Origin of the sequence: Deinococcus aquaedulcis, assembly GCF_019693445.1 — a bacterium.
GTDB lineage: Bacteria > Deinococcota > Deinococci > Deinococcales > Deinococcaceae > Deinococcus > Deinococcus aquaedulcis.
The window spans coordinates 1-55,769 of the sequence record NZ_JAHRBL010000016.1; the positions used below are offsets into that span (position 1 = coordinate 1).

The window sequence follows — 55,769 nt, forward strand, 5'->3', positions numbered from 1 at the left end:
TGTGAGCGCTTTCAGAATGCCCTGCGCTGGCAGACCAGTGAGCTGGTCACGTTCTTCAGACTCCTTACACGACCTTTTTCAGCGCCAGGACAGTCAGAAACCTAAGTTGTCGGCTACTGAAGGCCCCGGCACAAAAGCAGGGGAGAGCAGGCTCATCCCGCCGCCCACCAAGGGGTCAGGCCAGGGATATCGCGTCTGGCCCGTCAGATGGGGCCGCTCCAGGGTGTGCACGAAGATGGGCACGGGCCAGCGGTGCTGCAGGGCCTTCAGCGCCCCCACGTGGTCCAGGTGCCCGTGGGTCAGGACGATGGCGCGGGGCGGGCGCTCCCCGTGGGCGGCCTGTGCAGCGCGCTCAATGGTACGGGCCGTGCCGGGCAGCCCAGCGTCCACCAGCACCCAGTCCTGACCCGGGCGGCCCACGAAATACACATTGACCAGGGGCAGACGCACCCGCGCCACATCGGGCCGCAGCCAGTGGGGCTGGCCTATGGCAGAAGGAATGGAGCTCATGGACACCTCCTTGGGGCGGCCACCCGCGCCGCCACACCGGAGTCTGGCCGCCGGCGCCGCCCCGCAGGATGAGCGCGCGCCCAGCCCTTCCTCAGGCAAGTGGAGGCCCAGCAGGGCGCAGCCTCAAGACAGGTTTAGAAAGGGGGCTCGCCCGCCCCGGTTTCGTCCTCGCCTGCGTCAGGCGTGCGGTGGGCCTCGGCCAGGCCCCGGGCCAGCGCCAGGGCGGTCTGAAAGCCGGACTGGTCGTCGGCATACCCGGCCGATTCGGAGGTGTGGTCAAAGTCGCGCAGCGACGCGCGGCGCAGTTCGCGCAGCGGCATCAGACGCACCCCTGCGTCCAGGCTGGCCAGATACGCCGCCTGCCGCAGTTCGTAGGCATTCTGGTAAGCAAAGACCCGCGCCCCGGGGTCGTGGAACACGCCGCCCTGTTGCCCTTGCCAGCGCAGCAGGCTGGACACGCTGGCATCGTCCAGGCGGGTGATGCTGTGGGCGCGCAGCACCTCGCCCGGGTTCAGGCGCACCGCCTGCCATTTCAGGGCCAGCAGTTCTTCCAACCGAAAGGCGTGGTGGTACAGCAGGGTCAGGGCGGCGTGCAGCGCGGCATTCGGGCGGCTGGCGCGGATCAGGGCCTCAATGGTTTCGCGGGGGGGCGGGGGCGTGTCGCGGCGTTCCTGGGGGGGGCGGCGCAGGCCGCGCAGGGGGTTGCTGCTCAGCACCTCGCGGTCCAGTAGCGCTTCGTACAGGCCATGCAGGGCGCTGAGGCGCGCGCGGGCAGTGTTGGGTTTGACCGGCGGCCCGTCCTGGCTGAACGACACGCGGGTGGCCCAGTCATGAAAGTGCGCGGGTGGGCGCTGCAAGTCCAGCCCCTCGCGCCGCGCCTGCTGAAAGAACGGCAGCAGCCGAACGTACTGCAGCGCCGCCGCGCGCGGGTGCCCCGAAGGTGGGCCCAGGGCGCCCAACAGGCTGTCCAGGTCGTACTCACGCAGCGCGCGCAGCAGCTGCCGCGTCTGCTCGTGCCCAGGGGTGAAGTCACCGGCCATACACCATATTATGTGATATCGAATCAGGGTGGGTGGACTTGCGGAAGAGAAGGCTTGTTCTGCTGGAGAGGCGGCGGCCTCATTCCAGCGAAACGGTCTTTAAGCTGACGGTCAGTAGGAATCGCGTAGGGTGCCTTTTCAACGCCAGCGACGATCACCCACAATCGCCAACATTGAGGCGACAGGCTGCGCAGGCCTGCCATAGACCGGCTGGCGGTCGCCCCCATCTATGGAAACCGAAGGCCAAGGCTCAGTGAAGGTCTATCAAGCGCAGGTCACGCGTCGCTGAGCGCTTTGCGGAACAGCACCATATCGGCCCCTGCCTCGTAATAATCGCGGACGCGGGCTTCCTCCTCGTAGCCGCACTGCACATAGAAGGCCCGCGTTCGGGCGTAGTCGGGCGTTCCCGAGGTCTCGACGAGCAGCAGGCGAGCCCCTTGGCTGCGAAGCTCGTTCTCCACGTGGGTCATCAACGCTGCTCCGCGCCCCTGGCCCTGATGGTCGGGGTGAATGGCGATCATCAGCAGTTCCCAGGTGCCCTCAGTCGCGGGCTTGGGCAGCACATAGGCAACGCCCAGTGCTGCTCGCGCGTCCTCATCAATCAGGCAGCGGTGTCCACGCTCGTGGTTCCCTGCAAAATAGTCGGCCATCATGGTGTCGGTCACCTCGGTCTGGTCAGGCGGAAACATTCCGGCAGCGACAGCGAGGGCCGTGACGGTGCTGGCGTCTTGTGGTGTGGCTGGTCGGATCAAGGGGCATCTCTCCTCTGGGGGTTGGGGGCAACGTCAGTGTCGCCGCAGCGAGGGGACAGCGAGTGAACCTGCTCCAAGAAGACCATCGTCTCAGACAGAGAATTGCACTCGCCGTACAGTGTTGCACCAATCGTGAGTTTGGGCCACAAAGAGGGCAAAGGGAAAAAACCCTGTAATCGTGGGGGTCAAGTTGGCGTTTAGCCCGGCGCTGCCCCTGTCAGATTCATCGAAACAGAAATTGAACTTGCTCCTTCCATCGCCTGTTCATCCGCCCGCTGCCAGGTGAGGCTGGGGTAGACCCGAACTGGACACTCCGGCTCCTGGGGGAAGTTCCTGCCTTCACTTGACCTCTCCCTTTAATACGGGACTCAAGTCATTCCACACCAGTCTGAGCCACCCAGTGGCCCCCTCACCCTTCTGTCGCTCCGCTCCTCCTTCCCTCTCCCCTTGTGGGAGGCATCGCGGTAGCAGTGGTGCGAAGAGTCGGGTTTTGCCTCTGCCTCAGCTCTCAACCTCGTCTGGATCGCGCAGCCGCCTGAATTGACCGGCCGGCATCTGTGAGGTCAGCGAGAAGTGGTACCGGCCGCCGAGGTGGATGTGCTCAAACTTCAGAGGTGACAGCCGCTGCACATCTTCCTCCCGCACCTCCACGCCCTCGACACGCAGTTGATTCAGGATGAGGTCGAGATAACGGGCATTCCAGAGAATGATGGCGTTCACCACCAGGCCCAGGGCCCCCAACTGATCTTCCATCCCGGCCACATAGTGTTGCCGCAGTTCCCCATGTCGGCCCTGGAACACCGCCCGGGCCAGCCGGTGCCGGGCCTCCTGGCGGTTGCGCTGGGTGCCGATGGTGCGGCGATAAAGCGGATCATCGTGATAACTGAGCAGGTGGAGCGTACTGGCGATCCGTCCCACCTGCTCCAACGCCCGCGTGAGGGCGCTTTTGGGTTTGACGCCGATCACTTTGAGCAGATCCGAGGCCCGCACCGTCCGGGTCATCAGTGACCCCGCGAGGCGCAACAGATCGTCCCAGTGGGTGGCAATGAGCGCGGTGCTCACCTGCGACGTCGCCAGCGCATTCAACTTCCCGTACTGCGCTTCTCGGGACATGCGCGCGTAGGTTCGCTCGCGCAAATCGGCTAGCTCCGGGCTGAACTGATAACCCAACAGGCGGAACAACCCGAAGACCATGTACGACGAGGCTGCCGTATCCGACACGAGTTGCTGAGGGCGCAGCACCGTGTTCTGCTCAATCATGCCGTCCAGGGCGAAAAGGGAATCGCGCAGGGTACCCGGCACCACGATGCCGTGAAAACCGCTGTACTGATCGGAGATGAAGTTGAGATAGGTCACGCCACTGCGAACGCCAAAATACTTGGGGTTCTGGCCGGCGTAGATGGTTTTCACCGGTACGCGGAAGCGCAGCCCGTCCACGGAGGCCACCTGACCGTCCCCCCACGCCGCCACCGTCGGAATGGTGGCCTGAAACTCCACCAAACGGGCATTGGCACTCGCAATGGTTTCGGCGCGCAGGTAATGCTGATCCACCCAGGACAGGCGGCCGCGCCCAAGGGCCTCTGTCTCCGGTTGAACCACCGCGTCCAGTCCAACATTGCACGCTTCAGCCAGCAGGACCGCGCAAACGCTGACGTCGAGGTGTTCCACCCGTGTTCGCGCTTCGCTCAAATGCGTGAAGGCGTGGGCAAACCCCGTCCAGCGGTGCACTTCCAGGAGCAGATCCGGCAAATCCAGGCGAGGCATCCGCCTCGCCACCAGTTCCCGCAGGTGCCGCAGACTGAGCGGCTCGGGCAGCGCCTCGTCCTCCTGAAGCACCAGCACGGTGCGGCCCTCTTCTTCTGCCAGAGAGACCGCGGCGTTCTGCGGTAAGCGGGCTTCTACCAACTGGTACCGCTCGTCCAACTGGGCGCTGAACCGCGCCAGCATGACCTGCGGATCAGGGTCAAGGTCAAGACTCCGGCAGACCTCAGCCTTCAGAGCCGTCCAGGCCTGATCCGACAGCAGGCGCAGGCGAGGGTCATTAAATTTGGGACTGGCTGACACAAAGACGTCGCGGCGCTTCAGGGCCAGATGCAAATGGTCGAGAACACAAAGGGTGTAAGCAGGCCGGTTCAGTGGCCCTTTTCTGGGAATGAGCTTGCTCCAGTCACCCTTGACGAGCGTGAGTGGCACCTCGGTGGCCATGACCTGTGATCGGCGCCCCAGACGCCGCAGCGCCTGAAGCGCGGCCAGGGACGGCCCTCCAGCGGCGCTGCCCTCAAAGGTCACCGTCCTCAGCAGGGCCGGTAGAAACTGCTGCACGTAGCTGTAGCGGCTGAGCAGCCCTTCCAACCGCGTCTCGCTTCTGGGCCGGGTCAGTGCCTGAACCGTTTCCGCCGCGGCCTGAAGCTGTTCCTGAGGCACCAGGGCCAGCACCCGCGCCGCGAAAGTGGGAAAGTCCTGGGGCGGTTGCCCCAGGCTCTCCAGAAAAGCCAAGGTGAGCTGATTGCTGTGCCGGGCCGCTTCTTCCAGTGACGGCAGGTGATCCTGCCGCGTGCCGTCCTCTTTGCGTTCAATCCGGTTGAAGAGGTCGGTCAGCAGGCTTTCAAACAGGGTCAAGGCGTCATCCAGGGCCTGACCTTCAAGGCGATGAACCGTCACCAGCAGGGTGGCGATGCGCCGGGAGCGGGTCATGCGGCGGATCGCCTGGGCCTTGACGCCCATCCCGATGCGGAAGAGGGTGTTCAGCCGTTGTTCAGGAAAACCGCTCAGGTCCAGGGTGGTCACGCCGGCCCGCCGCACCGCTTCAACCCGCTTGAGCGCACCAACGAGTCCAGGCGCAGAGACCGACAGCGGCGCTTTCCGGAGCTGGTCAAGTCGGGAGACCGAGGAGCGAGGGGGAACGTCCAGCAGGGCTTCAAGCGCCGTCACCTGGGCTTCACTGGGCAGGGCTGCCAGGTCACGCCAGAGGCGCTCATCGGCCCGGTGCTGAATGCGGGCAATCAGCCGGGTCAGCGTGGTGACGCCGGGCAGCAGCACCCGGCGCTCGACCAGGCGGGCTGTGCTGAGATCCAGCAGGCGGCTGGGCGGCTCGGCCATCAACCGGGCGCGGGCAGATAAGAAGCGTGCCAGATCGAAGAAGGCCGAAATCCCTGAAAAATCGCGGTAGCCCCACCGGGCCTGGATGTCGTGGCGGTGATCCCAGCGGGTCTCGCGCGTGCGGTAGCGGTCAAGTTTGACGGGATTGACCGTGAGGTCAAGCTGCTGAGCAACGTACTGGATGGCCGCCTCAGGCATGTCCAGGGGATCAGTCAGGAAGGTGCCCAGAAAGCGGACAGTGGCGAGTTGGAGGGCGTAGCCCAGGCGGTTGTGTTTGCCTTTTTTCTGGGCAAGGACAGCGCGGTCGTGGTCGTCAAAGCGGAAGTAACGGTGCAGTTGCTCGGCCGTCAGCGTCGGTGGATAACGGCCATACCGTGCCAGCAGAGCCGTACTGTCTTCGGATGCAGTTATGGCGCGGGACATCTTGCTCCACGCGCTTTTGTCTCTGGGAGGACATTCTGTTGACCTGACGGGCCGCCCATAACCAGTCGGCCTAAGATCGCCTCCTCACATCCCATCTTCCGGTAGAGTATCTGAATATGGTCTCAGAAATGCAGCTATCCTCTGGGAGGCGGTGGGCCTGGCCCTACGTCGCCTGGCTGCAAGCAGTGGTGGCCACCACGGGCAGCCTGTATTTCAGCGAAGTGATGCACCTGCCCCCCTGCACCCTGTGCTGGTACCAGCGCCTCATGATGTACCCGCTTGTCTTCGTGCTGCTGGTCAGTCTGCTCACGCAGGACACGCGCCTGCGCGCCTACAGTCTGCCGCTCTCGGTCACGGGGCTACTGATTGCCGCATACCACAACCTGCTGTACTACGGGGTCATTCCCGAGGGCCTGACCCAGTGCGCGGCAGGCGTGTCCTGCACCGCCCGGCAGATTGAGTGGCTGGGATTCATCACGATTCCCCTGCTCAGCCTGAGTGCTTTCACCGTCATCACCCTCAGCCTGCTGCTCTCCAAACCCCGAGGTACATCATGACACAGTCCTCCAAGAAAGCCCCCGTCCTTCTGCTGGCCCTCGGCGCGCTCGCTGTCCTGGCCACCATCGTGGTCCTGAGCCTGGCCAACCGGGGCACGTCACAGGCCGCCGCCCTGCTGGCCGACGCCAGTGAACGCCTCATCCGCGCCGACAGCCCTGCCCTGGGCCCCGCCGACGCCAACGTCACCATCGTGGAATTCTTTGACCCGGAATGCGAAGCCTGCCGGGCCATTGAACCGGACCTGATGAAGTTGCTGGAGAAGTACGACGGTCAGGTACGTCTGGTCGCGCGCTATTTTCCGCTGCACAGCAACTCCGTCCTCGCCGCGGGTCTGATTGAGGCAGCCGCCAAAGAAGATGAGGCCAAACGCTGGCGAGCCCGGGATTACCTGTTTACTAAGCAGTCCGAGTGGGGCGAGCAGCAGACTCCACAGACCAGCAAATTCCTGGACTACGCCGCGAACCTGGGCCTGGACCGCGCGCAGGTGCAGCGCAGCCTGGAGTCAAAAGAAGTGCGGGACCTGGTTGAACGCGACCGGCAGGACGGCGTGGCCCTCGGGGTCAGCGGCACACCCACGTTCTTCGTGAATGGGCAGCGGCTTGAGCAGCTCAGTGTGCAGGCGCTGGAGGCGGCCATTCAGGAGGGGGTCAAGTAACCGCGAGCAACCCATCAAGATGCGCAGAGACGAGGCCCCATGTGGGGCCTCGTCTCATTTCTGGCTGCGTGCCGGCCCACAGCCTCTGTACCGGAGCGGCCCAAGCGACAGCCCACGCCCTGCGTGTGATCTATGAATTGCTGCTCATCCTTTGGTCCAAGCCACTTGATACATTCACGCCGTCTTATGCGGATTCACATGTTTGGCGCGGCGCTCATGGCGGCGGTCTTGATCTCTCTGGGCTCGGCCGCCAGCATCACCGTCAAAGCGGGCGACACCCTGTCCAGCCTTGCGGCGCGCCATGGCACCACGGTCACGGCCCTGCTCCAGATCAATCCAAGTGTGCGTGCCAACCAGCTCCGGGTCGGTCAGAAGCTGACGCTGCCCACCCGGCCGGCCTCAACTCCTGGGGTGACCGTCCGCGCCGCCTCGGTGCGCGTCAGCGCGGTGCCGCCCGTTCAGGGCCGTCTGACCACGCCTTTTAATGCCCAGCATGGGGGGCTGGACCTGGCCGCCCCCACCGGTACGCCCATCCGCGCGACCATGGCCGGCACCGTCAAGAGCGCGGTCTTTGATGCGCGCAACGGGTGGGGCTGGACCATCGTGCTGGAGCATGCGGGCGGCCTGACCACCCGGTACAGCCACAACAGCGTCAATCTGGTGCGTACGGGCCAGCAGGTGGTCACGGGACAGGTCATCGCGCGTGTGGGCAGCACGGGCAACAGCACCGGGCCCCATCTCGATTTCCGCGTCTATCAGGCAGGCATTCCCGTGAACCCGTACGGTCTCTTTTAAATCTGAACAGATGTGAAAGGAGAGAGGATGCGTTCCTGGCCCGTCCCAGTCCGCTGCGTCTGGCGTTCCGATGTGGCTTGGGCGGCGCTGGGTGGCGTGCTCGGTCTGGGGTTTCTCGTCTCGAGCTGGAGCTGGCTCGCCCCCTTGCCCCTGGCCCTGCTCTTCCGTGAGATCACGCGGCGCCCCCCCACCGACACGTTCAAACTCACCTGGCTCTTCGGCGCCGGGTTCTTCGCCGCCCACCTGTTGTGGCTGCCCAGCAGCCTTTCGGACTTTCTGGGCCCGGGTGCGGTCATCCTGAGTGTCCTGCTCATCGCCCTGCTGGCCAGCCTGTGGGGGCTGACCGCCGCGCTGACCCGCCAGCTGCTGGGGCCCGCCACGCTGTGGGGCTTGCCCCTGGCCTGGACCGTGATGGACGCGCTACGCGCCACCGGCCCGTTCGGGTTCACCTGGGGCAGCTTGGGCTACGCCTGGGCGAAGACGCCCCTGGTGCAGGTGGCCGATCTGGGTGGCATTGCCCTGGTGGGCCTCCTGGTGGCCCTGAGTGCGGCTGCCCTGGTCTCGGGGCGGCGTTTGGGACGAAGCGCGGTGCTGGGTGCGGTGCTGCTGGCCGCGGGCTACGGCCTGACCCGCCCAGCCGCGCCTGACAGCACACAGCAGGTCCTGCTGGTCCAGGGCAACATCGACCCCCGGCTCAAAGCAGCAGGTCGCCGCACGGAAGAACTGACGCACTACCTGACTCTGACGGCCGCTGGCCTGCGCGCGGCGCCCGCCTCCCTGGTCGTCTGGCCGGAAACGGCCGCCCCGCAGGCCCCCACCACGGCGCCTGTCCGCCGCGCGCTCGCGGCCGTGCCAGTGCCCCTGCTCCTGGGTGCCCCCACCCAGGACGCTGGCCTGCGCAACAGTGTGTACGCGGTGCAGGCGGGACAGACGTTGGGCCGCCAGGACAAACGGCGACTCGTGCCCTTTGGGGAATTCTTTCCGGCCCGCGCCGCCCTGAACGGAGTGTATCGCGCGGTGTTCGCGGGGTTGGGCCTCCCGCCCTTGACCGGCACAGTGCCTGGCACCACCACACAGCCCCTGATCCTGGGCCCCCTCCGGGCTGGTGTCCTGATCTGCTACGAGTCCACCTTTCCAGGCGTGGCCCGCGCCCTGGTGACCCAGGGGGCCAATCTGCTGGTGACGGCGTCGAACGACGCCTGGTTTGGTCCGTCCACTGGCGCGGAGCAGCACTTCCAGATGGGCCGCGTGCGCGCCATTGAAACCCGGCGCTGGTGGGTGCGGGCCGGCAACGACGGCATCAGTGCGGCGGTCAACCCTCAGGGCCAGGTGGTGGCCCGCTTTCCCCGGGGTGTGGCGGGCGCATTCACCGCGCCCTACGGTCTCGCTGAAACCCGCACCCTGTTGGTTCGCTGGGGTGACTGGGTGCCGCTGCTGGCCGGCATCGGCCTCGCCCTGATGTGGGGTCGCCAGCGCTGGCTGACCTGGCGACTCGCCGATTGACGGTTCATCTCCAGCAGAGGCAGCTGTCCTTGGCGGCAGCACACCCCCGTCATAGGCTGTATGCATGAATATATTTGCAGGCATACGTTTGAGGCGGTGTTGTGGACCTTCCCAGGAGAGGCGACATGTCGGGTAGGACGCTGGCCAATTGGCGCCGCTGGCTGCCGCCGGTCATAGCGGCCGTGCTGGTGATCATGCTGGTCGCGGCCCTGACGCGCCCTGACCGCTCAGGGAAAGCTGGGAGCCCCCTGCTGGACAAGCCCGCCCCTGCCTTTACCCTGCGCAGCCTGGACGGCGTGGAGGTCCGGTTGACCAGCCTGAAGGGCCGCCCCGTCGTGGTGAACTTCTGGGCCTCCTGGTGCGTGCCGTGCCGCGACGAAGCGCCACTGCTGCGCTCATTGAGTGAAACCCAGAGTGACCAGGGCCTTGCGGTCCTGGGCATCTCGTTTCAGGAGCCGGAACTGCAAAAGGCCCGTGACTTCATTCGGGCGTACGCCCTGGCCTACCCCAGCTTGATTGATCCAGGCGCCCGCACGGCCATCAATTACGGCGTCAGCGGCGTACCGGAAACGTTTTTCATTGACCGGGAAGGCATCGTCCGCAGTGTCGACCGGGGCGGGCTCACCACGGCCCGGTTAAGTGAAGGCCTGCGCCGCATCGGGATCAACTGGCCATGAGACGAACCGCCTCATGGCTTCTGCTCAGCAGCACGCTGCCAGCTGCGACAGCCCTCACCCCCGCACAGGAGGCGCAGGTGCGCCAGATCGGAGCAGAGCTGCGCTGTCCAACGTGCACCGGCCTGCCCATCACCGAGAGCGGCGACGCACTGAGCGTTCAGATGCGGCGGGAGGTTCGTGAACAGGTCAAAGCGGGTCGAAGTCAGCGCGAGATTGACGAGTGGATGGTGTCGCGGTACGGCCGCGCCGTTCTGTTGAAACCACCGAAGCAGGGGCTGAATCTGGTGCTCTGGGGGATGCCGTTCCTGGCCCTGGGGGCAGGGGCCGTGCACTTCTGGCGCACCTTGCACTTCCGGCAGACGAGGCGGGGGCCACGCACAGCGACCGATCCATATCTCGCCCAGGTGCGTCAGGCCACGCGGCCATCAGAGAGCGGCGACCGTTGACTTCGGTCGCCGCTCCGCCCAGCCTTTTACTGCCGGTGCTCGGGATGGGGGTCTACACTCAGCCACTGCTGATGCACTTGGGCGTGACTCAGGTTGAGGTGGACATGCTCATCCACGTGATCCACCGCGCTCAGCGGAAGCCAGTGATGCTGGCCGGACTCGTCCTTGGTGAGCTTGATGTACTCGCCGTCCAGACGGTCCACCTGGCCATGGGGCTGACCATCGGCGCAAACAACGGGCATATGCTCTCTGATCTGATCTTGTCCAGTCATTGTGGTGCCTCCTGAGCCCCGAACGTACGCCTCAGCCCCCACGCCCCGATGAAGCCCGAGCCAAGTCGCCTTCATATCTGAGTAGACTTACATATGAGCGTCAGCTCAGCTATCATCAGGCCATGACCCCCACCACCCGGAAGGACCATCCGGACCACCTGACCTATTTCGTTGAGGGCATGGACTGCGCCAGCTGCGTGCAGACGGTCGAGCGCATGGTGGCCACGCTGCCCGGCACCAGTGAAGTGAAGACCAGCTTTACCAAACAGACCCTGACCCTGCACCTGGACGAAGGGCAGACGCCCCGGGGCACCCTGGAGAAGAACCTCAAATCGCTGGGGTACGCGCCGTCTCTCCTGGGCCCTGCCGCGTCAGCGGGGCCCCAGGGCCATGACCCCCATGCCGGTGATCACGCGGGCCACACCCATGAGGTCGCGCCCGCCGGCACGCCGTGGTACCGCACCGGTCAAGGCCGACTGGTCGTGGTGTCCGGCGCACTGCTGGCGCTGGCCTGGCTGCTGGGTTTCCTCCAGCCGTCGCTGTCGACCGCGGGCTATATCGCCGCCACCCTGCTCGGCGTCTGGCCGCTGGCGAAAAAGGCGCTCGCCAGTGCCCGCCTCGGGGACCCGTTCAGCATCAACATGCTGGTCAGCCTGGCGGCGATTGGCGCTGTGGCCATCGGGGAAGCCGCCGAGGGCGCCGTGGTGGTCTTCTTCTTCGCGGTCGGTGAACTGCTTGAAGGCGTGGCCGCTGGCCGGGCGCGCGCCGGTATTCAGGCGCTCGCCGCCCTGGCCCCGAAAACCGCGTTGCTGCTCGACGGCCCCCAACCCCGGGAAGTCCCCGCCGACACCCTTCAGGTCGGCCAGACCGTGCAGGTCAACCCCGGCGCGCGCGTGCCCGCCGACGGCACCATCCTGACCGGCACCTCCAGTCTCGACGACAGCCCCGTGACCGGCGAAAGTGTGCCCGTGGTCAAAGGCCCCGGCGACGCCGTCTACGCCGGCAGCATCAACACGGACGGCACCCTGCACCTCCGGGTGGACAAGGCAGCGGCCGACAACACCATCGCGCGCATCATCCACATGGTGGAAGAAGCCGAAGGCAGCAAAGCCCCCACCGCGCGCTTCATTGACCGGTTCAGCCGGTACTACACCCCTGGGGTCGTCCTGGTCTCCGCCCTGGTCGCCCTGGTGCCGCCCCTGTTCTTCGGTGGGCTCTGGCACGACTGGCTGTACAAGGGCATCAGCCTGCTGCTGATCGGCTGCCCCTGCGCGCTGGTGCTGAGCGTACCTGCCTCCATCACCAGCGCCATCAGTGCCGGGACCCGGCGTGGCCTGCTGATCAAGGGCGGCGCGGCGCTGGAAACCATCGGCTCAGTGAAAACCATTGCCTTTGACAAGACCGGCACCCTGACCGCCGGCCGGCCACGGGTCACCGACGTTGTGGGCGAACAGCTGGGCCGGTCGGACGTCCTGCGTCTGGCGGCCGCCGTGGAGTTCGGCAGCAGTCACCCGCTGGCCAAGGCCATCACGGCGGCCGCGCAGCAGGAGGGCGTGACCATCCCCGCCGCTCAGGACGCGCAGGCCCTGCCAGGCAAGGGAGCGAGCGCCACGGTGGAGGGCCGCACCCTGAGTGTGAGTTCCCCGCGTCACGCAGCAGCACTCGCCCCCCTGAGTCCGGCGCTTCTCAGCACCATCACTCAGTTCGAGGCGCAGGGCCGCACCGCTGTGGTGCTGCTGGACGGCGCCACGCCTTTGGGGGTGCTCGCCATCCGCGACGAACCTCGCGCCGACGCCCGCGCCGCACTCGCCCGCTTGAAGGACCTGGGCATTCAAACGGTCATGCTGACGGGCGACAACGCCCGCACCGGGCAGGCCATCGCCCGTGACCTGGGGCTGGACGTGCAGGCCGAGTTGCTGCCCGAAGACAAACTGCGCCTCATTGCCAGCTACAAAGCGCAGGGTGGCGTGGCGATGGTCGGGGACGGCATCAATGACGCCCCCGCCCTGGCCCAGAGTGATGTCGGGATCGCCATGGGGGGCGGCACCGACGTGGCCCTGGAAACCGCCGACGCGGCCCTCTTGCGCGAGCGGGTCTCGGGTGTGGCTGACCTGGTCGCCCTGTCGCGCGCCACCATGGGCAACATCAAGGTCAATATCGCCTTCGCCCTCGGGCTCAAGGCCATCTTCCTCGTCACCACCCTGCTCGGCTACACCAACCTCTGGATGGCCATTCTGGCCGACACCGGCGCCACTGCCCTGGTCACCGCCAACGCCCTGCGCTTGCTGCGCTGGAAAGGCCAGGACGCCCTGACCACTCCCGCTCCCCACACGGACGCTGCGGTGCCCGCGTGACGGCCGCAAAGGCGCCCATCACCCTCTACACCGTGCCCAACTGCCCGGACTGCCACGCCGTCGCGCGGCTGCTCAGCCGCTGCGGGGCCGCGTACACCGAACGGGATCTGCGCCAGGACCCAGGCGCCCTGGCGGCGCTGCGCCAGGTCACCGACGTGCGGGTCGCCCCCGTCACCGTGGTGGGCGAGCAGGTCTTTTTCGGCACGGTGGACCAGCAGCGCCCGGGCCTGCTCGCCGCGCTCAAGGGCACCGCATGAAGTGGCGTCCCCTCCTCCTGGTCCTGGCGCTCCTGGTCGCCGAAGGCCTCCTGAAAGCCTGGGCCGTCACCACCCTTGAGCCAGGGGTGAATCGCCCACTTCTTCCAGGTGTCCTTCACCTGGGCTTCACCCTGAATCCGGGCATGGCGTGGGGCCTGCTGGGCGGCTTTGCCGCGCCCCTGGCGGTGCTGCGGGTGCTCGTCGGCACCGGTCTCGTGGGCGCCCTGGGCCTGGGCCGTGTGCCCCACCGCTGGATCTGGCCCCTGGCCCTGATCGCAGCGGGCGCCCTGGGCAACGGCCTGGACGGGCTGATGCGGGGCGCCGTGGTGGATTACCTGACGTCACCCCTGCTGGACACCGTGTCCAGACTGGTGTCCAAAGCGCCTTTTCCCATCTTCAACCTGTCGGACGTGCTGGTGTGTGCTGGGACGGGGGCGCTCTTCGTGCTGGCCTGGCGCCAGGACCGCCGCGTTCACCCGCGTGGGTCGCAGCCGCAGTCATGAGCCAGGCGCACCCTCACCATCTCACGTTCTCTTCTGGAGACCCTATGAAACGACTCCTGCTGCTGTCCCTCACGGTCTTTCTCGCTGCTTGCAATCAGAACGGGGGTGAGATTGAGGGCGTCAAAAGTTTCAAGTTCGAGGGCGGCGCCCACAAGCCAGGCCGCCTGGAGTACGCGCAGCGCCCACCGGCGGGCGGGGAACACAACTCGGCCTGGCAGAACTGCGGCGTGTACGAACGGCCCATCTACGACGAGTACGCGGTGCACAGCCTGGAGCACGGGGCAGTCTGGGTGTCCTACCGGCCGGATCTGGCGACCAGTCAGGTGTTGCAACTCCGCGAGGTCCTGGACGGCCGGACTTACACCCTGCTCTCGCCCCACGAGACGCAAAAGGCCCCCATCGTCCTCAGTGCGTGGAACAAGCAACTGGAGGTGCAGGACGCCTCGGATCCCCGGATCAAAGCGTTCGTCCAGACCTACGAGCAGGGCGGTGAAGCACCAGAGATAGGAGCCTCATGCAGCGGCGCGTACGACGACACCGTCTGATTCGCTGGGCAGGTGCGGCGCTGGCCACCGCCGCACTGGGTGCCGGCCTGGCCGTCGCCTGGCCGGCGCCGCCCCGCGAGCCCAGTGCGGACGTGACCTTCGCCCGCGATATGGCGGCCCACCACGCCCAGGCCGTGACCATGAGTGTCAGCCTCCTGAGGCGCGCGGCCGACCCCGAAGTGCGCCTGCTGGCCCAGGACATCCTGCTGACCCAGCAGGCGCAGATTGGGCAGATGCAGGGCTGGTTGATGGCCTGGGGCCGGCCGCTGGCTGGTCGGGAGGCGCCCATGAAGGGCATGGACCGGTCGGCCATGGGCATGGCGTCAGCGGCCGACGAGGCCGCGCTGAACACCCTGCCCGTGGTCACCGCCGAGACCCGGTATCTGCTGCTGATGCGCCGCCATCATCAGGGCGGGGTGGCCATGGCAAAGGCGGCCCTGAACGCGGTGCGCCGCCCGGAGGTGCGGGCGTTTGCGAAGCGGGTCGTGAGCGCTCAGACCACAGAAATTCAGGCCATCGACGCGATGCTCAGGGCCCGCAAAGTCAGCGTTCCGCCACCCGCCCCGTCCCACTCGATGGACACGGTGGATCATGAGTGACCACGGCCACAGCCACGGCGCCGCTGCCAATGCCCGCCAACTCACGCTGGCGCTGCTCCTGACCGGCAGTTTCCTCGTCGTTGAGGTTATCTATGGCCTGCTCTCGGGCAGTCTGGCCCTGCTCTCGGATGCAGGCCACATGCTCACCGACGTGATGGCCCTGGCACTGTCGCTGTTCGCCCTGAAGATCGGCCAGCGGGCCGCGGATCGCCGCCGCACCTTCGGGTACCGCCGCGCGGAGATTCTGGCGGCCACAGTGAACGCGGCGGCCCTGTTCGCCATCGGGCTGTACATCCTCGTTGAGGCGTATGGACGGCTGCGGGCACCGGTCGAGGTGCAGACCACCCCCATGCTGATCGTGGCCACCTTAGGGCTTGTGGTGAACCTCATCAGTGCGCGCCTGCTGGTGCAGGGCAGCGGGGACAGCCTGAACATGAAGTCGGCCTACCTGGAGGTCATGGGTGACCTGCTGGGGTCAGTGGCCGTCATTGTGGGCGCGCTCCTGATCCGCTTCACCGGCCAGACCTGGATTGATCCGGTGCTCGGGGCGTTGATCGGCCTGTGGGTGTTGCCGAGAACCTGGCAGCTGCTCAAGGCGAGCGTGAATGTCCTGATGGAAGGGGTGCCGGACGGTCTGGACCTCAGCGCGCTGCGATCTGAACTCGCCGCCCTGCCAGGCGTGACGGACGTACACGACCTGCATGTGTGGAGCGTCAGCAGCGGCGAGCACAGCCTCACGGCGCATCTGGTCAGTCCGGCCCCACCTGCCGACCTGCACGCCCGGATCAGCGAAGTGGCCAGCCGGCACGGCATTGAGCACGTCACGGTGCAGCTTGAGGTGCCCGGGGCCCACCGCACGGCCAACACCCATCTTCACCCTTAATTCCCCCATGTTGAAGGACACACCATGACGTCTGACTCCCTGCCCCTCGCACAGGCCCCCCGGTCCTGGCAGCGCTCGCTGACCCTGGCGCTGCTGGCGGTGGCGGCCCTGCTGTCCCTGGCGCTGCTGTACACCCGGCTGCGCAACCCGCAGGCCCTCCTCGGTACGGCCTATCCGCCCGGCACCGCGGCCCCGCCCCTGGCCGGGACCGGTGACGACGGTCGTCCCCTGGCCCTGGCTGATTTCAAAGGCAAAACGGTGGCCGTCTTTTTCGGCTTCCTGAACTGCCCAAATATCTGCCCCACCACCCTGGCGGCCCTGGAACGGGTGCGGCAGACACTCCCAGAGCGGCAGCGCACAGATTTTGTGAGTTTGCTCGTTACGGTTGATCCTGGGCGGGACACGCCAGCGGAACTGCGCTCATACGTCCGCTACTTCAGCCCAGACGCCCGCGGTCTGGTGATCCCCAAAACGCCGCTGCGCCAGGCGGCAGCCGCCTGGGGCGTCGGGTTTGAGTATTCGAATGTCACGGCGCCCGACCGCTACGACGTGAATCACACGACCGGTGTCTATCTGGTTGACAAAGAGGGCAACCGGCGAGTGGTGTGGGATTACACGCAGCTCAACCTCACGGACCGGATTGCGGCGGACGTGCGGACGGTGATGCAGTGACAGCAGGTGTCTTGACCAGCCTCTACACTGACGTGATGAGAACCGCCTCTCAAGACGACGTGTGCGAAGTGACCTGTCTGCATCCGGAGGCCGTCCAACTGGCGCGCACCCACCAACCGGAGGACGTCTGCATTGAGGACGCAGCCGCCTTTTTGAAACTGATGGCGGACCCCACCCGGCTCAAGATTCTGAGTGCGCTGAAGACGACTGAGCTGTGCGTGTGTGATCTGGCAGCGGTGGTGGGCATCAGCGAGAGTGCCGTTAGTCATCAGCTGCGCCTCCTGCGCACCGGCCGCATCGTCACGTTCCGCAAGGAAGGCCGCATTGCCTATTACCGGCTCCTCGATCACCATGTCACGACCACCATCCGTAATGCCCTGGATCACGCGACCGAGTAAGGGGCAGCGGCGGACGCTGGCGCTCGCCCTCCTGGGCGGCGCGCTGGTCAGCGTGCCCACCGGGTGGTGGCTGGCGGACAGCCTGCGCTGGCGCTCGCCGCTGTACTGCATTGAGACGCCTGGTACGCTGTGGAACGGTCTGGCACCGCTCCCCGTCGGCCTGAGCCCCACCTGTCCGGACAGCCAGAGTTACCGCCGGGAAGTCCGGGCTGGGGAGAGCCGGGTTGAGCAGTACCTGGTGTCCGGCTGGCAGCCGCTGGTCGCGGCCCAGGTCCTGCGAGACAAAGGTTTTATTCTGCTGGACGACGAACTGCGGGAAGCCACCCACTACTCGGCCTTTATGGGCCGCGCCGTACCGGCCGAGCTGCACTACACGGCCGTGCAGCAGGGTCCCAACACCCTGATCACCATCAGCGGGGCCGCACAGTGAGCCGGTCCAGGTAACGGCGCAACAGATGGCCCAGGCCCAGATGCGCTGGCTGCTGAGTGTCCTGTGTGTCCTCGGCGCCTTCGTGTACCTGGGACGCGAGCCTCTGGCCCTGGCCACCCCAGGCGCAGCCGCGCATGCGGGGCATTCTGGAGCCAGCGGGCCGGCCGAGCCGGCCGAGGGTGGGCGGACTGGGGCACGGTGCTGGCCATGGTCCCAGCGTTCGGCTTCTCCACGCGGCGCATGGCGGCGCAATGGCCGTCTGGCTTGGCGGCGTGCTGACGTTGGTGGCCTGGCCGGACGGCCGTCTGGCAGCCCTGACCCGCTTTGCACCGGTGGCCACGGCCTGTGTGCTGGTGCTGGCCGTGACGGGCATAGTGGCCACCTGGGAACATGCTGGCGGCGTGCCCACGCTGGACAGCCGTTACGGCCGGCTGCTGCTGCTGAAACTGGTGTTCGTTGGCGTGACGCTGGGGGTGGCGGGCCTGCTCCGGCGACGCCTGGCGCGTCAGGGCCGCGTGGACGCCCTGCTGTCACTGGAAGTGGCGCTGTTGAGCCTCATCCTGGCGGTCACCGCCAGTCTGTCCGTCACGCCGACGCCCACCCACGGAAGCGTCCCCTTCGGCCCCCTGTTGACCTGAACAGCAGCAGAGGCCAGAGGAGTCTTCCCCTGGCCTCTGCTGCCGGTGCGGACTGCAGGCGACCCGTTGTGCCGACCACACTGGGGGTGGCGTGGCCGTCGTTCACCTCACCTGTACACTGAAGAAGCCTGACATGGGTCAGGCTTTCATGCGGCGGCGCCCATTGGGGGCGCCGTTTGTCCTGTTCACTTGGGCTCGTTGAGAATCACGATACGGCCTTCTGGCTCAGCGTCCACCGCAGGCTGCCCCTGCAGGTAACGCACCAGGATGTCCACGTCCAGCGTCCCCGTGTCCAGGCGGGGCGCACCCTGAAACATCGTGAACCCGTCCCCTCCACCCGCCGTGAAGTTGTTCATGGCCACCTTGTAGGCTTGGGCGTCGACGAGCGGCTGGCCGTTCAAGGTCACGGCCGTCACGCGGCTGCCCGCTGGGCGCCCCAGGTCAAAGGTGTAACTCACGCCGCGGCTGACATGCAGGAACTGCCCCTTGTTCTCACTCCAGGTGGCCACGCCGTGTTCCAGTGCCGCCTTGATCTGGGTCCCCGTCAGGGTCAGAACCGTCAGGGTGTTGCCGAATGGCTGCACCGTGATGGCCTCGTCAAAGGTAATCGGGCCAGCGTTGATGCTGGCCCGCACGCCACCGCCATTCACGAACGCGAGTTGTGCGCCAGCATTCTGCGCGGCGGCCAGCGCGGCGTCGGCCAGCACGTTCGCCATGGTGCTCTCGCGCCGGCGCACGATCTCCCGGTTGCCGTTCAGGCCGCGCGTGGTTTGCCCGATCACCCGTTGGCGCAGGTTCGCAATCGGCACGGTCAGCGTCTCCACCATGCGCTTGGCGGTGGGGTCTTCAGCGATGTCAGCGGTGACGGGCACGGGGTTCCCCTCCCAGCTTTCGACCGCACCGCTGTCATTGAAGGTCACTTTCAGGCGCCCCAGCACTTTGCCCCACTCCCACGCCGCCACCAGCAGGGTGCGGTTGCCGTCTGGGTTGGGGATGATGGTCGGATAGGGCCCCTCACTGGCGGGAAAATCTTTAGTGGTAAAGGTGCCCAGCAGGGTATGCGAGTGCCCACCCACAATCACGTCGATGCCGGGGACGGTGCGCGCCACCTGCTGCTCCAACGTGTAACCCAGGTGGGAGACCAGAAAGATCTTGTTGACGCCCTGGGCCTGCAGTGCGCTGACACTGTTGCGCAGGCTCGCCATCAATTCGAGCATTTTCACGTTCGGGCCAGGCGAACTGATCTGCGGCAGGTCCGGCGTCACGGCGCCGATCACGCCCACCTGCTGCCCGCCGACGGTCATCACGGCATAGGGTCTAATCCGGTCTTTGAGCAGGGGCTCGGCCGTGACGTCCAGGTTCGCGGCCAGCAGCGGAAAGGTGGCCCGCTCCGCGAACTTGGCCAGCGCCTCTGGACCATCGTCGAACTCATGGTTGCCCACCGCCATGGCGTCGTAGCCCATCAGGTTCATGAACAGAACGTCGGCCAGACCCTTGTACACGTTGTAGAACAGTGTGCCCTGGAAGGTGTCGCCGCCCGACAGGACCAGGGGGTTTGGGTCCTGTGCGCTGAACTGCTTCACCAGTGTGGCCTGCCGGGCGTAACCGCCGTACAGGTTGTCGCCGATCTTGGTGGGCTCCAGGCGCCCGTGCAGGTCGTCGGTGTGCAGCACGGTCACCGTCAGCGGCGCGGCGTAGGCGCTGCTCAGGAGGGCTGTGGTCAACAGGGCCAGTGAGAAGCGGGTCATGGGCCACCAGTATAAGAATCTGGCGTCAGGCGCTGTGCACCGCGACCTGCTCGGCGGCCCACATGCCAATTCAAAGGGCGAACAGCGTATTGGCAGTGGCCCAGTCCAGCACTCCTGGTGGCCCTCCCGGGGTGGCTGGTCATGATCCAGCGCGCAGGCGGAGGGCCAGTTGATGCACCTGTCGTCCGTCCAGAGACGTGGGATGGACAAGGCACATCGCGCCTTGTCGCTTGGCGCAATGGCCTGGCCCTCTGACGTCAACCGTCGCTCCTCTCGCGTAAACCACGTCCACTGCGTCGCGCTCAGTCCTATGCTGACGCTGTGTCCCGTTTCAACCATGTCCCGCAAGTGGAGAGGTACGCGGTCTCTGCCGGGCTGCACACCAAAACATTGACGTTCATCAGACCACAGCGAGCGTGTCTCTCCATCCTCAATGAGCGGCCCCTGGACGATTTTCGTCCACTGTCGGTCAGCCTGGGTAAAAGCACAGCTGACGTGCTGATCTGGTCGGACTGGGACATCATCTTTGCCTACACCACCTACTTCACGGGTGCCATTCAACATGACCATTTCATGCAACTGGCGGCTGATGTCGTTCAGTCAGGTCTGGCCGTCGTCTCGCATTACTCCGAAGGATTTCTCATCTGGAAATCTCAGTCTATTCACGCTGAGCCCTTTGACATTCATCGGGAACCATTCGTCAGGCCACGCACGGTAGAGTTCACGTTTCCCGACGGACTCGGGCCCTATCAAATGCAGTGTGCCCTCCACGCCGCACAGATGAGGTTTTTCGAGCACCATTACGTGAGTCCAATGGTGGCGAAGGAGCTGCTCTATTTCAAAGCGTTCTTGGAGCCTTGTGAGCTCAAGACGGAGGGCAAGCACATCAGGCTTTACCCGTCCCTGACCGTTCACCAGAACGGGGTCTTCCAGATGCATTTCCGCCTGATGTCAAATGGAAATCTGATCTCGACTCGGGAATTGATCGACGACTTCCTGAATTCGTCCATGGCAGTGGCCACGGATATCCTCGTGCCTCCAGCCCTCATGAAGTTAGATGGGCGGAAGCTGATCTTCGAAGATGATTATTACGAGAGCAGGCGCTCAGCGCTGCGCCAGTGGCGAAGGCTTGAAAACCTGATTGCCCGCTCGGTCAACCGAGTTGAGGGTGGCCCCGATTCATTCGACCACGATTTGATTTCGCTTGATCCAGAAGGCAAGGGGGAGGGGGCGCCAATGTCATTGACGACCGTCACCACCATGCTCAGCAATGCGCTGACGACCCTCCTCAATCAGCCCAGGATGGGGTGGCGCTATCGGCTTCTTGGGCCAAAAAAAGCGCGCTACGAACAGGGTGAATTTTGGCGCGGCACCCCGAACGTGTACCTGCTCTCCGTGCGCAATCATCCGCTGACCGCCTCGGACATTCACAGCAGATACGCCGCAGAACTGGGGCACATCATGAGCCGCTCCAAGGACATTCCTGGCCCTCACGCTCAAAAACATCTGGGTGAATCCTTGCGATCAGCGGAGGATTATCTGAGCTATACCGGTCAGGCCCTCAACCTGTTCGTGTACTCCCGCTCAGGACGTGATGGATATGAAGGAGATGACCCGAACGCCAACGAACTGATTTATGCGCTTCAATCACATGTGGATTTGGTGGATTTCATCAATGGCAGTCTGTGGCAATGTGAGGAGCGCGCTCTCCTTCACGCCCACACTGTTGAGGAGCTGATCACCAACCGGAAGCGCCAGACGTTATATGACTACGCCAGTCGACGTCCTTTTCACTTCGGTGAGCTCAATGATTGGTTCACTGAGGTACAGAAGGCGCACAACATCGAAGCAACAAGAGCGGCCATCGCATTCAATACGACTCTGAATCTTGAAAAATTCAAAGAACGTCGAAATTTCAAGAGACAGCAGTTCCAATGGCTGATGGCCGCCCTGCTGGGCGTCATTGCGGCGGGGACATCCGGCGGCAAACTGGTGAGCCTGTTCTGGGAAGGCGCGGGAGGCCTGCCTCAATCGGAACTCCGGTATGCCCTCGTGGCCATGACGGTTGTTGCCATGGTGTTCCTTGCTGCGTACAAGGGATTTGTGGAGCCAATCGGGGCAGAGACCTGAGCCGGATTCCGGATCATCCGTTCCGGCACCGAAGTTTCGGTGCCTTCACGCCGCTCCGTCCCCGTTTTTCCTTCTGTCTTCGGTGGGGTACACCCGTTCTTCCATCACGGGTGTACCCGAATCCTGATGAGCCGTGCAGGGTGGATGGGCGGCGGCGGAACTGGTGAACGTCCTTGCCCCCGCCCCTGGCCTGCGCCGGGTTGTCGTCCTCAGGTGACCTTCAGAGCGCCGGTTTACTCGTGGGGGGGCGGTTGATCCGGGTCGCAGTAATCAATGGCCGCGCTTTGAAACGTGCCAGTCACAATTTCCCGTTTGAAGGGGTAGCCAACCCGCACGCCTTCCGCCGCACATTCGAGGGTGAAGCGCTCCCCCGGCGCCACCGACGTGTCGCCCAGCCGCAGTGGCCGCTTGGCCTCGTAAATGGCGCAGTAGGGTGTGCAGAAGTAAAAGCCGACGGGCGTGCCACTGCTGGTCCGGGCGATGGCGGCGCCACCCGTCTCCACGGCGCGCCGGATGTCATCCCACAGGGCCACACTTGCGGCTGGATCGGGGTCCAGGGCCCACATCTCGGCAATCACGCGCGCTGCATCCGGGTTGCGTTTCAGGGACGCGGTGGACGCTGGATCGGTCATGGCCCAGGGGTCAAACCCCTTCTCGCCGGGCAGCGGCGTGCGCAGGAAGGGCCCACCTCCCCGTGGGCGCTTGGGCGCGCCTGTGCCCGGCGGGCGCTCATTCATCAGGGCCGGGTAGCTGATCAGTTGGCCGGCCCGGTACAGGGCTTCAATGGCGGCTTTGGCCTGGGTTTCAATCTGCTCATGCAGTTCGGCGGAGGCGTTCGGCCGGTACATGCCCGCGGCGTACTGGGCTTTGGACATGGCTTCGGCAAACTGACCTCGAAGCTTGGCGAGTCTGGCCTGATCGCTGGGGGGCGTGGCCTCCTCCAGGCCGTGCATCGCCGCTTCGGCATGCAGGCGCATGGCCTCCAGCGCCGCCATCATGGCCTCCAGGTGGGGCCGGGGACAGGGCTCCACGGGCGACCAGGCCGGCAGGGCAGCGGGCAGGGTGCCCTGGGGCAGTCAAAGTCGGGATCATGGGTCGCCTGGCTGGCGTGACCCAGCCAGCGCTGCACCTGCTGGTAATAGGCCTCCACCTGATCAAATGTTACGGGCGGCACGAAGCCCACGGTGCCTGGATCGGCCGTTTCATCGGCCGCCAGCATCTTGTCCCCCAGGGTTTGCAGGGCGAAAGCGTTCCAGGCGCAGGCCAGTTCCAGCCCCACATGGCGCTTGAGGGCAAAGGGACTGACGCCGCCCACCAGCAGGTCGAAGCGGCGGCGTTCCGCCGCGTCCAGCAGGGGATGCACCGCCGCACCCGCCTGCCGGTAGGCGTAGAGGGTCTGCGCGTCGCGCTCGCCACGGGTAAAGGCGCGCATCCGCGCCCAGATGCCTGGAGTCTCCATAACACCTACTGTACGGGGGGCGAGACGGACGCGCGGCAGAAGTTGAAGGCACACCGTGCAGGACCAGGTTTCAGCAACGGCCTTCAGGGCCATTCGCAGCCTGTTTTGCGTCGGTCCCAGACAGACGCCAGGTCGGCCGATGCCTCCTTCCTGCAAAAAGGGGCAGTGGTTTTCCGATACATTGCCCTGCGCCACGGACGTGACCTCCGGTGCTCAGCCGGCGCCTGCCACCTGCCTGGCGATCAAGCGTAGGCGGGGAGAACCTCTTGAGTAGACTGGACCACCTTCCATGACGGCAGATGACCTTTCCCCCAATGCCTCATCACATGGGCTGTCGGCCGAGCTGCTCAACGTCACGCACGCGCTTCGTGTACGCTTTCCCAGACGGCCAGCCGAGATTCGACAACCCACCGAGAATCTGCAAGAAGCCTATGCCCAGGCGCAGGACCTGAGCAACGAATTCCTCTCTCAACTCACGCTCTTCGGCACCCTCTCTGGCGCGCGGGCCACCCCCCGGCCGAACGGCATCAAAAGCTGGGCCCGCACGGAAGAGAAAGGTAATCTGTTCGGTCTGGTGCCACTCGACATCCTGGGGGGCAAATACGTGTTTGGGCAACTCGCCCCCCTATACGCGGCGGCGGCGCGCGTGCATGAGGGCTTTGACGTGCTGGCCTTTCAAGACCGGTTCCTCAAGCCTCAGGCCAGTGGCTACCGCGACCTGCAGTTTGTGGTCTCTGTGCAGGGGCACGCGGCGGAAATTAAGTTCTGTCACGCGGCATTTGATGAGCTGGACGCCTATGAGCACCGCCTGTACGAAATGCGGCGGGTCCTCGAACGCAAGGCAGAACTGTCCGCCATTGAGCGGATTGTCTTGGATACACTCATTGATGCGAGTACACTGATGTACCAGCAGGTCTGGGCCAGCGTCAGTGCAGAAGGAGGCGGTGAGTAGATGACCAAGTTTTATCTGGTGGGCACCGTGCCCGTCAAAATCGAGAAGCGTCCCGACGGTGCGACGGTGGTTCAGGCCTTTAATGTCCAGCTGGGCCGCCTGGAGAACAACTCCCGCTACTACACCATGATCCGCCGCGATGACACCGGACTGGTGCGGGTGATCACAGAAGCGGAGTTTGACGCCCAGGTGGCGGCCCTGCGGCTCAAAGCGTCCTGATCAGCGAACCTTGCGCGGGGGTGGCCTCAGGCCACCCCCGCGTTTACGCCTCACTGAAGGCCAGCACGTCGGCCATGGCGCGCTGAGCGGTCAGCACCAGCCCAGGCTCCGCAATCTTTTCTGCCATGAGGCGCGCCCGCATCAGCCGTTCCGGGGCAGATGGATCCTGAATGCGGGCCAGTTCCCGGCTGTAGTACAGCGTGGCGAGCGTTTCGTATTCCCACAGCGACCGGGCACGCGCCGCCGCGATGGCCTGTTCATAGCGCGCGCGCCCCAGTTCTTCGTTGCCACGGCGAAATGCGATCAGGCCCTGGGTGGCGCTGAGCGTGAGGCCCAGTTCCGTGTCAGGGGGCAGCGGCTGGGTCCGCGCGAGGTACTGCTGGGCCAGGTCGAGCTGCCCGGCTTCAGCGAGGTAGAAGGCCATGTTGTTCAGCAGCAGGTCCTCGTCCGGAGAGGCGGCCAGCGCCATGCGCGTGAGGTCAATGGCCCGGCTGGGGGTGGGATCAAGCAGGTGCGAGAGATACCCCGCCAGGATCGCGGGTTCTGCGGAAAACGGTTCATCCTGGAACCATGCGAGGTAAGCGGCGCGCGCCGCCTGAAACTGCTGGGCTTCATAGCTGGCCCATCCGGCCGCCTCAAAGTTGCGCGGCACGTCGGGCCACTGGCGCTCATCCAGGTCCAGACGCACTTGAGGGGCCGCCCACTGCACCTGCGCCAGGGCGTTCTCGGTGGGTTGCTCCAGCGCTTGTTGGAGCCGCCGCCGCACGGTTTTGGGTTTGGCGTCCTGGAGTTCCAGGGTGCCGAGGGCCGCGGCCAGCTCACTGATGTGGTGGGGCCGAAATTCCCGGCGGTCCAGCACTTCGCGCGCCCGTTTGATGCTTCGGGGCACCAGGCCCGCCACCATGGCAGCGCTGATCTCGGCGGCCATCAGCCAGGGGTCGTGGGGGGTACGAGGTTGACGCCGGAGCAGATCAACCGCTTCGTCTGGCGCCTGAACGTGCACGTAAAACCGCACGGCCGCCCGGAGCACCAGCCGGTGGTGCGGCGCCAGGCCCACGGCGACCCGCAGGTGCCGCTCGGCCTTGCGGGTCGCGCCCAGGGCGGCGTACATGCGGGCCAGGTCCACGTGGGCCAGTGGGTCGCGGCCAAACGCGTTCAGGTTCGCGCGCAGCCGGCGCACTTCACTGTGCATGTCGTCTGGAGCCAGTTCATCCAGGTTGGCTGTGGGGAGGGAACGCAACCCGGCCAACGGCTGGCCCAGGATGTGCCGGGCGGCCTGCAAGACCCGCGCTGTGGTGTCGTGAGGGTGGCGCAGCAAAAAGGCGGCGGCGGCCTGCGCGCCCTCAATCTGGCGCAGGAGGGTGGCCGCGCCGGTGAGTTCAGCGGCCCGCCCCACGGAAGGGTGTAGGGCAAATGCCGTCTGTAACTCCAACAGGCGGACGCTGGCCTGCGCCCGGACACGCTGCGCTTCCTTGGGCGGCGCAGCGTTCAGGCTGTTGGCTTCGCCCAGCTGGACGGCGGTGGCGGTCTCCCGCCAGCGCGGAAGGACGCGCCGGTCTTCCTGCCGCGGCAACTGGGTCACCGCGCACGCCGCTGGGCCAGCAGGGCCCGCTGCCGCAGCCGGTCAAACAGACTCACGTACCGCTGCACGCCCGTGGGGTCAAGGGTGCCGACGTTGCTCGGGTGCCCGCGCCGGGCAGGCTCTGGAAAGCAGAGTTCCCGGATACAGCGGGCCAGGTCGGGAGTCAGCTCCGGCCCGACCCGGGCCAGCAGATCACGCTCGACCGCCTGCATCGCCCGGCCAAAGGCGCTCAGCAGGTGCGGCACCAGATCCGCAAAGCTGCCTTCCCACTCCCCGCAGAAGATGATGGGCTGAAGGGGCTCGTCCAGCTCAGCGTACAAATACGTATTGAAGTGCTGATGGGTAAACAGGAAGGTGACCAGCCCGCCCAGCATGTAGAGGTCAGCCCATTTGCGCTCCCGCCAGACTTCGGTGGACGGCGCGAAATACAGCACTTCGGGCGGGGCGTACTCCATGGTGCCGGAGAACAGATGCTCGTGGTGGGGGGAGGTGCCGCGGGCGTCCACGGCCCGGCCCAGGTCGCCAATCTTCCAGCCGTCCCCGGGAAACACCAGGACGTTGGCGGGTTTCAGGTCATTGTGGGCGTACCGGGCCCCGTGCAACTGCTGCAGCCCCACCGTGACGTGGTGAACGCAGTGCAGCAGCCAGACCGAATCGATGGTCGTCATGGCCAAGTGGTCGCGGATGTCCCCGGCCGCGCGGTCAAACACGATGTAGGGCACCGGGACGATGCTGCCAGGCAGCCGCTCCTCGCCGTGATCCATCGCCCGCACGACGCGGTGCATGCGCAGGTCCCGGCAAATGTCGAGCAGTTTGACTTCGAAATTGAACTGCGCGGACACGAGTTGCAGCTCGAGCATGACGTTGGGGGCCTGGTAGACGTCAGACAGGTCAATGGCTTTCAGGAACCCTTCGCGCCCGTCGCGGTGCCGCACGAAGTAGCCGACCGAATGCTGCCCTTCATGAACGGGCGCCGCGGTGCCCAGGGGCGTCAGCACGTCCCAGCCGCTGGCCAGGGTCAGGCCGGCCAGGAAGTGGGCGGGGTGGGTGTGTGGCGCGCGTGGCGGGGGGTGGGCCATAAGGGTGAGAGGTACCGGTACCGTAGCACGAGTCGCATTCATGATCGCGCGCAACAACCCGTGAAAAGGCATTCTGTGCGGCTCTGGCAGTTACAGGAGGTGGCGGTCAATCAGCCGCTGGGCGTCCTGCCCAACCCCGCCCAGCAGAGCGGAATTCCGCGTGCGTTGCCAGGGAAGGCCCAGGAAGAAGACGCCTGGAACGCGGGTGACACCGCCGTCGTGCATGGGCTGGCCCTGGTCATTGAGCACGTCCACCGCCAGCCAGCGGTAGTTCGGGCGGAAGCCGGTGGCCCAGAGTACGCTCTCGGTTTCCAGGTGCCCTCCGTCCTCGGTGATGAGCGCCCGGCCGGCCGTGCCCACGATCCGCGGCGCGAGCCGGAGCTGCCTGGTCCGGCTTAGGTACCTGAGGTTCGTGCCAATCACAGGGTCCCGGCGCTGCAAGACGCGGCCGAGGGGTGAAGCGGCCTTGACCTCCAGCAGGCCCAGGGCGCTGAGCCCATCAAAGATGTCGCGCCCGAGCAGGCGCTGGGGCAGGGCGGGCTGAGGGCGGCCCTGCGCGACCGTGACCGTGTGGGTGCGGCTGAGTTCCTGGGCAATTTGGGCGCCGGAGTTGCCGGAACCCACCACCACCACGCGGCCGGGGGGCAGGTCGGTGGGCCGCCGGTACGCGCTGCTGTGCAACTGGACCACGTCGGGTGCGAGGGTGCGGGCGAAGGCAGGCGTGTGCGGCGTCTGGAAGGGGCCAGTGGCCACCACGACCGCGCGGGCCGTCCAGTGGCCCTGCGGCGTGTCAGCGGTGAATCCGGTGGGTGTGGCCTGGAGGTGCAGGACGGGGGACGCGTGCGCGACTGGAAGCTCAAACGCCTGGACGTAAGCGTGCAGGTAGTCGGCCACCTCGTCCTTGGTGGGGTAGTGCTCAGGGTCGCCGGGGAAGGGCAACCCCGGCAGGGCGCTGCGTTTGGCCGGGGTGAACAGCACGAGGGAGTCGTAGCGCGCGCGCCAGCTGTCGCCGGTGCGGGCGTTGGCATCGAGGATGCAGAAAGTCCGCCCGGCGCGCTGGAGGTGGTAGCCGGCCGCGAGGCCCGCCTGGCCCCCACCAATCACGAGGACGTCGAGGGGTGCGGCAGACTGGTCATCAGGAGGCACACGCATACCGTCATTATGTATGAATATGTGTTCAGATGTAAAACTGAGATAGACCCAGCATGAGGGAAGTGATGCAGGCCATAGACCTGCGCTGCCCCCGAGGCGCGGAAGGCCATGCCAGCGGCTGGCTCAGGCCACCTGTTCCAACTGGTCTGCGCACGCCAGATCAACCTATTACATTTCCGCATTCTCAAAATGCTCTTCTGAAGTCACTGGTGGTCTTGCCAGTCGAGCGGCCCCTGGACCGCTCGCCAGCGGTGCCGGTCACCTGACCTGGCGTCAGGGTTCGGGGGCTCTGGAAGCCCACGAACAGGCCGCGAGCCCACAGTGCCCCGCCAGGGTTGGCACTGTCACCACGTCCCTGTTCTGGTCACACGGATCTGGTTCGCTTCCCGGCAGGTCAATCTCCGTCTAGCGGGGGTTTGCTCGCAGGGGAGACCAGCGCCGCCTGGAGCGGCTTGCGCTCTCCTCGCCCTGAAGGCTGACAACATGACCCAGACGTTTACGCCCACCCGCACCCCCCCTGTCCTGCCCGGAACCGCACTGCTCGGGCTGAAGGCCACCACCCTCCTGGATCTTGGTGAAGCGGTGCATGCTGGCTTGAGTCCAGCCACTGTCGAGCGGCTGGGCACGCACCTCGGGTTGAGCCTGGCCGAGACCCTGTCACTGCTGAAACTGAGCAGCAGTACGTACCACCGCTACCGGCGCACCGGCCGCGCACTCAGCGCGGACGTCAGCACGCACCTGTACCACCTGGCCCGGGTGACGGAAGCTGCGGAGCGGTACTTCGAGCACAAGGACGCCGCCCACGTCTGGTTGCAGACGCCGCGCGCCACCTTTGGCCACCGCACCCCCCTTCAGTTTGCCCTTCCGCCCGAAGGCGCCGAGTACGTGACGACCGTGCTGAGCAGGCTTGAGCACGGCGTCTACACGTGACCCTGACCCTCCACCGCGTCAGTAAACTGCAGTACGCCACCCAACCCCTCCTCACCGACCATGGCTTCGGCGCCGCAAAGTTTGGCGGTCGCTGGAACAGTGCCGATCGCGCGCTCGAGTTTGACCGCCGCATCATCTACGCCAGTGACACCCTGGGGCAAGCCCTGCTGGAGGTGATTGTTCAAGTGGGCAGCGGCGCGCTGCACCGGGTGCCCCACGGGCATGTCACGCTCGCGGTGGATCCAGATGCCATCGCCGAATTGCCCGCCTCGGCGCTGCCTCCCAACTGGAACGACCCTCCCCTGAGCCCAGCCACCCAAATCATTGGAGACGAGTGGTATGACCTGGGCAGTTCACCCGTCCTGCGCGTCCCGTCTGTGATTCTGCCGCTGACGGTGTATGGCCCTGGACAGGCCAATTACCTGATCAATGCGGGTCATCCCAATATCCGCACGGCGGTTCAACTGGTGATTCTGTCGTTTTATTCCAAGAGGCCAAGTTCGGCGGCTCCAAGTTGTGTGCCGGTCTTTGCGGCATAGCTGCTGACGAACCAGGCGGCGATGCCTCCCAGGCCACCCAACAGCATCAAGGACAGGCCATAGCCTGAGGTCCAGGTGAACAACCCACTCATCACCAGCGGCGTGACGGCCTGCGCCAGATTGACAGGCCGGGTCAGCCAGCCATTGACTGCTCCATACACGGCTGCCGGATACCCACGGACCAACAACTCTGACCGGGCCAGGGTGAGGGCGCCGCTGGCTAACCCAAACAGCACAATGCCCGTCACTTTGCCCCCGGTATGCGCATTCAGAAGCAGCCATGATCCGACAGCCAACAGGCCAAGCAGCATCACAGTCAGTGGTGCCGGTCCCACCCACTTCACACAGGGAACGAACAGCACCCGTCCGGGCAGGGCGCTGAGGCCCAGCAGGCCGGTCAATGCGGCGGCCTCTCCCGGGCTGGAGCCCGATGCCAACAGCAGCGGCGCGAGTTGCAGGCCCACGCCCACCGTGACGATCCGGGCCAGCGTCAGCCCGGCGGCCAACTGCAGGGCGGCGGGGTCAGGGGTGAACGACGCATGGCTTCGCATCCTCCTGGCCTGGCCATGCTCTGGGATCACCCGCCACACCAGCGCCGCCATGACCAGCAGCAGGCCAGCCCATCCCAGCAGGGTGACCCGAAGCCCAGCCCCGTGCAACAACACCGTCGTGAGCGGCACGAAGATCGTGCTGGCCAGTCCAGCGACCAAGGTGACCGTGAGGGTGGCCCGGGTCCGGAAGGCCTCTGAGACCTGCTGCCCCAAGACGGTGAACACCGCCTCATAGAAGGTCAGGGTCATGGCGAACCCAGCGAGCAGCCACCCCAACAGGAACAGCAGGTAGTGGTCCGTCAGGCTCAGCACAAGAAAGGCCACGGCGCCACTCAGGGCACCCCCACTCAACAGCAGCCGTCCACCCTGCCGGTCCAGAACACGGCCAAACCAGGGTGCCAGGACGGCACTCACGAGGAGCGCCGCCGTAAACGCGAAGCCGGTCTGCACCCGGGTCCAGCCGTAAGCCTGTTCCGTGGCGACGGCGAGCAGCGGCTGAGCGTAATACAGGGCGCCGTAGCTCACCGTGCACAAAAGAGCCAGCGTCCACACGACGGGACGCGTGGACGCTGGCGAGGCCATCATCAGCCCAGCGAAATGGGGGCCTGAGGGGCGCAGCAGCCAGAGTCCGGTGCGCAGCCATCGGACGTCGCCTCGGCCGGTGTGCCGCAGCTGTCGCCCGCCTTGCACTGCACGCCAGGGGTCCGCAGGTGCACCGTGATCTGTTCAGACGCGATATCAACGTGCGTCACGTGGTACTGCATCGCGGGGGTCGTGGCATTCCCGTACTCGAAGCGCACCTCGGCTTCATCACGCACGGGAATGTGCTTGACCACGCGGTCGTAGATCGCCAGGAACTTCCGGTTGGTCATGAACCCAGCCTTCGCTTCCTCCGCAGAGCCATCCATCAGCTGAATGACCGTCTCGCGCCAGGAGGAGGCTTTCCCGCCGCAGTCCATCGCTTCGATGGTCACGGCTTTGACTTCCGTGACGTGGTATCCAGCGGGCACCAGGACTTCGCCGTGGAGATGGAATTGCAGCGGCCGCTGGGGCAAGGTTCTCAGGGCTGTCATCAGCTCCTGAGTCGTGGTGAGGTCGCTCAGGCCGGGAATCGGGGCAGTCAGGGTCTGGGTCATCGCAGGGCTCCTTATAGACGTTCTTCGATGAGTAAAGGTAAAAAATTAGCAGGTGGCGCAGGAGGGAGCCGCAGGGGCAGTGACGTTCAATGGCCAGGGCCACTTGAAGGTGAACGGCCGGGCCAGGTGAGCGCAGCGCTGCTGCCGGGCGACCCAGAGCAGGTGCTGATGATGCTCACGGGCGAGGATCTCCAGGGTCATGGGATTCATACGGCCTCCTTTTGCTGCTGCGGCACGGCTGCCAGCAATCCATCCAGAGCGGTGCGGGCGATCAGCATGCCTTTGGCGCTGAGCGTGTAGTACGTCCATTTCCCGCGTTTCTCGGTTTCGACCAGACCAGCCTCAACCAGCAACTTCATGTGATGGCTGGTGGTGGGCTGGGTCAGGCCGAGCATCTGCTGGACGTCGCAGGTACACACGCCCTGCCCGGTGGAGCAGCAGCCGGCATCCACGGTGGCGAGGAAGTGAAGGGCCCTGAGGCGGTGTACGTCCCCCAACGCCTTGAATACCACCGCTGTTCCATCGAAGTCCATGGATGTAATGTACAGAACGCATAGAGGATTGTCAATGGGAGCAAGCATGATTGAGCTGCTCTCGCCCTTGCTTGCCCGACATTGGAGGCGAATAGCAACGGTTCGTGTGCTCGAATGACCCATGGCCCGCGCCACTCGAACGCTCAACCCTCTGCACTTTGAAGACCTGGAGCCGCACCGTTTTGAAGATCTGGTGCGCCAACTCGCTTATGATTTCCGGTCATGGGCCAGTATTGAGGCAACTGGCCGGGGCGGCGCAGATGACGGCATCGACATTCGGGCGTTCGAGCAGGGCCGCACGCCCCTGCCTGAGGAATCCGATGACGATGACCCGCCCCTTGTGAGTCCTGGGCGCCAGTGGATCATTCAGTGCAAGCGCGAGAAGTGCATTGGCCCCACGCAGGTCCGGCGCTACGTGGAGGAGAGCGTGCAGGGCCCGGATATGCCCTACGGCTTCATCCTCGCGGCCGCCTGTGACTTCAGCAAGAAAGCCTATGACGCCTTCCGCCTGGCCCTGATCGGGACAGGCGTGCAGGAGTTCCAGCTGTGGGGCAAGGCCGAGCTGGAAGACATGCTCTTCCAGCCCAAGAATGACCATCTGCTGTTCGCGTATTTTGGGATCAGCTTGCAAACACGCAAACGCACCAAGCAGAGTGAGTTGAAGTCCATGCTGGCACTGCGAAAACGGGTGGGTCGCGTGATCGGAGGGCCAACCAAACGCGTCAGAACAGAGGTGCTCCTGCGGATCGCTGATGATGATCGTTACCCTGACATTGCCGCTGTTCCAGACTTTGACGTCAATCCCCCTTGGGCCATTCATCAGGTGCAGTGTCTGAACATGCGTGACAACCTGGTCCTTGAACTGCGGCGTCACTTCGCCTATCTCGATTCAGAATCAGGTGAGTGGGACGCTCTTGATCACTCCTGGCCGACAAGGTCACATCGCACCCTGTATGGTCAGGACCGAACCTTCGACCCAACCTACGCCGCCTACCATGCCGCTTGGCAGCAGCGAGTTCCACAAGAGAATCAGGCGGAACTCGTGATCCTGACCATTCTTCCACTCAGTCGGGTGCTGGGCGTCGATGAAGAGGGAGATCTTGGGCACCCTCTGCCCATCTTGTATGTGGACGCCACGTCATCAGGGACGTTGCTTGATCCTTTGGAGGAGCGGCTGTATCTGGAACAGCGTCCGCTCCTCGGCCGGAATACTGAACACGAAGCCCTGCCTGAACAACGCATCCCCTTCTTCAAGGACTTCAAACTTGAAGAAGGGGAAACGCCAGACGCCTGATCAGTCTGCGGCAGTTTCGGCTTCGACTTCCAGGGCGGCCAGGGCGCGCTCGGCGCTCATGGCGGCGCGTGTGCCCGCCCCGACGCTGGTGCCCAGTTGGCGGTAGATGTAATCACTCACGTCGCCGGCCGCAAACAGCATGGGCACGCTGGTGTAGATCTCGTCGGTCACGTCCACGTAGCCGTCGGGGCGCAGCTTCACGGTGTCCTTCACGAAGTCGGTGTTCGGCACATGACCGATGAAGATAAACACGCCGTCGGTGGCCATCTCGCTGACCTCGCCGGTCTTGAGGTTTTTCAGGCGCACGCCGGTTACGCTCTCCTCGCCTTCGATTTCCTCGACCGCCGTGTCCCAGATGAACTTCATCTTGGGATTGGAAAACGCCCGGGCCTGGGCCACCTTGTTGGCGCGCAGGGTATCGCGGCGGTGAATCAGGGTCACCTCGTCAGCAAACTTGGTCAGGAACAGGCCCTCTTCCACGGCGGCGTCGCCGCCGCCCACCACGACCACCTTCTTGCCCCGGTAAAAGAAACCGTCGCAGGTGGCGCAGGTGCTGACGCCCTTGCCCCAGAAGTGCTCCTCGCCGGGCACGTTCAGGCGCTTGGGGTTGGCCCCGGTGGCCAGAATCACGGCCTTGGCGCGGTAGGTGCCGCCGTACCCCGTCACCGTGAAGGGATACTCGTGGTCGTGCTCGTCGCGCACGATGGCCTGCACCTCGTCCATTTCGATCACGCCGCCGAATTTCTCGGCCTGCTGCTGCATGCGGCCCGCCAGTTCCATGCCGCTGATGGGCTCGGGGAAACCGGGGTAGTTCTCGACTTCTTCTGTCTGAGCAATCTGGCCGCCGGGCAGGCCCTTTTCCAGAATCAGGGTCTTCAGGCTGGCGCGGCCGGTGTAAATCGCAGCGGTCAGGCCGGCGGGGCCGCCGCCGACGATCACCACGTCGTAGTGCTGGGTCATTTTGAGTCCTTTCCAGTCCGGAGCTGCGTGGCTTCTTTTGTGCCGTGATAGGCGTGTTGGTCGGCCCATTGAGCCGCCGCCTCAATGTTGTAGGGCACACGCCGGAAGGTGACGTTCCATGCGCCCCCTTCACCCTCCAGCAGCACCCAGCGGGCGAGGGGCGAGCCGTCTTTCTGCCGGGAGACCGCACCCGCGTTCACCACGGTCAAGGCACCTATCTGGCGAAGGTGTTCCAGGTGGGAGTGGCCCACGATGACGACACGGGCGTTCCCGGGGTTGCTCAGCCGTTCCTGCACCAAGTCGTCATGTGCCCAGGCGTTGCCATCGCGCAGCAGGTAGGTCCAGGCGGAGTCTGGGGTCCCGTGGGCGGCCAGGACTTGACCGTCGGCCAAGGAGACGGAGGTGGGCAGGCCAGCCACGTACGCTCCAGCACCCTCGGGGAGCTGCTCATGGAGCCAGGCCAGCATCTCGCGCTTTTCGGTGGTCTCGGTGAGCGGCTGCCCCAGGCGCTCATCGGTATTCCCCCGCACTTCCAGGACGCCGTACTCGGCTTTGAGCTGTTGTTGAAGCTGCCACGCCCCAGCGGGGTCGGCACCACCAAAGAGCTGGTCCCCCAGATTGACCCAGGCGTCCGGTTGGTGGGCCTTGATGTCTTCAACGACCGCCTCCAGAGCGAAACGGTTGCCATGTACGTCTCCATAGACCGCAATCTTCATGCGCGCTCCGCGACCCAGGCCTGCACGCGGGCGTCAATCTCATCCCGCACGCGGCGGAACACCTGCAGGCGCTCGTCTTCAGTACCTGTGGCCGCAGCTGGATCATCGAACGACCACGACAATCGGTAGGTCGCATTCGGGAAGCTGGGGCAATTTGCTTCTGCACGGTCACAGACGGTGATCACGTAGGTGAAGTGCTCCGCGATCAAGGGCCGCACACCCTTGGCCTGGAGGTGCTCCGTTGGGAAGCCCTGCTCTTTGAGGACCTGCACCGTGAGGGGATTCACCTCACCTGGTTCCAGGCCAGCAGAGGTGACCTGAAATCTGTCCCCCCCGTGGTGTTCAAGCAGCACCTGGGCCATCTGGGACCGGGCGGTGTTGCCGGTGCAGAGGAAGAGCACACGGATGGGGCGGGGAGCGTCGGTCATGCAGTTTCTCCTTCAGGAACAAATTCCTGGGCCCTGCGGGGCTGGGTTTCGACTGGTTCAGTGGGGGCCAGGAGGTGGTTGGCCGCGACCGCAAGCGCCGCACCAAGCAAAGGGGCAACCCAGTACAGCCAGTGGGCCGTCCAGATGCCGCTGGCCAAGGCCGGACCAAAGGAGCGGGCCGGGTTCATGCTTGCGCCCGTGATGGGGCCGCCCATGGCGGCTTCCAGGGCCACCACACCGCCCACAACCCAAGGCAATCCCGACCGCAGGGCGACCAGGAGGAGGAAGAAGGTCAGGATCAGTTCCAGAACGAACGCCTGCATAACGCTGCCAGCCGGCACGGTGACGCCCAGATTGCCCTTCATGCCGAACAGAGCGAGCAGGACAAAGGCCGCCAGAGTCGCCCCGATCAACTGAGCGGCCACGTAGGGCACCACACGCGCCTTCGGGAACTTTCCAGCCAGCGTCAGCGCAAACGTAGCGGCTGGGTTGATGTGTGCGCCGCTGATGGGGGCGAGGGCGGCAATGACGGCCGTCACCGTGAGACCGAAGACCACCGCGACCCCGAGGTGCCCGAGAGCCCCCGTCTGTGCCTGAACAACTGCCGCACCAGGCCCGAAGAACACCAGGGCAAAGGTGCCTATGCCTTCAGCGGTGACGGCGCGAGACAGGGGCACCGTCATCTCAGGCCACCGTGACGGCAGGACTGTCTTCGTAGGTGGGGGGCGCGTCCTCGCCATCTTTCAGCGCCTGCACGAAGGCATCGAACTGGACTTTAAGCTGGTCGCGTACGGTGCGCCAGCGGTCCAGGCTGCCGCCACTGGGGTCCGTGAACGGGTAGTGACGCCGGTTGGTTTTGCCGGGGTACACCGGGCACGCTTCAGCGGCACTGTCACAAACGGTGACGACGTAGTCGAAGTTCTGTGCGTCAGGCACATCCCAGAGGGTCTTGCTGATATGGGTCGACAGGTCAATGCCCAGTTCGGCCATCACGGTTTTAGCGTCATCTTTGACCCGCGTGGCTTCGGTTCCGGCGGAATGCACCTCCAGGTCCACGCCCAGGCGCTGGGCCGCGTTACGGGTGAGGGCTTCGGCCATTTGGGAGCGGGCGGAATTGTGGGTGCAGAGAATCAGGACACGGGGCACCCGGCCACGTTAACACACCGATTTCGGTTGATGTGTCAAGCCGACGTGATCTGGGAAGAGATCCACGAGCAGGTGACCACCAATGCGGAACAGGGGTTCGCGGCGCAGCGTGTAGTACGTATTCTTTCCGCGCTGTTCTGCCGTCACGAGGCCCGCTTCTTTGAGGATGCCCAGGTGGTAAGAGACTTTGGATTGAGGTAAGCCTAGCAGGGCTTCGAGGTCGCAAACACAGTGTTCGCCCTGAGCCAGATGACGCACCAGGTCGTATCGGGTGTCTTGTGCAAGCGCCTTAAGCTGGTCAAGCACCGGAGGCGCAGTCAGAGTGGTCACCCATCTATTCTATTCAGTGATGTGCCGTTGGGTGTGAGTCTGACAGATGGTGGGGCACACTCAATCATGCTGCGTCCAACCAATTCCCTCTCCCTTCCCGAAGACACGGCACGCATCGCCCACATGGCCTTTCCTCAGGGCAACCTGTATCTCAGCCTTCGAGACGAGTTTGGCGAACTCTTCGATGATGGTGCCTTCCAGGACTTGTTTTCGAGACGGGGTCGGCCCGCGTTGCCGCCGTGGCGCCTGGCCCTCATCACTGTGGTGCAATTTCTGGAAGGTGTGACCGACCGGCAGGCTGCCGATCAGGTGCGGGCTCGCATCGACCTGAAGTATCTCCTGGGCCTGCCCCTAGACGATCCTGGCTTTCACTTCAGCGTGCTGAGCGAGTTTCGGTCCAGGCTCATTGCCGGAAGCGCTGAAGGGCAGTTGCTGGATGGTCTCCTGAGCAAGTTTCGAGACCGGGGTCTGATCAAGAGGCGTGGCCGGCAACGGACAGACTCAACCCATGTCCTGGCCCGCGTCCGGTCCCTGACTCGCCTGGAATCGGTGGGGGAAACGTTGAGGGCTGCGCTAAACGCGATTGCGACCATCCAACCAACGTGGTTGGCCTGGTGCCCACCGGAGTGGTTTTCAAGGTACGGCGAACGGCTGGAGAGTGCACGGCTGCCGAAAGGCCAGGAAGAGGGCCACGCGTATGCCTGTCAAATTGGCCAGGATGGCTTTGCACTCCTGACTCAGATCGACGGCACAGCCCACGTGCAGCTCGGCGACTTGCCAGCCGTGCAGACCTTACGGCGGATGTGGGCCCTGCAGTTCACGCAGGTGGACGGAGACGTGCGGTGGCAGGACGGGATGGTGACCAATGCGCGTGAGCGGTTCAACTCACCCTATGACCCGGAAGCGGGGTACGGGGCGAGAGGGGGCCTCAAGTGGTCGGGCTATAAGGTGCATTTCACCGAAAGCTGCGAGGAGGACACGCCTCATGTCATGACTGCTGTGCGCACCACGGAAGCCGCCCTCACGGACTATCAGGTGATCGACGACATCCATCAGTCATTGGCAGAACGCCAGCTGCTCCCAGAGGAACATTTGCTGGATGGCGGCTACATCAGTGGCGATCTGGTGGTTCGGGCGAAAGAGCACCATGGGGTCCGGGTGATTGGGCCAGCACGGCAGAACGCCAGCTGGCAGGCACGGTCAGGAGGCTACGATGTGACGGCGTTTCAGATTGACTGGGCCAAGGAGCGAACCGTGTGTCCACAGGGACACACCTCGTACTATTGGAAAAACCTGCGGGAAAAGCGCGGGTATGACCTGATTGAAGTGCGATTTCGAGAACGGGACTGTCAGAAGTGTCCGGTCAAAGCGCGCTGCACCAGAGTGAAATCGGCTGGGCGGAAACTGTCGTTACGGGGGCAGGCGCAGCATGAGGCGATTCAGGAAGGCCGGGCATTGGAGACCAGCGTCCAGTGGGGCAAGGTCTATACACGCCGTGCCGGCATTGAGGGGACACACTCATTGGGCGTGCGGACCATGGGTTTGCGCCGGTCAAGGTATCGGGGACAAGCGAAAACCCATGTGCAACATGTGGCGACTGCGGCGGCAATCAACCTCATGCGTGTCGCAGCCTGGCTTGAGCATGTCCCCCGGCGAGGCACTCGCATATCACGCTTTGCTGCTCTGAAACCCCAATAAACCGACAGAATCAACTGGTTCGCTGTGAGGCCCTCCCCGCCTGAAAGGCCAGTCACGCGTCGCGGGCACCGGACGGCCAGGAAACCGTCCGGTGCTTCGTGGTGCGGGCACGCTGCTTCTCAGCCGTTATGTCAGGGTGACACCAATGCGGCGGGCCACGGTTTCAGCCAGGACCACGGGCTGGCCTGCGCCCTCTGCCTGAACGGTCAGGGTGCCCAGGCCTGGACAGCGTGCCCGCACCGTGACCCTGACGCCTGGCCTCAGGGCGTGGACTTGAAGGGCCTGCGCCGCCTGAGGCTGATGGGGAAGCTGAATGATGCGGGCCAGGGTGGCCAGGGGCACGTCCGTGAGGCGAAGTCCAGACCCGGTCGCTGGGTGGCCGTCACTGCCCGGGATGGCGTCACCGTGCGGATCAATGACGGGATGGCCCAGCCACGCGGTCACCCGCGCTTCAAGCCCCTCACTCATCACGTGCTCCAGGCGCTCGGCCTCCTCATGCACGTCGCTCATGGGGTAGCCCAGGGCTTCATGCAGGTACAGTTCCAGCAGGGTGTGGCGCCGCAACACGTTCAGGGCGGCGCGCACGCCTGCGGGCGTGAGGTGCGCGCCGCGGTAGGGCACGTGCCGGACCAGGCCCCGCTCGGTGAGGCGGCGCAGCATGGCGGTCACGCTGGCCGGGTTGACGCCGTGCGCGTCGGCCAGGGCCTGGGTGGAGACGCGCCCGCCCTGCCCGAGCAGGTACATCTGTTTGAGATAGTCCTCCACGGACGGGGAGAAGGTGTGCCCGGGCATGCGAAAAGTATGGCACGCCTTGACAATATTTTAGGCAAGACTAATACTCAATTATGTTGAACATAAAATTCAGATTGGTCGGTCATCCAGCGGTGACGCGGTGAGCTGGTGGCGGTCCCTGCTGTCCCGGCGTGACGTGCTGCGCGTGGGGGCAGGCGGCGCTGCGGCGCTGGCAGGCAGCGCGGCACTGGGGCAGGGTGGGACCCACCCTGCCGGGCACACGGGAACAGCCCCAGTCAGCCCAGTACCCTCCACCACGGCCCACGCTGGGCACGGCAACAACCTGATGGTGGGCGCCGTGAACCACAAGCGCAACGGCTTTGACCCCATGGCGATGCTCACCGACTGGGACTGGGGCAAGGTCAGCACCCTCCCGAACGGCCAGACCCTGCGCGAGTACACCATGATCGCGCAGGACAAGGAGATTGAGATTGCCCCCGGCATCTTCTTCCCCGCCTGGACCTACAACGGCCGCGTGCCGGGGCCGACCCTGCGCTGCACGGAAGGCGACCGGCTGCGCATCACGTTCATCAACGCGACCATTCACGCGCACACCATCCACTTTCACGGCGTGCATTCGGCCGAAATGGACGGGGTGCCGGGCGCCGGGCCCGGTGAAATCCAGCCGGGCGGGCGCTTCGTGTACGAATTCGACGCTGAGCCCTTCGGCTGTCACCTGTACCACTGCCACGCCACCAGTCTAAAGCGGCACATTCACAAGGGCATGTACGGCGCGTTCATCGTGGACCCCAAGGAGGGGCGGCCACCCGCGCGCGAGTTCGTGATGGTGCAAAACGCCTTCGACACCAACTTTGACGGGGCCAATGAGATCTACGCGGTGAACACGGTGGGCTTCGAGTTCGCGCGCCGGCCCATTCCCGTGCAGAAGGGGGAACTCATTCGCATCTACCTGATCAACATCCTGGAGTTTGATCTGATCAATTCGTTCCACCTGCACGCGAACTTTTTCAACTATTACGACACCGGCACCACCCTGGAACCTACCAGCCGCATCGTGGACACCATCATGCAGGCGCAGGGCCAGCGCGGGATCCTGGAATTCAAGTACAAATTCACGGGCAATTTCATGTTCCACCCGCACATCAGCGAGTTCACCGAACTCGGCTGGATGGGCTCGTTTCAGGTGGTGGAGCCAGATGCCTATCCCGCCGCGTTGAAAGCGGCGGGCGTGGATGCCGGGTGGGACCAGCGCAGTCGGCAAGGCGCTGCCGGGGGCCGCTCGTGAGTGCGCCGGCCGTGGGGGGCGGCCGCTGGGCCAGTCTCTGGGGCCTGGCCCTGGTGCCGCTGTTGCTGCTGGGCGCGGTGCTTGCGTATCTGGTGGCGACCGGCGGCGGGCTCAAGACGCTTCAGGGGCCGCCCGTCGAGCAGGTCAAGGTGGGCCGCGTGACCCTCCCCGAGCGCGGCGTCATTCAGGTGCAGGTGATCAACGACGGCCCGCAGGCCGTCACGATTCCGCAGGTGATGGTGGATGACGCGTTCTGGTCGTTCACGGCCCGGCCCGCTGGGGCCATTCCCCGCCTGGGCACCGCAACGCTGACGATTCCTTATCCCTGGGTGGAGGGCGAGGCCCACAACGTGGCGCTGCTGACCTCACTGGGCACGGTGTTCGAAGCAGAGATTCCGGTCGCCACCCTGACCCCGCAGCCGGGCCGCGATCTGTTCGTGCGCTTCGGCCTGGTCGGGTTGTATGTGGGCGTGGTGCCGGTGCTGCTGGGCATGCTCTGGTTTCCCTGGATGCGCCGCCTGAGTGCCCCGGCCATGAACTTCATTCTGGCCCTGACGGTGGGCCTGCTCGTCTACCTCGCGGTGGGCACCTACCTGGACGCGCAGGCGTTCGCGGCCGCGCTGCCCGCCTTCTGGCAGGGCACCCCAGCCGTGCTGCTGATCGCCCTGTTGACCTTGGGGGTCCTGCTGGCCCTGGGGGGCAAGCGCAAGCCCGAGGACGCGCCGCTGGGCCTGTCCTACCGCATCGCCACGGGGATCGGGCTGCACAACCTTGGCGAGGGCCTGGCGATTGGGGCGGCGTTTGCGCTGGGCGAAGCGGCGCTGGGCACCTTCCTGATTCTGGGCTTCACCCTGCACAACATCACGGAGGGGGTGGGCATCGTGGCCCCCGTCGTGCGCCACAGGCCCAGGCTCACTCAGTTTGCCCTGCTGGCGCTGATCGCTGGTGGACCCGCCATCCTGGGCACCTGGCTGGGCGGCTTCGCCTTCAATCCGGTGCTGGCGACCGTGTTCCTGGCGGTGGGGGTGGGCGCCATCGTGCAGGTGGTCTGGGAAGTCAGCCGCCTGGTGGCGCGCAACACGGCGGCCTTGGGCGCGCCCCTGGTGGGCTGGTCCACCCTGGGCGGCTTTACCGTCGGCGTCGCCCTGATGTACTTCACCGCCTTCTTCGTCAAGTTTTAAAGGACCGGCCCAGGGAGACGCGCTCTGGGCCCCTTGCTTGGCTCTATATATGAATGTATGCTCAGATATGGAATCTCAAGTATTGTATCCAGCGCTGTTTGCCCTCACCCTGCTTTACCTGCTGCTCGCGTTCGTCTGGCGCTCAGTGCTGGTCTGGCGACGCACCGGGATCAATCCATACGTGTTGCCCCAGGATGACAGTCCGCAGGGGTATGTGGGCGCGGCCATGCGCCTGCTGATGGCCGCTGTCCTGCTGACCACGGGGGGACTCGCCGCCGTACCTCAAGCGGCAGAGCTGGTGGGGACGTTGCCCTGGTTGGTCAGCCCCGCGCTTCAGGGTGGGGGCTGGCTCCTGATGGCCGCTGCCCTGGGGCTGACCCTGGTGGCCCAGGCCCAGATGGGCGCGTCCTGGCGAATCGGACTGGACGAGCGGGCGCGAACCGCTTTGGTGCAAAGCGGCGTGTTTGCCCGCTCGCGCAATCCGATCTTCCTGGCCATGCGCCTGATGTTGCTGGGTCTGTTCTTGGCCGCGCCACAGGCGGTGACCCTGACGCTGCTGGTGGCGGGGGAGGTCCTGATGCAGGTGCAGGTCCGGCTGGAGGAGGCCTACTTGCACGGTGTCCATGGGGAGACGTACCAAGCATACCGCGCGCGGGTGCCGCGCTGGTGGTGATCATCTCGCATCGAGACCGTGGCGGCCCTCTGGTGGAGGCGGACGGCCGCCGCACACGCACGCCACTGTGCCGTCAGCCCGCGCTGGCCAACGTTCCCATGAACGGACAGGTGAAAACCCGATTCTCCGGCTCATTGCTACTGCAATGCCTGGGAGAGGGGAACACGGCAAGCGATCAGCGGAGAAGCCAGTCATTTTCAGCCCGGATAAGACACTCTCGTTGTCGCCTCAAAGCGGTTGGAAGGAAGTCCCGGAGCCGGTCCGATTTCCATCGTCACAAGGCGCCGAAGCCGCGCTGAATCATCGCGTTTCGGCTCTCAGACGCCACAAAAACGGTTTCCCCGTCAGCCTTCAGCCTCAACCGCAGCGGCTGCCTGCTGCTCCTCTACCACCACCGGCAGGGTGAAGTGGAACGTGCTGCCCACCCCCGGGGTGCTTTCGGCCCAGATACGCCCACCGTGGCGCTCGACGATCTTCTGGCAGATGCCCAGGCCCAGGCCGGTGCCCTCGTACTGGTCGCGGCCATGCAGGCGCTGGAACAGGACAAAGATGCGCTCCAGGTACGCCTCCTCAATGCCAATGCCGTTGTCCGAGACCCGCAGGTGCCAGATTTGGCCCTCCTGCGCGGCGTCCAGGCGAATCTCGGGGGTGACCCCCGGGCGCGAGAACTTCAGGGCGTTAGCCAGCAGGTTCTGAAACAGCTGGGCCAGTTGCGGGCCGTCGCCCAGCACGGCGGGCAACTCGCCCACCGTGACCCGCGCGCCTGTCTCCTCCAGGCGGCGGCTCAGGCGGTTCAGGGCTTCGGTCAGGGGCGTGCGCAGGTCTACCGGCTGCAGGGGCACCGCGTCGCCGCTGAGGCGCGAGTAGGTCAGCAGGTCGTCTACCAGGGCCTTCATGCGGCCGGCGCCCTTTTCGATCATGCCCAGGTACAGCCGGGCGCGGTCGTCCAGCTGGTCGCCGTAGCGCTGCTCAATCAGGCCCGTGAAGCTGGCCACCGTGCGGATAGGTTCTTTCAGGTCGTGCGAGGTGATGTAGGCAAAGCGTTCCAGCTCCATGTTGCTGCGGCGCAGTTCGTTGTTGGCGCGCTCTAACTCGGCCGTGCGCGCCTGCACCCGCCGTTCCAGGGACGCCGCCAGCTCAGCCAACTGCGCCTGGGTTTCGCGCTGCGCGGTGACGTCCGTGTTGGTGCCAAACCAGCGGATAATCTGCCCGGTCTCGTCCCGGATGGGCACCGCGCGTGACAGGAACCAGCGGTACTCGCCGCTTCTGGACCGCAGCGGAAAGGTGTCTTCCCAGGGCTCGCCGGATTCAATGGCCTGCTGGAACCGCTGCACCACCCCGTCCACATGGTCCGGGTGGTGCACCTGGGCCCAGCCCCAGTTGCGCACCTCGTCCAGCGTGGTGCCGGTGTAGTCGTACCAGCGCTTGTTGTACCAGCCGATGGCCCCGGAAGCGTCGGCCGTCCAGGCGAACTGGCTGATGTGGTCGGCCAGTTCCCGGAAGCGCTCCTCGCTTTCGCGCAGGGCGGCCAATACGGTGCGGCGCGCCTCCACGTCCAGCAGCACGCCTGGGAAAGAGACGGGGGTGCCGTCGGCGTCCCGGTCCACCCGGCCGTTGGCTTCAATCCAGTAGTACTGCCCGTCGCGCCGCCGGACCCGGTATTCATGCGCGTAGGGCCCGCCGCGCGCCACCGCTTCCTCAATGGCGGCCATCAGGCCGGGGCGGTCGTCCGGGTGCACCGTGGCGACCACCTGTTCCAGGTTCAGCCCCTCGCGGCCCAGGGCTGGGTCCAGCCCGAAGTTGGTGGCAAAGGCCTCGTCCACCGTGAAGCGGTCGCGGCGCAGGTCCCAGAACCACGTGCCCAGAATGGCGCCGGCCGCCAGCGCCAGCCCAACGCGGTCCACGTTTTCCTGCAGCGCCTGCTCGGCGGCCCGGCGCGCCGTGACATCCTGCTCGGCCACCACGGCGCCCAGCAGTTGGCCCGCCGCGTCGTAGATGGGCGCGGCGTTGTTCAGGAAAAAGCGGCGCTCGGGGCGGTCAAAGGGCTGGTATTCCATCAGTTCGCCGCGTACCGTTTCGCCGTGCAGCAGCGCGCGGGCCATGGCCCACTCGTGCGCCTGCACCCGCTGGCCGGTCTCGGGCCACCAGCCGGCCCATTCGCCGTAGTCCTCCCAGCGGGTGGTCTGCGGGGCCAGCCCCCACAGCTCGCGGTGCGCGGCGTTGTCGCGGATCAGCTGGCCAGCCGGGTCAGCAATCAGGACGCCGATGGGCAGCGCGTCCAGCACCGCCGAGAGCTGCGCCTCACGGTGTGCCAGCGCCTGTTCCGCTTCCTTATAGGCGTGAATGTCCGTGGCGCTCCCCAGCCAGAGTGCGCCCTCCAGCGGGGTGAGCTGCACCTGGTGCCAGCGGTACTCGCCGTCCGCGCGCCGCAGCCGTACCTGGTGCGAAAAGGCCGCCTGCGGCCCCGGGCGCAGCGCCGTCTCCACCTCCACGAGGTCGTCCGGGTGAATCACCTGGGGCCAGACCTCGCGCCCGGCCCACTCCGGGCAGCCGGTGTACGCGCGCCAGGTGTGGTTAAAACGGCTCTCGCCGCTGGACAGATCTGTGGTCCACACCAGCTGCGGCAGGGCATTCAGGACCCGCCGGGTGTGCTGCGCCCAGGCACGCTCTGCCTGCGCCTCCAGGCGGTCCAGCACCGGCGCCAGCAGCGCCGCGCCTGCCCGCAGCAGGGACTCAGCTCTCAGCCCCTCGTCGGACAGAGCCAGCTGCAGCAGGCCCACCGCCCGTCCGCCGACCAGCAGCGGCACCAATGCTTGCGTCGTGGGGCTGTCGGCCTCGGCCAGCTCGGGAAAACGCGTCTCGACGGTAGCCGCGTCCAGCACCAGGGGTTCGCCGCCCTGGAGCACCTGGACGAGGGCGCCCTCAGCGGTCAGCGGCACCAGAGGGTCAGGCCGTTCTCCGTGCCTCCCGTCGCCCAGCCGCGCCAACCCTTCGCCCTGCAGCGCCCAGAGGCGGGCCTGGGTCGCTCCCAGCGCCGGAGCCCAGGCGTTCAGAGCGGCCTGCACCTCGGCCCCCGTCCGCGCCTGGGTGAGCTGCTCGGCCAGGGTCTGCAAGGCCTGCTCGGTGTGCCTGTCCTGCGGCGGTTCGTGCAGCGTGATCAGCAGGTGACCCGGCGCGCCCACTGTCTCGGCCGGTGCAGGGCCGGCGTGCAGGCGTTGCCAGTGGTAGGCGCCGCTGGCCAGTCGCAGGCGAACGTCCTGCCCGGCCGGGGCGTGGTAGCTCCAGACCTGCCCCCACAGGGCCTGCGCCGACTCGCGGTCGTCGGGGTGTAGCAGGCGGTCCAGGCCAGTGGCGCATACCTCGTCGGGGTGCTGGCCCACCAGAACCGCCAGCGCGGGGTTGACGTACACCGTGGCGCCACTCAGGTCAAGGAGGCTGGTGGGGAGGGGCAGCAGGTCAAGCAGACGGAGGGAGGGAGGCACCAGGGTCCGCTCTGACATCACCTGCCCAGTGTAGAGCGTTTCTGAAAAAAGGCCCAGAGTCGGCGCACCCTTTTGATAGCGCGTAGGGCAGGGGAGAGGGGCCCCCGTCCCCAGTGTCCCAGCCGCCACGCGGCGCCTGCTACCCTGCCGGTCAGCCATGACGCCTGACCCCGCTGTGCTTGTCCGCGCCCTGACCACTGATCCGCCGCACGTTGAGCCTGGGGACGTTCCCCACCTGCTGGCAGCCGGGCTGGCGGGGCAGGTACGGGTGCGGCTGCCCGAAGACCACCCGTTGCGCGCCCGGTTGCGGCCCGGGCACCTGGCTCTGGGGGCGCGCCACGCCCAGATCCGTGCCGAACTGCGTCCCCTGATCGCCGTCTGGGCCCGCGAGGGGATCCCCGCCCTGCTGTTCAAGGGTTTTGCACTGGCCGAATTCGAGTACAGCACCCCCGGCGAACGCTTTTACGGCGATGTGGATGTGCTGCTGCCCGCCGACCTGCCCACGGTGACGCGCGCAGTGCATCTGGCCCTGGCGCACGGCTGGCGCAGCGACGGCCTGCACGCAGCTCCAGCGCGCTGGACGCACGAGTGCGCGCACCTGTTCAGCCCGGGCGGCCACGTGCGGCTGGACGTTCACCGGCTGGCACTCAGCCTGCTCTCGGGCTCACCCGCGCGGGTACAGGCCCTCACAGACGCCCTGTGGGCCGACGCCGAGGCAGTGGACTGGGACGGCCTGAACATCTGGCGGCCCCACCCGCGCGACGCCCTGGTGATCAACCTTGCCCTGGGGCGGCAGTGGGGCGCCGACGTGGGGGGTCTGAAGCCCGCTGACTACGCTGATCAGGTGCAACTGCTCTCCCGGCATCCCCTGAGTGAATCAGACCTGCAGCGCCGCGCGCAGGAGCTGGGCGCCGGGCACACCTGGGCGGCCTTCCGCGCCCTGTGCGACCCCGGGCGGCGGCAGGTCAACCTGGGCGGCCCGCATCCGGCCCTGGTGCGCGCGGTGCGGCGCGATGGCGTTCACCGCCGCCGCGCGCGCTGGGCCCGGCAACTGGGCCGGGTGCTGCCCCTGCTGCGCGTGATGGTGCCCCTGCTCCCCGACGTCCTGGCGGCGTGGCGGGCCCTGCGGGCAGGTGGTGATCCCCGGCGGCACCTCGCCCGCTGGACGCCGGCTGGGCCCCCGCGTGCCCTCCCCCTGGCCGAGGTGCACGACGTGATCTCGGCCGCCCGCTGGTTGACCCGGCTGCTCTATCCCCGGCAGTCCCGCATCGGCACCTGTGTGCCGCGTGCCTACACCACCTACCGGGCCCTGCGGCGCCGGGGGCATCCCGCCGTGTTCGTCAGTGGCGTGGCGCGCGGGGCCCAGGGGGTGCAGGGCCACGCCTGGGTGGAGGACGTGCACGGCCTCCTCGAAGCCTACGACGAGCCCTTTAACCGCGAGCGTTTTCCCGAGGTGTTTCATTTCCCTGCCCGGTGAGGCAGTGCTCGGAGCGAGAGGGTCTAATTGGTGTCAACGGCGTAAAGCTGCGCGGCAGAGAATGGGGTCACACTAGAGTTGGAACAGAAATTTCCGCTTAGCACATCGACGCATGAATGCCCCCGGTCCTTCCCCAGTTGCTTCGCCAGCCCTTTGCACTCGAGACAACATTGAGCGTGCCGAAGCGGTGTATAGCGCCTACACACAGGCAGCCATGAACGTCGTCGCGGTGCAACGGCTAGCTCCGCCTTTTCCGCTCATCCGCCAGTTCGGTCAGAGCCTGGTCTTTCAAGACGCTCGCCGGCCCCACGACTGGATGAACAATCGTGTCACGGGGTTCACGGAACAGGATCTGCCCTACCTGACAGCGATCGACGACTTCTTCAAGCAGGCCGATGTCCCTCTCCGTGTGGAGACGCTCCCATCACACTTCACGTCGCGCGTCGGTCAGGCACTGGCGCAGCTGGGTCTGGTCGTGACGGGGCACGACGCCGCGTTCGCCGGCCATCCATTCGCTGGGCTCAGCGTTGATGCGTGGTCTTCGGTGATCGAGATCCAACACGCGATGCACGACCCTGACCTTGAACAGTATCTCCACACCCGTCAGGCGGCCTTTGAGTGGCCTGCTCTGGCCCCTGACATGCTCCCTGCGCATCTCGTTCGGCTGAAGCAGCCTGGTCAATTTCATTTCACGGCTCGGATCAACGGAAACCTGGCTGGTGCTGGGACGCTCTACGTGCAGGGCAGCACGGGGTACCTGGCTCTCGCCGGCACGCTTCCTGCCTTCAGGGGTCAGGGTGTACAGCAGGCGCTGCTCAGGGCGCGGGTGCACCAGGCCGCTCAACTGGGTTGTGATCTGGTCGTGGGGATGACAGGGGTGGGTGAAGGCAGCGGGCGCAACATGCAGCGACTGGGTCTTGGCTTGCTCCAGATTCGAAGCATCTGGACGAGGCCACCTGCACCTGGCATGGGGCAGACGCGACGATGTGATGGAAACAAGCTGACCGGGAATTTTCGTTCCAACTCTTGCGCAACTCCAGGATAGGCAGAGATAGCAGTATGAGCGCTCCAAACGACGCTGCTCTGAGCTCGGCACTGTCCGGCTTCGGAAGGTTTGAATCGGATGAAGAGATCAGGGCCTTCAACGGCTGGTACGCCTCTCTTTCGCCAACTTCAGACCAGTCGCACCATGCCCTGTGCGGCGAGGTCGGCCAGCAGGGTGCGGGCGTCGTCCTGGGCCTGTTCAGGCGCGACAGCGAACGCCTGACTGAGGGCGGTGCCCACGGCCTCCGTGGTGGCGGGCAGGGTCAGCCACGCGGCGCGGCCGGTGGCATTCAGCCCATACATCAGCCCCCGGCCGGCGTGCATCAGGATCAGTTCATCGCCGAGATCAGTCACCAGCACATCGGGGTCCACTTCCCACATGGGCGCAGCATAGCGCTGAGGGCCGAACCTCTTCGAATATGCTCATATTAAGTGATATCAAATTAGAGAGTCACCTGATTGGCGGTGGTTGAAAGAAACGCCGTATAACTCATCCACACCTTTTTTACAGCCTTGCTCTCTGTCCTAACGCTAACGCCCGTATGTGCGCACTTGACCGTGCCCTTCCCCTCCAGCCCAGGCTGAGACCCCGCTTGCCGTAGTGTGGGCAAAGCTTTCCACCATGCGCCCTGCCATCCCTGCCGCCAAAGTCCGTCTTCCCCCACCCCGGCGGGACGGGCTTTCGCGGCCCCATCTCCACGCCTCGCTGAACACGGGGCTTCAGAAAAAGCTGACGCTGGTCTCTGCGCCAGCGGGCTATGGGAAAACGACCCTCGTCAGTGCCTGGGCCACCGCCCTGGCCCAGCCAGTGGTGTGGCTCTCTCTGGAGGCCCCGGAGAGCGACCTCCCCCAGTTCATGCGGCATCTGCACGCGGCGTTGCAGGTGGCGGTGCCGGCGCTTGCGGCTGATCTGCTGGCTCTGTCCGAAGCCGCTGGGCCGCTCACGGCAGACCACGCAGCGACCGCCCTGCTACAGGTGGTGCAGGCTTACGGGGCGCCTCTGGTGCTGGTGCTGCACGATTACCATGCCATTCAGGCCGACGCTGTGCATGGCTTGCTGACGGCCCTTCTGGAGCACCAACCGCCCCACCTACACCTCGTCATCACAACCCGCGAGGATCCCCCCCTGCCGCTGGCCCGCCTGCGGGCCCGCAATGAACTGCATGAGGTGCGCGCGGCCGACTTGCAGTTTTCAGCGGAGGAGGCCGCCCGCTTCCTGAATGAGGTAATGGGCCTGGACCTTATGCCGGCGCAGGCCGCCGCCTTGGCCGCGCGCACAGAAGGCTGGATTACGGGCCTGCAACTGGCCGCCCTGTCCATGCGGGGCCAGCCGGACCGCGCCGGTTTTCTCCGGGCGTTTGTGGGGAGTGACCGTTATCTGCTGGATTACCTTGTCGAGGAAGTGCTGAACCGGCAGCCCAGGGCGCTTCGCCAGTTTCTGCTGCACACCTCGGTCCTTGAGGGCCTGAATGGCGCCCTGTGCGACGCGGTGACAGGGCAGCAGGGCGGCCAGGCGCACCTGGACACGCTTGAGCGGAAGCACTTCTTTCTGGTGTCCCTGGATGAGCCGGGCCAGTGGTTCCGGTATCACCAGCTGTTGGCCGAGGCCCTGCGGGCGCAGCTGGCGGCCGAGCAGCCAGCCCTCCTTCCCTTGCTGCACACCCGCGCCAGCCACTGGTTCGAGGCGCAGGGCATGGCCGCCGAGGCCATCCGGCATGCCCTGGCCGCCCAGAACCCTGACCGCGCTGCAGACCTGATTGAGCTGGCTGTACCGGAATGGCGCCGCACCTTGCAGGACGGTGCCATCCTGCCCTGGCTGGAGGCGCTGCCAGCGGCCTTGCTTCGGCGGCGGCCGGTGCTGTGCGTGTATTTCGCCAAGGCGCTGTTGCAGGCGGGCCGCTGGCACGAGGTTGAAGGCCGTCTGCGCGGCGCAGAACAGGCGCTGCGGGCACGCGATCCCGAGGCCCACGTGGTAGTTGACGAGGCAGAGTTCAGACGCCTGCCTGCCGAGATAGCTGCTTACCGCGCGGCGCTGGCCGTGGCCCTGGGCGAACTGGGCCCCGCGACCCAGCACGCGGCTCAGGTGCTGGCCCTGGCGCCCCCGGAGGACCACCTGGCCTGTGGCGCGGCGGCCGGCTTTCTGGGTCTGACGGCGTGGCGGCAGGGGAAGCTGGCAGAGGCATCCCGGCACTGGGCCGAGGCGCAGGCCCAGTTACTCCAGGCCGGGCACCTGGCCGACGCGGTGGGCGCTGCTCTGGCCCAGACTGAAATTTTCATGGCGCGCGGCCAGCTGCGGCAGGCCCAGCGCGTCTCTGAACAGGCCCTTCAGGTCGCCACGTCGGGCCACGGCCCCCCTCTGCGGGGTACGGCGGACCTCTACGTGAGCCTGAGCGAAGTCTTCCGGCAACGGCACAATCTGGCGGCGGCCCGGGCGGCCCTTCAGCACAGCCGGGCTCTGGGCCCGCTCAGTGCACGTTCATCGTACGAAGGGCGCTGGCGCCTCGCCCAGGCCGACCTGGAGTTGACCGAGGGCCGCCTGCCTGCCGCCCTGACGCTGCTGGCCGAAGCGGCCGCCTGTGTCCAGCCAGGCGACTTCCCCGAGGGGCGCCCGGTGCCGGCAGTGGCCGCGCGGGCTCAGATACGGCAGGGTAACCTGGAAGCCGCCCACGCATGGGTGCGGGCCAGCGGCGTTTCCATCCGGGACGAGCCCTCGTATCTGCGGGAGTACGAGCAGGTCACCCTGGTCCGGGTGCTTCTGCAGGCTTCGGACACTGGCATAGCGGCACGGCGGGAGGTGCTGGCCTTCCTGCAGCAGCTGGCAGCGGCCGCTGAGGCCGGCGGGCGCTCTGGGAGCCTGATAGAACTCCTGATCCTTCAGGCCCTGGCGCACGATCAGGCGGGGCAACAGGCGCCGGCGCTGACCTTTCTGGAACGCGCCCTTGACCTGGCCGAGCCTGAAGGGTACGCGGCCGTCTTTCTGGAGGAAGGGGCTGTCATGGCAGACCTGCTCCGAAGGGTGCTGAAGCGTGGCGTGGCGCCCTCGTATGTCCGCCATCTGCTTCAAGGTGTCCGGGGCTCAGGCAAAGGGTTACGTTCTTTGCCGGTGGTGGCAGGCGACCTGCGGCTCAGTACCCGCGAACAAACTGTCCTGCGGTGGCTGACCACTGAATTGAGTGGCCCCGATATTGCCAGAGAACTGGGGGTTTCCATCAACACGCTGCGGACACACACCCAGCGCGTGTATGACAAGCTGGGTGTGAACAGCCGTCGCGCGGCGGTCCGCCGGGCACAGACCCTCGGCTTGATCTGATTGGGGCGTCGGGGCTTCTGTAAGCCTGGATCAGGTGGTCGCCTGCAGGCCTGCCTGGTCCTGGGAGAGAGGTGCATCCCCTGCCCGTCCGGCCAACCAGAGGGCGACTCCCAGCCAGAGAAGGCTGAGCCCCATGGGCAGCGCGGCGAGGCGGTGCAGGGGATGCGGCAGAGGCAACACCATCAGCGGTGCAAAGGCAGCCACCATCATGAGCAGCCCCGCCCCGCGCGGCAGGACCCCGGCGCGCCACGTGGCAAGCCCCAGCAGGAGACCGCCCAGCATGTAAAGCGCGCCAGAGAGCGGCGCGGCGGCCGCAAGCGCTCCAAGATTCACCGGACCGGCGTGTCCACTGAAAATCCTCAGGAAGCTCTCCACGAAGCCCGGGGCATCGGTCACCAGCAGCGGCAACACGAAAGTCTCGACGAAGGTGAAGGCCGCCACCAGCACCAGCCAGAGGCCCAGCAGCAGGAAACCGGCCAGCCCAGGCCAACCGCTCTGGCGAACCTGCTGGGTGTAAACCGCCGTGAGGCCCAGCAGCCCCGCCAGGGCCATTAGCAGGGTCAAGGCGTGAACGGCGGCCCAGCGGGGTGTGGTGACAGCCGCCAGCACCTCGGGGGGGTGCAGGGTTTGAACGCCGAGAAACAGAAGTCCTGCGGCGGCGCACGCTCCGCCGCCGCTGCGCACGAGTCTGGAAGGGGTGATGGTCATGGTGTCCTCCTTGTGTGGCGCGGTCATTGCGCGCCGACATGACCGTAAGGAGGCAGGTGATGACGCCGCGTCACCAGATGTGGTGAGGCAAAGGGTTCAGCGGGGCCGGTACAAGGATGAGGCTCCAAATTGGACTCAGCTGCGGTGTCAGGACGTCGGGCCACCGAAAACCCGGTGCCCGGCTTCCAGGCTGTGCAACCTCCATGACAGGCATCACGAAAGCCCTAGGCCCTCTCAAGATGAGCCAGCGGCAGCCACCAGTGCGGTTTCAACGACAGGGAGAGCTTCCAGGACAAATGGCAGTTCTTCAGGACGCTCCGACAGGAAAGCCAGATTGTCGATCATGGCCAGCACGCGAAGGGCCTTCAATGGGTGCTCGTACCCCGCTGGCAGGGCCCTGAACCGCGTATAGCCTGTGATCAGCGCCGCCCGCTCCTCTGGTTCCAGAGCGAGGTCAGCATTCGCGAGGTCCAGCAGGAAGGGGCCCCAGCCACAGCGATCAAAGTCAATGAGCGCCAGACCTGTCTCCTGTTGCAGGAAGTTGCCTGGGTGCACGTCTGCGTGAATCAGCCCGAAGCCCCCTGGGATATCGTTCAACGGCCCCAGTTTCCGAAGCATCTGGGGCAGCGCCACGTTGAGGCGGTCTAAACGCTGGCGGTCGACAAAGGTGGTGATGTTCTGCTGCAGTTGTCGGGCGCTCGCCAGGAAGTAAGGGGCGTCATAGTGAGGGCGCTCGAACACGGCGGGGGGCCGAAATTGCTCCGCTTGAGTGTGGAGCTGGCCTAAGACTTCCCCTGCCTGTTCCGCCTGTGTCAAGGTGAATTCCTGGCCTTCGGGTAAGGCCTCACCTTCCAGCCAGGTCAGCAGGGTGCAGAGAAGGGAAGGTGCGGGCGGAACCCTCAAGGAGGCCACCCACGAGCCCGAGACGCTGCGCACAGGTTGGGGAACTGGGATGGCCCCGTTGCGGGCCAGGAGATCAAGCCATTCGAGTTCGGAGTCGAGGGCCGCTGGATGATGCCGACCGGCCGTATGGAGCCGGAGCGCGTAGCGTTCGCCTGAAGGAATATCCACGCGAAAGACGCTGTTCTCGCCCTCTCGCAACAGGGTGATGTGGGCCTGACGTAGGCCATATTCCTCCAGGAGGAGGCGGCTCAACCCATCATGCTGAGCGGAGTGGAGGGTAGAACGTGTGCCTGAAGAGCCCATCTGGTGAGTGTAGGGGCTGTATGGCATGGCTAAGAGCGTCAGATGGCTTAGGGGGTAAAGGTAGTGTCGAGACGCTGCCAAGCCCTTAAGATGAACTGACTAATTTGATATCACAAAATATCCTGCCATTATTGTGGGAGAAGGGTGGAGGATTACCTCAGACTGGGCGGCTGTCAGAGTGGCGTGAGAGGCCCGCCGCTAGGCTGCGCCGATATGTCCGCTCTGGACGCCTTGCCTGGCTCTCACTCTGCCGAGCACCTGCAGCCCACCCTGCAGAACGTGCTTCAGGGCGACATGGGACCAGAGCCGGCCTTTGACCGGCTGGCCGCCCTGGTGGGACACGTGCTGGGCAGTCCCATCGTGCTGATTGCGCTGGTTGACGCCCAGCACCTCTGGTTCAAAAGTGCCCTGGGCTTGGACCTGAGCCAGATGGACCCGGCGCGCGTGTTCTGCCAGCATATGCTGAGCGCCCCTGAGCCCCTGGTGGTGCCCGAAACCCGGACCCATCCCCAGTTCAGCAGTAACGCGCTGGTCATGGGAGCGCCCTTTCTGCGCTTCTACGCTGGCGTGCCGCTGCAGGCGCCGGGCGGTCAGGTGCTGGGCACCCTGTGCATCATGGACCAGACACCACGTCCAGCGTTCGGCGCCGAGGACTTGCGCACGCTGCAGGATCTGGCCGAAACGGTGGTACGCGAGCTGGAGTTACGCCGTGCCCTGCAGGTCACCCAGCACGCCCTGCAACAGCAGCGGCGCAGCGAGGCGCTGGGCACCGCCATGCTGAATGCGGCGCTGGACGGCGTGGTGACCATGGACAGCCAGGGCCGTGTGCTGGAGTGGAATGCCGCCGCCGAGCAGATCTTTGGCTACCGCCGCCAGGAGGTTCTGGGTCAGGAACTGGCCGGGCTGATTGTGCCGCCCGACGCCCGCGAGGCCCACCGGCGCGGGCTGGCCCACTATCTGCGCACCCGGCACGGGCCGGTGCTGGGGCGGCGCATTGAAGTGCAGGCGCTGCGGCGGGACGGCGAACTCTTTCCCTGTGAACTGGCGATCACGCCGGTGGAAAGTGGCGAGGAGCTGCTGTTCACGGCCCACCTGCGCGACCTCACCGAGCGGCGCGCGGCCGAGGCGGCACTGCACGACAGCCACGCCCTGCTGCGCGCGGTGGTGGACACGGTGCCCGAAGCCATCTTCGTCAAGGACCGGCAGGAGCGCTACGTGATGATCAACGCCGCTGGCGCCGGGCTGATCGGGCGCCCGGCCGACGAGATTCTGGGCCACACCGACCAGGAACTGTTTCCGGCGGCCACGGCGCTGCATTCCGGGCAGCAGGACCGGCTTGTCCTGGACACCGGACAGACCGCGCAATACGAGGTCACCGACCAGCTGACCGATGGCCGGGTGCGCAGCTTCCTGTCTACGAAAAGCGCCTACCACGACGCGCAGGGCGAAGTGCGCGGGCTGATCGGCTCGGCCATTGACCTGACTGACCGCAAGGCCCTGGCCGCGCAGCTGGAAGAGCAGAATGCCCAGCTGGCCGCCCATGTGCAGGCCCGCACACAGGAACTGGAAGCGGCGCAGCTGGAAATGCTGGAGCGCCTGGCCCGCGCTGCCGAGCACCGCGATGAGGATACCGGCGAGCATGTTCACCGGGTGGCACGCGCCGCCGCCGGCATCGCCAGCCAGCTGGGCCTGGGGCCCGAAACGGTGGCCCTGCTGGAACGGGCCGCACCCCTGCATGATGTGGGCAAGATCGGGGTGCCGGACGCCATCTTGCTGAAACCGGGACGGCTGACGCCCGAGGAATTCGACATCGTCAAGACGCACACCACCATCGGCGCCAGCCTGCTGGACGACAGCCGCTCGGTGCTCATGCAGGCCGCGCAGACGATTGCCCTGACCCACCATGAACGCTGGGACGGGGCCGGCTACCCCCAGGGCCTGCGCGGCGAGGCCATTCCGTTGCTGGGCCGCATCGTGGCCGTGGCCGATGTGTACGACGCCCTGACCAGCGAGCGGCCCTACAAGCGTGCCTGGACCCACGAAGCCGCCGTCGCCGAGT

At 65.8% G+C, this 55,769-nt stretch carries 56 protein-coding genes (1 of these 56 running past the window's edge); 30 read left to right on the forward strand and 26 right to left on the reverse strand.

Annotated features, from left to right (window positions below; all coding sequences use genetic code 11):
• Nucleotides 1-93: 93 nt before the first annotated feature.
• The 4 genes from KMW22_RS15185 to KMW22_RS15200 all read right to left on the reverse strand — a co-directional run bounded on the left by KMW22_RS15185 (nt 94) and on the right by KMW22_RS15200 (nt 5,824).
• Complete coding sequence (locus tag KMW22_RS15185; RefSeq protein ID WP_221090902.1) at nt 94-510, reverse strand: MBL fold metallo-hydrolase; 417 nt, start codon at nt 508-510, stop codon at nt 94-96.
• 134 nt (nt 511-644) lie between these two features.
• Nucleotides 645-1,550, reverse strand: a complete 906-nt coding sequence (locus KMW22_RS15190; RefSeq protein WP_221090903.1) for a hypothetical protein — start codon at nt 1,548-1,550, stop codon at nt 645-647.
• Nucleotides 1,551-1,825: 275 nt separating this feature from the next.
• The gene (locus tag KMW22_RS15195; protein ID WP_221090904.1) at nt 1,826-2,302 is read right to left on the reverse strand and encodes a GNAT family N-acetyltransferase; all 477 of its coding nucleotides are present in this window, start codon (nt 2,300-2,302) and stop codon (nt 1,826-1,828) included.
• Nucleotides 2,303-2,803: 501 nt separating this feature from the next.
• The gene (locus KMW22_RS15200) at nt 2,804-5,824 is read right to left on the reverse strand and encodes a Tn3 family transposase (RefSeq protein WP_221090905.1); all 3,021 of its coding nucleotides are present in this window, start codon (nt 5,822-5,824) and stop codon (nt 2,804-2,806) included.
• Between the two features lie 128 nt (nt 5,825-5,952).
• Here KMW22_RS15200 and KMW22_RS15205 point away from each other — a divergent pair, with 128 nt between their 5' ends.
• From KMW22_RS15205 to KMW22_RS15230, 6 genes are all read left to right on the forward strand, one after another.
• A complete protein-coding gene (locus tag KMW22_RS15205; protein WP_221090906.1) occupies nt 5,953-6,381 on the forward strand; it encodes a disulfide oxidoreductase in 429 nt (142 codons plus the stop codon).
• Nucleotides 6,378-7,037 carry a DsbA family protein gene (locus tag KMW22_RS15210; protein WP_107139506.1) on the forward strand — a complete coding sequence of 220 codons (660 nt, stop codon included), beginning with the start codon at nt 6,378-6,380 and terminating at the stop codon, nt 7,035-7,037. The genes KMW22_RS15205 and KMW22_RS15210 overlap by 4 nt, the downstream gene beginning before the upstream one ends.
• A 186-nt stretch (nt 7,038-7,223) precedes the next feature.
• Nucleotides 7,224-7,832 (forward strand): M23 family metallopeptidase, encoded by a 609-nt coding sequence (locus tag KMW22_RS15215; protein WP_107139505.1) that lies wholly within the window; start codon nt 7,224-7,226, stop codon nt 7,830-7,832.
• A 27-nt stretch (nt 7,833-7,859) separates the two neighbouring features.
• Complete coding sequence (gene lnt / locus KMW22_RS15220) at nt 7,860-9,335, forward strand: apolipoprotein N-acyltransferase (RefSeq protein ID WP_221090907.1); 1,476 nt, start codon at nt 7,860-7,862, stop codon at nt 9,333-9,335.
• Between the two features lie 125 nt (nt 9,336-9,460).
• Nucleotides 9,461-10,012, forward strand: coding sequence for a TlpA disulfide reductase family protein (locus tag KMW22_RS15225; protein ID WP_107139503.1), 552 nt, complete (start codon nt 9,461-9,463; stop codon nt 10,010-10,012).
• Nucleotides 10,009-10,458 (forward strand): cytochrome c-type biogenesis protein, encoded by a 450-nt coding sequence (locus KMW22_RS15230; protein WP_107139502.1) that lies wholly within the window; start codon nt 10,009-10,011, stop codon nt 10,456-10,458. Before KMW22_RS15225 ends, KMW22_RS15230 begins: the two co-directional genes overlap by 4 nt.
• A gap of 26 nt (nt 10,459-10,484) precedes the next feature.
• Here the strand turns inward: KMW22_RS15230 and KMW22_RS15235 are convergent, their stop codons facing one another.
• Entirely contained in the window at nt 10,485-10,730 is a 246-nt protein-coding gene (locus tag KMW22_RS15235) for a DUF2171 domain-containing protein (RefSeq protein ID WP_107139501.1), read from the reverse strand.
• A gap of 122 nt (nt 10,731-10,852) precedes the next feature.
• On the opposite strand from KMW22_RS15235, the gene KMW22_RS15240 reads away from it, so the two are divergent.
• The 10 genes from KMW22_RS15240 (at nt 10,853) to KMW22_RS15285 (ending at nt 18,009) form a co-directional block, all read left to right on the forward strand.
• The gene (locus tag KMW22_RS15240) at nt 10,853-13,084 is read left to right on the forward strand and encodes a heavy metal translocating P-type ATPase (protein ID WP_221090908.1); all 2,232 of its coding nucleotides are present in this window, start codon (nt 10,853-10,855) and stop codon (nt 13,082-13,084) included.
• Nucleotides 13,081-13,341 (forward strand): glutaredoxin family protein, encoded by a 261-nt coding sequence (locus tag KMW22_RS15245; protein WP_058979688.1) that lies wholly within the window; start codon nt 13,081-13,083, stop codon nt 13,339-13,341. Before KMW22_RS15240 ends, KMW22_RS15245 begins: the two co-directional genes overlap by 4 nt.
• Nucleotides 13,338-13,844 (forward strand): signal peptidase II, encoded by a 507-nt coding sequence (locus KMW22_RS15250; protein ID WP_221090909.1) that lies wholly within the window; start codon nt 13,338-13,340, stop codon nt 13,842-13,844. The genes KMW22_RS15245 and KMW22_RS15250 overlap by 4 nt, the downstream gene beginning before the upstream one ends.
• A gap of 44 nt (nt 13,845-13,888) precedes the next feature.
• The gene (locus KMW22_RS15255; RefSeq protein ID WP_107139497.1) at nt 13,889-14,389 is read left to right on the forward strand and encodes a DUF3105 domain-containing protein; all 501 of its coding nucleotides are present in this window, start codon (nt 13,889-13,891) and stop codon (nt 14,387-14,389) included.
• On the forward strand, nt 14,359-14,988 hold the full coding sequence (locus KMW22_RS15260) for a DUF305 domain-containing protein (RefSeq protein ID WP_107139496.1): 630 nt from the start codon (nt 14,359-14,361) through the stop codon (nt 14,986-14,988). The genes KMW22_RS15255 and KMW22_RS15260 overlap by 31 nt, the downstream gene beginning before the upstream one ends.
• Nucleotides 14,981-15,871: a cation diffusion facilitator family transporter gene (locus KMW22_RS15265; protein WP_107139495.1), complete on the forward strand. Its 891-nt coding sequence runs from the start codon at nt 14,981-14,983 to the stop codon at nt 15,869-15,871. Before KMW22_RS15260 ends, KMW22_RS15265 begins: the two co-directional genes overlap by 8 nt.
• Nucleotides 15,872-15,895: 24 nt before the next feature.
• On the forward strand, nt 15,896-16,543 hold the full coding sequence (locus tag KMW22_RS15270; protein ID WP_107139494.1) for an SCO family protein: 648 nt from the start codon (nt 15,896-15,898) through the stop codon (nt 16,541-16,543).
• A 35-nt stretch (nt 16,544-16,578) separates the two neighbouring features.
• Entirely contained in the window at nt 16,579-16,941 is a 363-nt protein-coding gene (locus KMW22_RS15275; protein ID WP_107139510.1) for an ArsR/SmtB family transcription factor, read from the forward strand.
• Nucleotides 16,916-17,371, forward strand: a complete 456-nt coding sequence (locus KMW22_RS15280) for a hypothetical protein (protein ID WP_224612205.1) — start codon at nt 16,916-16,918, stop codon at nt 17,369-17,371. Before KMW22_RS15275 ends, KMW22_RS15280 begins: the two co-directional genes overlap by 26 nt.
• A 251-nt stretch (nt 17,372-17,622) precedes the next feature.
• A complete protein-coding gene (locus KMW22_RS15285) occupies nt 17,623-18,009 on the forward strand; it encodes a CopD family protein (RefSeq protein ID WP_221090910.1) in 387 nt (128 codons plus the stop codon).
• Nucleotides 18,010-18,194: 185 nt separating this feature from the next.
• Here KMW22_RS15285 and KMW22_RS15290 read toward each other — a convergent pair whose 3' ends face one another.
• Nucleotides 18,195-19,757: a bifunctional metallophosphatase/5'-nucleotidase gene (locus KMW22_RS15290; protein ID WP_221090911.1), complete on the reverse strand. Its 1,563-nt coding sequence runs from the start codon at nt 19,755-19,757 to the stop codon at nt 18,195-18,197.
• Between the two features lie 321 nt (nt 19,758-20,078).
• Between KMW22_RS15290 and KMW22_RS15295 the strand changes: the two genes are divergently transcribed.
• A complete protein-coding gene (locus tag KMW22_RS15295) occupies nt 20,079-21,887 on the forward strand; it encodes a hypothetical protein (protein ID WP_221090912.1) in 1,809 nt (602 codons plus the stop codon).
• Between the two features lie 233 nt (nt 21,888-22,120).
• On the opposite strand, the gene KMW22_RS19420 is transcribed toward KMW22_RS15295, so the two are convergent.
• Nucleotides 22,121-22,885 carry a hypothetical protein gene (locus KMW22_RS19420; RefSeq protein WP_235693026.1) on the reverse strand — a complete coding sequence of 255 codons (765 nt, stop codon included), beginning with the start codon at nt 22,883-22,885 and terminating at the stop codon, nt 22,121-22,123.
• Nucleotides 22,882-23,346, reverse strand: a complete 465-nt coding sequence (locus KMW22_RS19425; protein ID WP_235693027.1) for a hypothetical protein — start codon at nt 23,344-23,346, stop codon at nt 22,882-22,884. Before KMW22_RS19425 ends, KMW22_RS19420 begins: the two co-directional genes overlap by 4 nt.
• A gap of 289 nt (nt 23,347-23,635) precedes the next feature.
• On the opposite strand from KMW22_RS19425, the gene KMW22_RS15305 reads away from it, so the two are divergent.
• A complete protein-coding gene (locus KMW22_RS15305; protein ID WP_107139243.1) occupies nt 23,636-24,298 on the forward strand; it encodes a hypothetical protein in 663 nt (220 codons plus the stop codon).
• Nucleotides 24,299-24,517 carry a hypothetical protein gene (locus KMW22_RS15310; protein ID WP_107139242.1) on the forward strand — a complete coding sequence of 73 codons (219 nt, stop codon included), beginning with the start codon at nt 24,299-24,301 and terminating at the stop codon, nt 24,515-24,517.
• Between the two features lie 43 nt (nt 24,518-24,560).
• Here the strand turns inward: KMW22_RS15310 and KMW22_RS15315 are convergent, their stop codons facing one another.
• The 3 genes from KMW22_RS15315 to KMW22_RS15325 form a co-directional block, all read right to left on the reverse strand.
• A complete protein-coding gene (locus tag KMW22_RS15315) occupies nt 24,561-26,099 on the reverse strand; it encodes a tetratricopeptide repeat protein (RefSeq protein WP_221090913.1) in 1,539 nt (512 codons plus the stop codon).
• Nucleotides 26,096-27,178, reverse strand: coding sequence for a protein kinase domain-containing protein (locus KMW22_RS15320; RefSeq protein ID WP_146160737.1), 1,083 nt, complete (start codon nt 27,176-27,178; stop codon nt 26,096-26,098). Before KMW22_RS15320 ends, KMW22_RS15315 begins: the two co-directional genes overlap by 4 nt.
• Nucleotides 27,179-27,268: 90 nt before the next feature.
• Nucleotides 27,269-28,330, reverse strand: coding sequence for a flavin-containing monooxygenase (locus KMW22_RS15325; protein ID WP_107139239.1), 1,062 nt, complete (start codon nt 28,328-28,330; stop codon nt 27,269-27,271).
• Nucleotides 28,331-28,813: 483 nt separating this feature from the next.
• Here KMW22_RS15325 and parS point away from each other — a divergent pair, with 483 nt between their 5' ends.
• Entirely contained in the window at nt 28,814-29,260 is a 447-nt protein-coding gene (gene parS, locus KMW22_RS15330) for a type II RES/Xre toxin-antitoxin system antitoxin (RefSeq protein WP_107139238.1), read from the forward strand.
• On the forward strand, nt 29,257-29,799 hold the full coding sequence (locus KMW22_RS15335; RefSeq protein ID WP_107139237.1) for an RES family NAD+ phosphorylase: 543 nt from the start codon (nt 29,257-29,259) through the stop codon (nt 29,797-29,799). Before parS ends, KMW22_RS15335 begins: the two co-directional genes overlap by 4 nt.
• On the opposite strand, the gene KMW22_RS15340 is transcribed toward KMW22_RS15335, so the two are convergent.
• From KMW22_RS15340 to KMW22_RS15355, 4 genes are read right to left on the reverse strand one after another with little or no spacing between them, the layout of a single operon-like run.
• Complete coding sequence (locus KMW22_RS15340; RefSeq protein WP_328774722.1) at nt 29,742-30,902, reverse strand: MFS transporter; 1,161 nt, start codon at nt 30,900-30,902, stop codon at nt 29,742-29,744. The genes KMW22_RS15335 and KMW22_RS15340 overlap by 58 nt on opposite strands.
• A gap of 32 nt (nt 30,903-30,934) precedes the next feature.
• On the reverse strand, nt 30,935-31,486 hold the full coding sequence (locus KMW22_RS15345; protein ID WP_107139235.1) for a DUF6428 family protein: 552 nt from the start codon (nt 31,484-31,486) through the stop codon (nt 30,935-30,937).
• Between the two features lie 45 nt (nt 31,487-31,531).
• Nucleotides 31,532-31,687 (reverse strand): hypothetical protein, encoded by a 156-nt coding sequence (locus tag KMW22_RS15350; protein WP_158263839.1) that lies wholly within the window; start codon nt 31,685-31,687, stop codon nt 31,532-31,534.
• Between the two features lie 5 nt (nt 31,688-31,692).
• The gene (locus KMW22_RS15355; RefSeq protein ID WP_107139234.1) at nt 31,693-32,019 is read right to left on the reverse strand and encodes an ArsR/SmtB family transcription factor; all 327 of its coding nucleotides are present in this window, start codon (nt 32,017-32,019) and stop codon (nt 31,693-31,695) included.
• 121 nt (nt 32,020-32,140) lie between these two features.
• On the opposite strand from KMW22_RS15355, the gene KMW22_RS15360 reads away from it, so the two are divergent.
• Nucleotides 32,141-33,313: a restriction endonuclease gene (locus KMW22_RS15360; RefSeq protein ID WP_221090914.1), complete on the forward strand. Its 1,173-nt coding sequence runs from the start codon at nt 32,141-32,143 to the stop codon at nt 33,311-33,313.
• Here the strand turns inward: KMW22_RS15360 and trxB are convergent, their stop codons facing one another.
• The 6 genes from trxB to KMW22_RS15390 are packed head-to-tail and all read right to left on the reverse strand — an operon-like array spanning nt 33,314 to nt 36,893.
• A complete protein-coding gene (gene trxB, locus KMW22_RS15365; RefSeq protein WP_107139232.1) occupies nt 33,314-34,273 on the reverse strand; it encodes a thioredoxin-disulfide reductase in 960 nt (319 codons plus the stop codon).
• Nucleotides 34,270-34,989, reverse strand: coding sequence for a metallophosphoesterase family protein (locus tag KMW22_RS15370; protein WP_107139231.1), 720 nt, complete (start codon nt 34,987-34,989; stop codon nt 34,270-34,272). Before KMW22_RS15370 ends, trxB begins: the two co-directional genes overlap by 4 nt.
• Nucleotides 34,986-35,417, reverse strand: coding sequence for an arsenate reductase ArsC (locus KMW22_RS15375; RefSeq protein ID WP_107139230.1), 432 nt, complete (start codon nt 35,415-35,417; stop codon nt 34,986-34,988). The genes KMW22_RS15370 and KMW22_RS15375 overlap by 4 nt, the downstream gene beginning before the upstream one ends.
• Nucleotides 35,414-36,100 carry an MIP/aquaporin family protein gene (locus KMW22_RS15380; protein WP_107139229.1) on the reverse strand — a complete coding sequence of 229 codons (687 nt, stop codon included), beginning with the start codon at nt 36,098-36,100 and terminating at the stop codon, nt 35,414-35,416. The genes KMW22_RS15375 and KMW22_RS15380 overlap by 4 nt, the downstream gene beginning before the upstream one ends.
• A gap of 1 nt (nt 36,101) precedes the next feature.
• Entirely contained in the window at nt 36,102-36,563 is a 462-nt protein-coding gene (locus tag KMW22_RS15385) for an arsenate reductase ArsC (RefSeq protein ID WP_107139228.1), read from the reverse strand.
• A 9-nt stretch (nt 36,564-36,572) separates the two neighbouring features.
• Nucleotides 36,573-36,893 carry an ArsR/SmtB family transcription factor gene (locus tag KMW22_RS15390; protein WP_107139227.1) on the reverse strand — a complete coding sequence of 107 codons (321 nt, stop codon included), beginning with the start codon at nt 36,891-36,893 and terminating at the stop codon, nt 36,573-36,575.
• Nucleotides 36,894-36,956: 63 nt separating this feature from the next.
• On the opposite strand from KMW22_RS15390, the gene KMW22_RS15395 reads away from it, so the two are divergent.
• Nucleotides 36,957-38,591, forward strand: a complete 1,635-nt coding sequence (locus tag KMW22_RS15395) for an IS1182 family transposase (protein WP_107139250.1) — start codon at nt 36,957-36,959, stop codon at nt 38,589-38,591.
• A 126-nt stretch (nt 38,592-38,717) separates the two neighbouring features.
• Here the strand turns inward: KMW22_RS15395 and KMW22_RS15400 are convergent, their stop codons facing one another.
• On the reverse strand, nt 38,718-39,383 hold the full coding sequence (locus tag KMW22_RS15400; protein ID WP_107139226.1) for a metal-dependent transcriptional regulator: 666 nt from the start codon (nt 39,381-39,383) through the stop codon (nt 38,718-38,720).
• A gap of 100 nt (nt 39,384-39,483) precedes the next feature.
• Between KMW22_RS15400 and KMW22_RS15405 the strand changes: the two genes are divergently transcribed.
• The 3 genes from KMW22_RS15405 to KMW22_RS15415 all read left to right on the forward strand — a co-directional run bounded on the left by KMW22_RS15405 (nt 39,484) and on the right by KMW22_RS15415 (nt 42,483).
• Nucleotides 39,484-40,629 (forward strand): multicopper oxidase domain-containing protein, encoded by a 1,146-nt coding sequence (locus KMW22_RS15405; RefSeq protein WP_107139225.1) that lies wholly within the window; start codon nt 39,484-39,486, stop codon nt 40,627-40,629.
• Entirely contained in the window at nt 40,626-41,810 is a 1,185-nt protein-coding gene (locus KMW22_RS15410) for a ZIP family metal transporter (protein ID WP_199188435.1), read from the forward strand. The genes KMW22_RS15405 and KMW22_RS15410 overlap by 4 nt, the downstream gene beginning before the upstream one ends.
• 67 nt (nt 41,811-41,877) lie before the next feature.
• Nucleotides 41,878-42,483: a methyltransferase family protein gene (locus KMW22_RS15415; RefSeq protein ID WP_221090915.1), complete on the forward strand. Its 606-nt coding sequence runs from the start codon at nt 41,878-41,880 to the stop codon at nt 42,481-42,483.
• 344 nt (nt 42,484-42,827) lie between these two features.
• On the opposite strand, the gene KMW22_RS15420 is transcribed toward KMW22_RS15415, so the two are convergent.
• Nucleotides 42,828-45,983: a PAS domain-containing protein gene (locus KMW22_RS15420; RefSeq protein ID WP_221090916.1), complete on the reverse strand. Its 3,156-nt coding sequence runs from the start codon at nt 45,981-45,983 to the stop codon at nt 42,828-42,830.
• Between the two features lie 139 nt (nt 45,984-46,122).
• Between KMW22_RS15420 and KMW22_RS15425 the strand changes: the two genes are divergently transcribed.
• Together KMW22_RS15425 and KMW22_RS15430 are read left to right on the forward strand one after the other, a co-directional pair.
• A complete protein-coding gene (locus KMW22_RS15425; RefSeq protein WP_221090917.1) occupies nt 46,123-47,442 on the forward strand; it encodes a lasso peptide biosynthesis B2 protein in 1,320 nt (439 codons plus the stop codon).
• A 214-nt stretch (nt 47,443-47,656) separates the two neighbouring features.
• A complete protein-coding gene (locus KMW22_RS15430) occupies nt 47,657-48,487 on the forward strand; it encodes a GNAT family N-acetyltransferase (RefSeq protein WP_221090918.1) in 831 nt (276 codons plus the stop codon).
• 128 nt (nt 48,488-48,615) lie between these two features.
• Here KMW22_RS15430 and KMW22_RS15435 read toward each other — a convergent pair whose 3' ends face one another.
• On the reverse strand, nt 48,616-48,867 hold the full coding sequence (locus KMW22_RS15435) for a PqqD family protein (RefSeq protein ID WP_221090919.1): 252 nt from the start codon (nt 48,865-48,867) through the stop codon (nt 48,616-48,618).
• Between the two features lie 241 nt (nt 48,868-49,108).
• Here KMW22_RS15435 and KMW22_RS15440 point away from each other — a divergent pair, with 241 nt between their 5' ends.
• On the forward strand, nt 49,109-51,796 hold the full coding sequence (locus KMW22_RS15440) for a LuxR C-terminal-related transcriptional regulator (protein WP_221090920.1): 2,688 nt from the start codon (nt 49,109-49,111) through the stop codon (nt 51,794-51,796).
• Between the two features lie 30 nt (nt 51,797-51,826).
• Here KMW22_RS15440 and KMW22_RS15445 read toward each other — a convergent pair whose 3' ends face one another.
• Both KMW22_RS15445 and KMW22_RS15450 read right to left on the reverse strand, forming a co-directional pair.
• Nucleotides 51,827-52,504 (reverse strand): hypothetical protein, encoded by a 678-nt coding sequence (locus KMW22_RS15445; RefSeq protein WP_221090921.1) that lies wholly within the window; start codon nt 52,502-52,504, stop codon nt 51,827-51,829.
• Nucleotides 52,505-52,738: 234 nt separating this feature from the next.
• Complete coding sequence (locus KMW22_RS15450; protein WP_221090922.1) at nt 52,739-53,659, reverse strand: phosphotransferase enzyme family protein; 921 nt, start codon at nt 53,657-53,659, stop codon at nt 52,739-52,741.
• A 264-nt stretch (nt 53,660-53,923) separates the two neighbouring features.
• Here KMW22_RS15450 and KMW22_RS15455 point away from each other — a divergent pair, with 264 nt between their 5' ends.
• Nucleotides 53,924-55,769: the 5' portion of a PAS domain S-box protein gene (locus KMW22_RS15455; RefSeq protein ID WP_235693030.1), read on the forward strand. The gene runs 92 nt beyond the window's last position; only the first 1,846 of its 1,938 coding nucleotides appear in the window; it begins with the start codon at nt 53,924-53,926; its stop codon lies beyond the right edge, outside the window.

Coding starts and splice junctions, on each gene's coding strand:
- KMW22_RS15185 (WP_221090902.1), bottom strand. CDS start 510: ATGAGCTCCATTCCTTCTGCCATAGGCCAGCCCCACTGGCTGCGGCCC.
- KMW22_RS15190 (WP_221090903.1), bottom strand. CDS start 1,550: ATGGCCGGTGACTTCACCCCTGGGCACGAGCAGACGCGGCAGCTGCTG.
- KMW22_RS15200 (WP_221090905.1), bottom strand. CDS start 5,824: ATGTCCCGCGCCATAACTGCATCCGAAGACAGTACGGCTCTGCTGGCA.
- KMW22_RS15205 (WP_221090906.1), top strand. CDS start 5,953: ATGCAGCTATCCTCTGGGAGGCGGTGGGCCTGGCCCTACGTCGCCTGG.
- KMW22_RS15210 (WP_107139506.1), top strand. CDS start 6,378: ATGACACAGTCCTCCAAGAAAGCCCCCGTCCTTCTGCTGGCCCTCGGC.
- KMW22_RS15215 (WP_107139505.1), top strand. CDS start 7,224: ATGCGGATTCACATGTTTGGCGCGGCGCTCATGGCGGCGGTCTTGATC.
- lnt (WP_221090907.1), top strand. CDS start 7,860: ATGCGTTCCTGGCCCGTCCCAGTCCGCTGCGTCTGGCGTTCCGATGTG.
- KMW22_RS15225 (WP_107139503.1), top strand. CDS start 9,461: ATGTCGGGTAGGACGCTGGCCAATTGGCGCCGCTGGCTGCCGCCGGTC.
- KMW22_RS15230 (WP_107139502.1), top strand. CDS start 10,009: ATGAGACGAACCGCCTCATGGCTTCTGCTCAGCAGCACGCTGCCAGCT.
- KMW22_RS15235 (WP_107139501.1), bottom strand. CDS start 10,730: ATGACTGGACAAGATCAGATCAGAGAGCATATGCCCGTTGTTTGCGCC.
- KMW22_RS15240 (WP_221090908.1), top strand. CDS start 10,853: ATGACCCCCACCACCCGGAAGGACCATCCGGACCACCTGACCTATTTC.
- KMW22_RS15250 (WP_221090909.1), top strand. CDS start 13,338: ATGAAGTGGCGTCCCCTCCTCCTGGTCCTGGCGCTCCTGGTCGCCGAA.
- KMW22_RS15255 (WP_107139497.1), top strand. CDS start 13,889: ATGAAACGACTCCTGCTGCTGTCCCTCACGGTCTTTCTCGCTGCTTGC.
- KMW22_RS15260 (WP_107139496.1), top strand. CDS start 14,359: ATGCAGCGGCGCGTACGACGACACCGTCTGATTCGCTGGGCAGGTGCG.
- KMW22_RS15265 (WP_107139495.1), top strand. CDS start 14,981: ATGAGTGACCACGGCCACAGCCACGGCGCCGCTGCCAATGCCCGCCAA.
- KMW22_RS15270 (WP_107139494.1), top strand. CDS start 15,896: ATGACGTCTGACTCCCTGCCCCTCGCACAGGCCCCCCGGTCCTGGCAG.
- KMW22_RS15275 (WP_107139510.1), top strand. CDS start 16,579: ATGAGAACCGCCTCTCAAGACGACGTGTGCGAAGTGACCTGTCTGCAT.
- KMW22_RS15280 (WP_224612205.1), top strand. CDS start 16,916: ATGCCCTGGATCACGCGACCGAGTAAGGGGCAGCGGCGGACGCTGGCG.
- KMW22_RS15285 (WP_221090910.1), top strand. CDS start 17,623: ATGGCCGTCTGGCTTGGCGGCGTGCTGACGTTGGTGGCCTGGCCGGAC.
- KMW22_RS15290 (WP_221090911.1), bottom strand. CDS start 19,757: ATGACCCGCTTCTCACTGGCCCTGTTGACCACAGCCCTCCTGAGCAGC.
- KMW22_RS19420 (WP_235693026.1), bottom strand. CDS start 22,885: ATGATGGCGGCGCTGGAGGCCATGCGCCTGCATGCCGAAGCGGCGATG.
- KMW22_RS19425 (WP_235693027.1), bottom strand. CDS start 23,346: ATGGAGACTCCAGGCATCTGGGCGCGGATGCGCGCCTTTACCCGTGGC.
- KMW22_RS15305 (WP_107139243.1), top strand. CDS start 23,636: ATGACGGCAGATGACCTTTCCCCCAATGCCTCATCACATGGGCTGTCG.
- KMW22_RS15310 (WP_107139242.1), top strand. CDS start 24,299: ATGACCAAGTTTTATCTGGTGGGCACCGTGCCCGTCAAAATCGAGAAG.
- KMW22_RS15320 (WP_146160737.1), bottom strand. CDS start 27,178: ATGGCCCACCCCCCGCCACGCGCGCCACACACCCACCCCGCCCACTTC.
- KMW22_RS15325 (WP_107139239.1), bottom strand. CDS start 28,330: ATGCGTGTGCCTCCTGATGACCAGTCTGCCGCACCCCTCGACGTCCTC.
- parS (WP_107139238.1), top strand. CDS start 28,814: ATGACCCAGACGTTTACGCCCACCCGCACCCCCCCTGTCCTGCCCGGA.
- KMW22_RS15345 (WP_107139235.1), bottom strand. CDS start 31,486: ATGACCCAGACCCTGACTGCCCCGATTCCCGGCCTGAGCGACCTCACC.
- KMW22_RS15350 (WP_158263839.1), bottom strand. CDS start 31,687: ATGACCCTGGAGATCCTCGCCCGTGAGCATCATCAGCACCTGCTCTGG.
- KMW22_RS15355 (WP_107139234.1), bottom strand. CDS start 32,019: ATGGACTTCGATGGAACAGCGGTGGTATTCAAGGCGTTGGGGGACGTA.
- KMW22_RS15360 (WP_221090914.1), top strand. CDS start 32,141: ATGGCCCGCGCCACTCGAACGCTCAACCCTCTGCACTTTGAAGACCTG.
- trxB (WP_107139232.1), bottom strand. CDS start 34,273: ATGACCCAGCACTACGACGTGGTGATCGTCGGCGGCGGCCCCGCCGGC.
- KMW22_RS15370 (WP_107139231.1), bottom strand. CDS start 34,989: ATGAAGATTGCGGTCTATGGAGACGTACATGGCAACCGTTTCGCTCTG.
- KMW22_RS15375 (WP_107139230.1), bottom strand. CDS start 35,417: ATGACCGACGCTCCCCGCCCCATCCGTGTGCTCTTCCTCTGCACCGGC.
- KMW22_RS15380 (WP_107139229.1), bottom strand. CDS start 36,100: ATGACGGTGCCCCTGTCTCGCGCCGTCACCGCTGAAGGCATAGGCACC.
- KMW22_RS15400 (WP_107139226.1), bottom strand. CDS start 39,383: ATGCCCGGGCACACCTTCTCCCCGTCCGTGGAGGACTATCTCAAACAG.
- KMW22_RS15415 (WP_221090915.1), top strand. CDS start 41,878: ATGGAATCTCAAGTATTGTATCCAGCGCTGTTTGCCCTCACCCTGCTT.
- KMW22_RS15420 (WP_221090916.1), bottom strand. CDS start 45,983: ATGTCAGAGCGGACCCTGGTGCCTCCCTCCCTCCGTCTGCTTGACCTG.
- KMW22_RS15425 (WP_221090917.1), top strand. CDS start 46,123: ATGACGCCTGACCCCGCTGTGCTTGTCCGCGCCCTGACCACTGATCCG.
- KMW22_RS15430 (WP_221090918.1), top strand. CDS start 47,657: ATGAACGTCGTCGCGGTGCAACGGCTAGCTCCGCCTTTTCCGCTCATC.
- KMW22_RS15435 (WP_221090919.1), bottom strand. CDS start 48,867: ATGTGGGAAGTGGACCCCGATGTGCTGGTGACTGATCTCGGCGATGAA.
- KMW22_RS15440 (WP_221090920.1), top strand. CDS start 49,109: ATGCGCCCTGCCATCCCTGCCGCCAAAGTCCGTCTTCCCCCACCCCGG.
- KMW22_RS15445 (WP_221090921.1), bottom strand. CDS start 52,504: ATGACCATCACCCCTTCCAGACTCGTGCGCAGCGGCGGCGGAGCGTGC.